Source organism: Flavobacterium sp. ACAM 123, assembly GCF_000264055.1.
In the GTDB taxonomy this organism is placed as follows: domain Bacteria; phylum Bacteroidota; class Bacteroidia; order Flavobacteriales; family Flavobacteriaceae; genus Flavobacterium.
Map to the genome: position 1 here is coordinate 1 of NZ_AJXL01000020.1, position 45,689 is coordinate 45,689.

Annotated in this window: 44 protein-coding genes and 1 pseudogene; 11 read left to right on the plus strand and 34 right to left on the minus strand. The window is 35.3% G+C overall.

Features of this window, described 5'->3' with window-relative positions:
* Positions 1-79: 79 nt before the first annotated feature.
* The 5 genes from A3SG_RS0105275 to idi form a co-directional block, all read right to left on the minus strand.
* Positions 80-346: a hypothetical protein gene (locus A3SG_RS0105275; RefSeq protein ID WP_016988978.1), complete on the minus strand. Its 267-nt coding sequence runs from the start codon at positions 344-346 to the stop codon at positions 80-82.
* 56 nt (positions 347-402) lie between these two features.
* Positions 403-1,371 carry a type I phosphomannose isomerase catalytic subunit gene (locus A3SG_RS0105280; RefSeq protein ID WP_016988979.1) on the minus strand — a complete coding sequence of 323 codons (969 nt, stop codon included), beginning with the start codon at positions 1,369-1,371 and terminating at the stop codon, positions 403-405.
* A 54-nt stretch (positions 1,372-1,425) separates the two neighbouring features.
* On the minus strand, positions 1,426-1,896 hold the full coding sequence (locus A3SG_RS0105285) for a peroxiredoxin (protein WP_016988980.1): 471 nt from the start codon (positions 1,894-1,896) through the stop codon (positions 1,426-1,428).
* Positions 1,896-2,306 (minus strand): 6-pyruvoyl trahydropterin synthase family protein, encoded by a 411-nt coding sequence (locus A3SG_RS0105290; protein ID WP_029596622.1) that lies wholly within the window; start codon positions 2,304-2,306, stop codon positions 1,896-1,898. Before A3SG_RS0105290 ends, A3SG_RS0105285 begins: the two co-directional genes overlap by 1 nt.
* 80 nt (positions 2,307-2,386) lie before the next feature.
* Positions 2,387-2,914, minus strand: a complete 528-nt coding sequence (gene idi, locus A3SG_RS0105295) for an isopentenyl-diphosphate Delta-isomerase (protein WP_016988982.1) — start codon at positions 2,912-2,914, stop codon at positions 2,387-2,389.
* Positions 2,915-3,083: 169 nt separating this feature from the next.
* Here idi and A3SG_RS0105300 point away from each other — a divergent pair, with 169 nt between their 5' ends.
* The 3 genes from A3SG_RS0105300 (at position 3,084) to A3SG_RS0105310 (ending at position 5,866) form a co-directional block, all read left to right on the plus strand.
* Positions 3,084-3,545 (plus strand): GNAT family N-acetyltransferase, encoded by a 462-nt coding sequence (locus A3SG_RS0105300; protein WP_016988983.1) that lies wholly within the window; start codon positions 3,084-3,086, stop codon positions 3,543-3,545.
* A gap of 296 nt (positions 3,546-3,841) precedes the next feature.
* Entirely contained in the window at positions 3,842-4,291 is a 450-nt protein-coding gene (gene msrB, locus A3SG_RS0105305; RefSeq protein WP_016988984.1) for a peptide-methionine (R)-S-oxide reductase MsrB, read from the plus strand.
* Between the two features lie 267 nt (positions 4,292-4,558).
* On the plus strand, positions 4,559-5,866 hold the full coding sequence (locus tag A3SG_RS0105310) for an amidohydrolase (RefSeq protein WP_016988985.1): 1,308 nt from the start codon (positions 4,559-4,561) through the stop codon (positions 5,864-5,866).
* Positions 5,867-6,340: 474 nt separating this feature from the next.
* On the opposite strand, the gene A3SG_RS0105315 is transcribed toward A3SG_RS0105310, so the two are convergent.
* A complete protein-coding gene (locus A3SG_RS0105315; RefSeq protein ID WP_016988986.1) occupies positions 6,341-7,921 on the minus strand; it encodes an NAD(P)/FAD-dependent oxidoreductase in 1,581 nt (526 codons plus the stop codon).
* Between the two features lie 160 nt (positions 7,922-8,081).
* Here A3SG_RS0105315 and A3SG_RS0105320 point away from each other — a divergent pair, with 160 nt between their 5' ends.
* Positions 8,082-8,330, plus strand: a complete 249-nt coding sequence (locus tag A3SG_RS0105320) for a hypothetical protein (protein WP_016988987.1) — start codon at positions 8,082-8,084, stop codon at positions 8,328-8,330.
* 215 nt (positions 8,331-8,545) lie between these two features.
* Here the strand turns inward: A3SG_RS0105320 and A3SG_RS0105325 are convergent, their stop codons facing one another.
* Positions 8,546-10,741, minus strand: a complete 2,196-nt coding sequence (locus A3SG_RS0105325) for an ATP-dependent DNA helicase RecQ (protein ID WP_016988988.1) — start codon at positions 10,739-10,741, stop codon at positions 8,546-8,548.
* A gap of 85 nt (positions 10,742-10,826) precedes the next feature.
* On the opposite strand from A3SG_RS0105325, the gene A3SG_RS0105330 reads away from it, so the two are divergent.
* From A3SG_RS0105330 to A3SG_RS0105350, 5 genes are all read left to right on the plus strand, one after another.
* Positions 10,827-11,792, plus strand: coding sequence for an SIS domain-containing protein (locus tag A3SG_RS0105330; protein WP_029596623.1), 966 nt, complete (start codon positions 10,827-10,829; stop codon positions 11,790-11,792).
* On the plus strand, positions 11,792-12,598 hold the full coding sequence (gene tatC / locus A3SG_RS0105335) for a twin-arginine translocase subunit TatC (protein WP_016988990.1): 807 nt from the start codon (positions 11,792-11,794) through the stop codon (positions 12,596-12,598). Before A3SG_RS0105330 ends, tatC begins: the two co-directional genes overlap by 1 nt.
* A gap of 2 nt (positions 12,599-12,600) precedes the next feature.
* Positions 12,601-12,954: a carboxymuconolactone decarboxylase family protein gene (locus tag A3SG_RS0105340; RefSeq protein ID WP_016988992.1), complete on the plus strand. Its 354-nt coding sequence runs from the start codon at positions 12,601-12,603 to the stop codon at positions 12,952-12,954.
* Positions 12,955-13,119: 165 nt separating this feature from the next.
* Positions 13,120-13,860: an LPS export ABC transporter ATP-binding protein gene (gene lptB, locus A3SG_RS0105345; protein WP_016988993.1), complete on the plus strand. Its 741-nt coding sequence runs from the start codon at positions 13,120-13,122 to the stop codon at positions 13,858-13,860.
* A gap of 205 nt (positions 13,861-14,065) precedes the next feature.
* Positions 14,066-14,296 (plus strand): DUF5808 domain-containing protein, encoded by a 231-nt coding sequence (locus A3SG_RS0105350; RefSeq protein WP_016988994.1) that lies wholly within the window; start codon positions 14,066-14,068, stop codon positions 14,294-14,296.
* A 114-nt stretch (positions 14,297-14,410) separates the two neighbouring features.
* Here A3SG_RS0105350 and A3SG_RS0105355 read toward each other — a convergent pair whose 3' ends face one another.
* From A3SG_RS0105355 to A3SG_RS0105365, 3 genes are all read right to left on the minus strand, one after another.
* The gene (locus A3SG_RS0105355; RefSeq protein ID WP_029596624.1) at positions 14,411-14,779 is read right to left on the minus strand and encodes a four helix bundle protein; all 369 of its coding nucleotides are present in this window, start codon (positions 14,777-14,779) and stop codon (positions 14,411-14,413) included.
* Between the two features lie 117 nt (positions 14,780-14,896).
* Positions 14,897-15,757: a glycoside hydrolase family 25 protein gene (locus tag A3SG_RS0105360; RefSeq protein WP_016988996.1), complete on the minus strand. Its 861-nt coding sequence runs from the start codon at positions 15,755-15,757 to the stop codon at positions 14,897-14,899.
* Positions 15,738-16,463 carry a CDP-alcohol phosphatidyltransferase family protein gene (locus A3SG_RS0105365; protein WP_029596625.1) on the minus strand — a complete coding sequence of 242 codons (726 nt, stop codon included), beginning with the start codon at positions 16,461-16,463 and terminating at the stop codon, positions 15,738-15,740. Before A3SG_RS0105365 ends, A3SG_RS0105360 begins: the two co-directional genes overlap by 20 nt.
* 278 nt (positions 16,464-16,741) lie before the next feature.
* Between A3SG_RS0105365 and A3SG_RS0105370 the strand changes: the two genes are divergently transcribed.
* Together A3SG_RS0105370 and A3SG_RS0105375 are read left to right on the plus strand one after the other, a co-directional pair.
* Positions 16,742-17,728, plus strand: a complete 987-nt coding sequence (locus A3SG_RS0105370; protein WP_016988998.1) for a PorV/PorQ family protein — start codon at positions 16,742-16,744, stop codon at positions 17,726-17,728.
* Between the two features lie 225 nt (positions 17,729-17,953).
* Positions 17,954-19,093: a DUF4105 domain-containing protein gene (locus tag A3SG_RS0105375; RefSeq protein ID WP_029596626.1), complete on the plus strand. Its 1,140-nt coding sequence runs from the start codon at positions 17,954-17,956 to the stop codon at positions 19,091-19,093.
* 298 nt (positions 19,094-19,391) lie between these two features.
* Here A3SG_RS0105375 and A3SG_RS19185 read toward each other — a convergent pair whose 3' ends face one another.
* The 24 genes and pseudogenes from A3SG_RS19185 to A3SG_RS19200 all read right to left on the minus strand — a co-directional run.
* Positions 19,392-20,675 (minus strand): exopolysaccharide biosynthesis polyprenyl glycosylphosphotransferase, encoded by a 1,284-nt coding sequence (locus A3SG_RS19185; protein WP_316945180.1) that lies wholly within the window; start codon positions 20,673-20,675, stop codon positions 19,392-19,394.
* Positions 20,676-21,385: 710 nt separating this feature from the next.
* Complete coding sequence (locus A3SG_RS0105390; protein ID WP_016989002.1) at positions 21,386-22,747, minus strand: O-antigen ligase family protein; 1,362 nt, start codon at positions 22,745-22,747, stop codon at positions 21,386-21,388.
* The gene (locus A3SG_RS0105395; RefSeq protein ID WP_016989003.1) at positions 22,744-23,820 is read right to left on the minus strand and encodes a glycosyltransferase; all 1,077 of its coding nucleotides are present in this window, start codon (positions 23,818-23,820) and stop codon (positions 22,744-22,746) included. Before A3SG_RS0105395 ends, A3SG_RS0105390 begins: the two co-directional genes overlap by 4 nt.
* Entirely contained in the window at positions 23,817-24,296 is a 480-nt protein-coding gene (locus A3SG_RS22905; protein ID WP_316945181.1) for a glycosyltransferase, read from the minus strand. The genes A3SG_RS0105395 and A3SG_RS22905 overlap by 4 nt, the downstream gene beginning before the upstream one ends.
* A 7-nt stretch (positions 24,297-24,303) precedes the next feature.
* Positions 24,304-24,936: a hypothetical protein gene (locus tag A3SG_RS22910; RefSeq protein ID WP_316945182.1), complete on the minus strand. Its 633-nt coding sequence runs from the start codon at positions 24,934-24,936 to the stop codon at positions 24,304-24,306.
* Positions 24,933-25,937, minus strand: coding sequence for a glycosyltransferase family 2 protein (locus A3SG_RS0105405; RefSeq protein ID WP_016989004.1), 1,005 nt, complete (start codon positions 25,935-25,937; stop codon positions 24,933-24,935). Before A3SG_RS0105405 ends, A3SG_RS22910 begins: the two co-directional genes overlap by 4 nt.
* Positions 25,937-27,475 (minus strand): glycosyltransferase family 2 protein, encoded by a 1,539-nt coding sequence (locus tag A3SG_RS0105410; RefSeq protein WP_016989005.1) that lies wholly within the window; start codon positions 27,473-27,475, stop codon positions 25,937-25,939. The genes A3SG_RS0105405 and A3SG_RS0105410 overlap by 1 nt, the downstream gene beginning before the upstream one ends.
* 4 nt (positions 27,476-27,479) lie before the next feature.
* Positions 27,480-28,151, minus strand: coding sequence for an FkbM family methyltransferase (locus tag A3SG_RS0105415; RefSeq protein ID WP_232226279.1), 672 nt, complete (start codon positions 28,149-28,151; stop codon positions 27,480-27,482).
* Positions 28,152-28,286: 135 nt separating this feature from the next.
* A complete protein-coding gene (locus A3SG_RS0105420; RefSeq protein ID WP_016989007.1) occupies positions 28,287-29,441 on the minus strand; it encodes a glycosyltransferase family 4 protein in 1,155 nt (384 codons plus the stop codon).
* A 332-nt stretch (positions 29,442-29,773) separates the two neighbouring features.
* Positions 29,774-31,203 (minus strand): annotated as a pseudogene (locus A3SG_RS19195) (MBOAT family O-acyltransferase).
* Positions 31,204-31,222: 19 nt separating this feature from the next.
* Complete coding sequence (locus A3SG_RS0105430; protein WP_029596627.1) at positions 31,223-32,305, minus strand: glycosyltransferase family 4 protein; 1,083 nt, start codon at positions 32,303-32,305, stop codon at positions 31,223-31,225.
* Positions 32,296-33,687, minus strand: a complete 1,392-nt coding sequence (locus tag A3SG_RS0105435; protein ID WP_016989009.1) for a hypothetical protein — start codon at positions 33,685-33,687, stop codon at positions 32,296-32,298. The genes A3SG_RS0105430 and A3SG_RS0105435 overlap by 10 nt, the downstream gene beginning before the upstream one ends.
* 38 nt (positions 33,688-33,725) lie before the next feature.
* Positions 33,726-34,610, minus strand: a complete 885-nt coding sequence (locus A3SG_RS0105440; RefSeq protein WP_232226280.1) for a hypothetical protein — start codon at positions 34,608-34,610, stop codon at positions 33,726-33,728.
* A gap of 32 nt (positions 34,611-34,642) precedes the next feature.
* A complete protein-coding gene (locus A3SG_RS0105445) occupies positions 34,643-35,248 on the minus strand; it encodes an FkbM family methyltransferase (protein ID WP_083832406.1) in 606 nt (201 codons plus the stop codon).
* Between the two features lie 149 nt (positions 35,249-35,397).
* The gene (gene asnB / locus A3SG_RS0105455; protein WP_029596628.1) at positions 35,398-37,116 is read right to left on the minus strand and encodes an asparagine synthase (glutamine-hydrolyzing); all 1,719 of its coding nucleotides are present in this window, start codon (positions 37,114-37,116) and stop codon (positions 35,398-35,400) included.
* A complete protein-coding gene (locus A3SG_RS0105460; protein WP_016989014.1) occupies positions 37,116-37,814 on the minus strand; it encodes a cytidylyltransferase domain-containing protein in 699 nt (232 codons plus the stop codon). Before A3SG_RS0105460 ends, asnB begins: the two co-directional genes overlap by 1 nt.
* A 1-nt stretch (position 37,815) precedes the next feature.
* Complete coding sequence (gene neuC, locus A3SG_RS0105465; protein ID WP_016989015.1) at positions 37,816-38,976, minus strand: UDP-N-acetylglucosamine 2-epimerase; 1,161 nt, start codon at positions 38,974-38,976, stop codon at positions 37,816-37,818.
* A complete protein-coding gene (locus tag A3SG_RS0105470) occupies positions 38,973-39,983 on the minus strand; it encodes an N-acetylneuraminate synthase family protein (protein ID WP_016989016.1) in 1,011 nt (336 codons plus the stop codon). The genes neuC and A3SG_RS0105470 overlap by 4 nt, the downstream gene beginning before the upstream one ends.
* A 28-nt stretch (positions 39,984-40,011) precedes the next feature.
* Positions 40,012-40,722 carry an FkbM family methyltransferase gene (locus A3SG_RS0105475; RefSeq protein ID WP_157485317.1) on the minus strand — a complete coding sequence of 237 codons (711 nt, stop codon included), beginning with the start codon at positions 40,720-40,722 and terminating at the stop codon, positions 40,012-40,014.
* The gene (locus A3SG_RS0105480; RefSeq protein WP_016989018.1) at positions 40,719-41,639 is read right to left on the minus strand and encodes a glycosyltransferase family 2 protein; all 921 of its coding nucleotides are present in this window, start codon (positions 41,637-41,639) and stop codon (positions 40,719-40,721) included. The genes A3SG_RS0105475 and A3SG_RS0105480 overlap by 4 nt, the downstream gene beginning before the upstream one ends.
* 23 nt (positions 41,640-41,662) lie before the next feature.
* On the minus strand, positions 41,663-42,883 hold the full coding sequence (locus A3SG_RS0105485) for a hypothetical protein (RefSeq protein ID WP_016989019.1): 1,221 nt from the start codon (positions 42,881-42,883) through the stop codon (positions 41,663-41,665).
* A gap of 46 nt (positions 42,884-42,929) precedes the next feature.
* Positions 42,930-43,868 carry a glycosyltransferase family 2 protein gene (locus tag A3SG_RS0105490; RefSeq protein WP_016989020.1) on the minus strand — a complete coding sequence of 313 codons (939 nt, stop codon included), beginning with the start codon at positions 43,866-43,868 and terminating at the stop codon, positions 42,930-42,932.
* Entirely contained in the window at positions 43,865-44,782 is a 918-nt protein-coding gene (locus tag A3SG_RS0105495; protein ID WP_016989021.1) for a glycosyltransferase family 2 protein, read from the minus strand. The genes A3SG_RS0105490 and A3SG_RS0105495 overlap by 4 nt, the downstream gene beginning before the upstream one ends.
* Positions 44,783-45,689, minus strand: a 907-nt coding sequence (locus A3SG_RS19200; protein ID WP_016989022.1) for a glycosyltransferase family 10 domain-containing protein, incomplete at its 5' end; no start/stop codon positions are given. It abuts the gene before it with no gap.

The window sequence follows — 45,689 nt, forward strand, 5'->3', positions numbered from 1 at the left end:
GTCTCATTACGGGTGCAAATATACAGATGAATTCGTCTTTTACAAAATAAATCTACACTTTTTTATCGTTTTTTTCGTACTACAATTCGTTGATTTTAGCAATCAATTGATTTGCAGTTTGTTCCAATTCAACATTAATTTGTTTGAAGTGGGCTTTTTTATCTTCTACCTTCTTAGCGTTCACTTTTGTGATCAAAGTATCAAATGCTGCTATAGCTTCATCAATTAAATTATTAGTTTCTGTTGTAGGCTTTCCTGTAGTTGAAATTTCATACAAGTAAACTGCTTCAATAATATCTCCTAAAACGTAGTTGATGTCTTTTTTTAAATTCTTAATATTTGCCATTTTTTTTTAATTTTAATTTGCGTCTGCAAAAGTACATATAATCTTTCTATTACCGACTATGAAATGTAAATTTCTAAAATAGAAGCTTTTCCGTTGATCACGTAATAATCCATGGCAGCAGGTATTAACACCGTATCCCCTTTTTGATACTGATAGAGATCCATATTGTACTCAATTTCAAATGCTCCATCAATACACATATATACCGTAAAACTATTTCCTGTCTTCGTAATGGTTGTCGTATCTGTTAGCGGTAATAAATTTGTCGTGAAATAAGGACAATTTACGATTGCGTTTGACTGATTTTCTTCTTCTAAATACTCTTTGCGCGTATCAACCTTGTTGTAATTTATGGCTTCCAGAGCTAAATCTACATGTAGTTCTCTTGTATTCCCCTGCGCATCTATCCTATCAAAATCATAAACACGATAGGTGATGTCTGACGTTTGCTGAATTTCAGCAACGAGCAACCCCGCACCTATGGCGTGTACCGTTCCGGTTTCAAGAAAGAATACATCCCCTTCTTTTACTTCTACACTATCCAAAAGAGAAAGTACCGTCTTGTTTTTAAGCTTTTCTAAAAATTCTTGTGCATTCGAATCTTCCTTGAATCCAACAATTATTTCAGAACCTTCATCTGCTTGCATGATGTACCACATTTCTGTTTTGCCAAAAGAATGGTGTCTTTTCTTTGCCAAGGCATCATTAGGATGTACCTGAATAGACAAGTCTTCGCGGGCATCTAAATATTTAAAAAGTAAAGGAAACTGCTTTCCAAAACGTTCATAAACTTCTGTTCCTAATATTTCGCTAGGCCCTTCATCAATGACTTCTGTCAACAACTTGCCTTTTAACTCTCCATTAGCAATTACACTAACGTCGCCTTCAACAGTCGACAATTCCCAACTCTCTCCAGTTATTTTTGACGTAATTGGCTTTTTGAGAACGGTTTTTAGTTTTTCACCCCCCCAAATTCTTTCTTTTAAGATAGGGTTAAACTGTAACGGATATATTTTTTTACTCATTATTATCTGTTATAAAGAGATAGTGTTTCTCTGCTCTCTAATTCATAATTAAGCCTATCCGTTACTCTTCGAGATCAATTTTTTTACGGCTTCAAGTGCTTTTGGAATATGCTTCGTAGCCATCATACTATCAAAAATCATTATGATCTTTCCTTCTTTATCTGCAACATAAGTCACTCTTCCCGGAAGCATGCCAAACATTCCCGATGGAACTCCGAAAAGCCTCCTGATTTTCTTATCGTGATCGGATAAGAGAATAAATGGTAATTTATACTGCTTTGAGAATTTTTTATGGGACTCAACACTATCGCTACTTATACCGATAACTTCAGCACCTAAGTCCTTGAAGTCTTCGTATTGATCTCTAAAACTACATGCCTGTGCCGTACATCCAGGTGTATTGTCTTTAGGGTAAAAATAAATCACCAACGGTTTTTGACCTACCAAATTGTGACTGTCAAAATCATTCCCATTAGTATCTTTCGCTTTAAAATTTGGGATCTTGTCCCCTTTTTTTAATTCCATTACTCTCCTCTATAGGTTACGAAATTACGGGGAGTCTCATAAAGAATAACTTCTATATCAAAATCTGCTTGAATCTTATTTCGCAACTTATTCCAAATCACTACCACTATATTTTCAGCTGTAGGATTGAGGTCTTGAAATTCAGGGACATCTAGATTTAGATTTTTATGATCGAAGCGATTTTCTACTTCTTCTTTAATAAGATCTGACAAAATTTTTACATCCATAACGTAGCCTGTCTCTGGATCGATCTGACCAGTAACACCTACAATTAATTCATAATTGTGTCCGTGATAATTAGGGTTATTACATTTCCCAAAAACAGCATCGTTTTTCTCAAAGGTCCAATCCTTACGATACAATCGGTGTGCGGAGTTGAAGTGCGCCTTTCTACTTATAGTTACTTTCATAGTGTGTATAGTTTTAACCTCTGCCTCCGATAAAATTCCCAAATGGGTTTTAGCTATCTAATTCAAAGGTTAGTATAATATTAAATTTTATGATCTTCCAAAAAATGATAGAATTCGTCGAAAATTATTTTAAACCAAACGGTATAGATATGAGGATGCGCTTGCATGTCGTCTTTCACGTCATCAATAGCCATCCATTTCCAGGCTTCCACTTCTTCCGGATTAATTTCAGGGCTTTCGTCATAATAACCTATCATTACATGATCCAATTCATGCTCTGTCAAACCATTATCAAATGGGGCTTTATAAATAAAATGAAAGAGTTCTTTGAGCTCTGTTTTAAAACCCATTTCTTCAAACAACCTTCTACTACCGGCGCCTATATTAGTCTCCCCTTCCCTTTGATGACTGCAACAAGTGTTAGTCCAGAGCATCGGAGAATGATATTTCTGATGGGCGCGCTGTTGCAACATGATTTCATTTCTACTGTTTAAAACAAAAACGGAAAAAGCACGATGCAAAAGCGCTTTTTCATGTGCCTCTAACTTGGGCATCAATCCAATTTGCTCATCGTCCTTATTAACTAATATTACATTTTCTTCTGTCATAATTATTTTTAGCGTCACAAAACTACGAAAAAGTTAAATAATAGCGTGCCCTTTAACTTTCTGTTTCGAATTGTTGAAGTTAAAAAAATACAATGAAATTACGCCTATAATCTATAAAAATCATTAATTGATTCTTTCTTACATTTGTTATTCTAAAAACTATTTGATAATGAACACAATACATATCCGTAAAGCCAAGCTGGAAGACTTAAATATCCTTCTTCAATTTGAACAAGGAATCATTACTGCCGAACGCCCTTATGATCCTACCATAAAAAAAGGGGAAATCAATTATTACGATATTGAAAAGATGATTACTGCAGCGCATATCGAGGTTGTCGTTGCAGAAATCGGGTTGGAAATTGTAGGTACCGGCTATGCTCGAATAGAAACTGCAAGGCCCTATTTGAACCACGACAACTATGCGTACCTGGGATTTATGTACACAGATCCTCAGCACAGGGGAAAAGGAGTTAACGCTTTAATTATTGGAGCATTAAAAGAATGGTCTCGTTCCCAGAAAATAACGGAGCTCCGTTTAGATGTTTATACCGATAATGCTTCTGCGATTAACGCCTATGAAAAAGTGGGATTCAAAAAACACTTATTGAATATGAGAGTTGAACTGTGACAAATAAGTCGCTGCAAGACTAAAAGTCTATTTTACATGTAAATAACAATAGTTAAAACTTACATAAATAGCTGTTAATATGTAAAAACGAGACATCAGAAAGTAGAATACCGACCTATATTTGTTATCACGATAGTCAAAAAACCCTTAGCTATAAAAACAAAGTATTACAGCCCGATAAAGCAGGTATTCCTCTCCTAAACCAAGGGTATTTACCAGATTTTTACTACTCTCATGTATATGTAAACGCTAAAGGACGAATATCAAAAAATACAAAATAAAAAAAAATAATAATTATGGAAAATAAAATCAACAAACCAGAAAACCCATATTACTCTAATACAGATACCACAAAACTGCACGTGACGGATGCCGAATGGAAGAAAGTATTAGCTCCAGACGTCTATGGAGTAACTCGAAATGCCGATACTGAAAGACCTTTTACAGGAAAATATTGGAATACGGATGAAAAAGGAACGTATTACTGTGCGGCCTGCGGCAATCAATTGTTTCGTTCTGGAGCCAAATTCTCCAGTAGCTGCGGTTGGCCAAGTTTTTTCGAACAAGAGAATAAAGACAGTGTCATTTATAAAAAAGACAATTCGCTGGGCATGGCACGAATTGAGGCTCTTTGTGGTAGATGCAGCAGTCATTTAGGTCACTTATTTGATGATGGACCTGCTCCTACGGGAAAAAGATACTGCATGAATTCTATAGCTCTAGATTTTATGCCTGACAAGGAATAACGAGAATACTATAATTTTAACGGCCCTCGCAACAGTTCAAAACCCCGTGTACAAAAACGACTGGAACTAAAACATAAATTCCTGTAGTGTTAATGAATTAATAAAACCGAAAAGTGATTTTCGGTTTTATTGATTTCGTTCACTTTTGAACTAAGAAACTTTTTCTTTTTGGAATCGGACAACATAAGTTTAATTTTTAATATATTTGTTTTTAATGTAGTGTTTTTAGGACACTAAGAATCAGTTGAACTTGCCTCCCAAATAAATATGAAAAAAACAATCTTTTCTGCAGCGCTATTTTCTTTTATATGCCTTGCCTCTGCTCAAAATGCTGCCTTAAAAATAAAGATTGACAAGAAGGCTGAATCCTTAGAGTCTAAAGTGATCACATGGCGAAGAGATTTTCATCAAAATCCTGAATTAGGAAACAGAGAGTTCAAAACTGCCGAAAAAATTGCAAGACATCTCCGTTCTCTTGGAATTGAGGTACAAACGGGCATCGCTAAAACGGGAGTTGTCGGTATTCTAAGAGGAGGAAAACCGGGTCCTGTCGTTGCTCTGAGAGCAGACATTGATGCTTTACCCATTAAAGAGCGAGTAGCTCTTCCTTTTGCTTCACAGGCGGAGGGCGAGTATAATGGACGAGAAGTATCAGTTATGCATGCTTGCGGACATGATACTCATATTGCTATGTTAATGGGAACTGCAGAAATTTTAGCTTCCATTAAAAGCGAGTTAAAAGGAACTGTCAAATTTATTTTCCAACCAGCAGAAGAAGGAGCTCCTGAAGGCGAAGAAGGTGGAGCAAAATTGATGGTGGAACAAGGTGTTTTAGACAACCCGAAGGTGGATGTTATTTTCGGATTACATATTAATGCTCAAACAGAAGTTGGTAAAATAAAATATCGCCCAAAAGGAACTATGGCTGCCTCAGACTGGTTCACGATAAAAATAATGGGAAAACAAACACATGGTGCTTATCCATGGCTTGGAATTGACCCTATTGTTACCGCTTCACAGATAGTACTTGGACTTCAAACAATTGTTAGCCGAAATGTAAATAGCACAGAATCAGCAGCTGTCATTAGTGTGGGACAAATAAACGCAGGAGTAAGAAGTAATGTTATCCCAGAGGAACTTACAATGACTGGAACTATTCGTTCTCTAGACAGTAAAGTGCAGGACATGCTACATGCTAGAATAAAACAAGTAGTGACTTCAATTGCTGAAAGTGCCGGAGCCACCGCCGATATAACAATAACCAAGCAAACTCTTGTAACCTACAATGATCCTTTATTGACTGAAAAAATGCTCCCGACGTTAGAAGCGACCGCGGGTAAAGATAACGTCTCTATTACACCTGCCGTAATGGGCGCCGAGGACTTTTCCTTTTATCAAGAAAAAATTCCAGGACTCTACTTCTTCTTAGGAGGTGCTCCTAAAGGCAAACCACTCTCTGAGACAGCTCCACATCACACTCCCGATTTTTATATTGATGAAAGTGGCTTTATTTTAGGAATGAAAACCATGTCGAACCTTACAGTAGATTATATGGAAATGCAATCGAAAAAATAGAAGGCTAAAGAATAACAACCACACGTATTACAGCATGGTTATCCAACCAAAAATAGAAAAGTTTAAAAAACAGCAATAACAAGGAAACCGAAAAGTGATTTTCGGTTTTTTTTATTGCCCTTTATTTATCCTTTCTTTTTGTTTGCTGTAGCTCTGTATTCTTTGTTGTTTTTGAAAGCGCAAAGACGGGAAAATGACCAAAAGACATAGCGCTCTTCCACCAACTTACATTTATCAAAATTGGAAACTCGGCCTAAACGAAAAACAAAACTTTCTGTAAAAAGAATAACGCATTACAGGAGCAAATCAATTGTTTAAGTGGATTAGCACCACTCAAATTACTACTGCAGCGCTAACTGTTTATAAACTTTCGAAAGAAAAAAAAGCGCATGATTATCTAGCGTAAAAAAGTACTGGGAAAATAATTCTTATTCCATAACAGACAACTGCTGACTATTCAAACCTGGATCCGACTTAAGACGTGATTGAGGTTTTCGTATTTAGACTTTCCTTGATCATCAAAGCACATTTCTCTCCATCAATAGCAGCCGAAATAATTCCGCCCGCATAGCCTGCCCCTTCTCCACATGGATACAATCCTTTTATTTGGACGTGTTCATAGCTGATCGGATCTCTTGGAATTCGTACTGGAGAAGACGTTCTTGACTCCGGTGCATGTAATATCGCATCATTAGTCAAGTACCCGCGCATGGATTTCCCAAATTCAGTGAAACCTTCTCGTAATATCTGCGTTAAAAAACCAGGAAAAATCTGTCCCATTTCTACTGAGGTCGTCCCTGGAACGTACGAAGTCTTAGGAATCTCTGATGACACTACGCTTTTTGTAAAATCAATCATTCGTTGCGCTGGTGCCTTTTGAGTTTCACCAGCAAGATGCCAAGCCTTTTGCTCGATACTCTTTTGGAATTCCATTCCTGCCAAAGCGCCGTGTTTAGCATACGCTTTAAAATCCTCTAGTTTTAACTCAACTACAATACCAGAATTGGCCGTGGCCTGATCCCGTTTCGACGGAGACCAGCCGTTTGTAACTACTTCACCAGGACTGGTAGCACAAGGCGCAATAACGCCTCCGGGACACATACAAAAGGAATACATTCCTCTGCCTCCCACTTGCTTAACAATACTATAAGGAGCCGGTGGCAATAGTTCCCCGCGATAATCACAACTGTACTGAATGCTGTCAATTAAGGATTGTGGGTGTTCTGCTCTTACCCCTAAAGCAAAAGCCTTAGCTTCTATAAATATTTTTTTCCTATCTAATAATTCAAAAATATCCCTCGCAGAATGTCCCGTAGCCAAAATCATTTTATCAGCTAAAATCGTATCTCCCTTTTGGGTAACGATGCCCTGAACTTCGTTATTTTTCACCAGAATGTCCATCACTCGTGTTTCGAAAAGTACTTGTCCACCACATTCGATAATTTTCTCTCGAATATCCTGAATGATTTGGGGTAATTTATTGGTTCCAATATGTGGATGTGCTTCCACTAAAATATCCGGAGTAGCTCCGTAAGCTACTAACAACTCCAAAATCCGAGTTACATCCCCTCTTTTTTTAGACCGTGTATATAATTTTCCGTCAGAATACGTTCCTGCCCCGCCTTCCCCAAAACAATAATTAGAATCTTCATTTACAACATGATCTACATTGATTGCTTTCAAGTCACGACGACGACCACGTATGTCCTTCCCTCTTTCTACTACTATTGGCTTTAAGCCCAATTCAATTAACCGCAAGGCCGCAAAAAGCCCCGCAGGTCCTGCTCCTACGACAATTACTTCTTGAGCATTTGCCACATTTCCATACTCGGGAAGGCGTATGGTGTTTTCTTTAAAAGATTCCCCTTTCAAATAGACCGCCACTTTTAGATTAATTTTAATTGCTTTTTGACGTGCATCAATGGAGCGCTTTAAAATGGAAACATGGATAATCTCTTTTGGAGAAATCTTTAGTAGTTTTCCAAGGTGCTCTTTTAGCAACATTTCGTTTGCGGCAATTTCCGGAGATACTTGTAGTAGATGTTCTTGAGGCATTTCTTTCGTGATAATTCGTTTATTTGTTCCTTATGTGTATTGAAAAACAAAGTGCAAAAATAGTATTTTGAAGTGGAATTTATTGTTTGTTTCGGCGGTAATTGTTTTTCGTCTTCGAAACTTTGTAACTTTGACCTTTTAAACCTTATACTATTATACTATGTCCAGACAAATAAAACTACTATGGGATTTCCGTGGGCCTGCTTCCGCGAAAACAGCAGAACATCACGAAATTCACTTAAAAGAGTACATCGCAATGGAAAAATTGCCATTGAACATTACCGGTTTTGAGATCCAAGGTGAAATGCAGGCTATCGCGTTTATGGTAGTAACTGATGAAAACATGATTCAGGTAAGAGATGCCCTGAAACCGCACCGCGGCGAACTTTATGAAGAAAGTGGGCAGTAGTCAGTGAAGAGTAGTCAGCAATTAGTATTCATTTTACAGTACCTCTGCACACTAAAAACCAGTTTGTCATTCTGAGGTACGAAGAATCTCATCAAGCTGCTCACCTAACGGTGATTCCTCCTTCGTCAGAATGACAAGTTTACGGATATGTTTTATCAGTATTTTCAAAAGTCAAATAGTACCAGAATCTCTGAACAGTGCAAACTGAGCACTTTCTAGTTCGCTACTTCGCTGATAAATTTAATTCGCATCAAGCGCAGTTCATCAATATCGTACTCTCCTTCAAATTCTTTTAAAGCGCCTTCTATCTTATCTGATTCTGATTCCATAAAGTAATCATGAATCTCCTCTTGTTGTTCGTCATCGAGCATTTCGTCGACCCAGTATTTGATATTCAACTTAGTCCCTGAGTAAACTATTTGTTCCATTTCCTTCAGTAAGGCTTCCATGGTCAACCCTTTCGCTTTAGCGATATCATCTAAAGATAATTTTCTGTCGACGTTTTGAATAATATATAATTTGATGGCTGACTTGATTCCTGTCGATTTTACAACCAGATCGTCTGGGCGCAAGATCTCATTATCTAGCACATACCTATTTATTAATTCGACAAATTCAACACCGTATTTCTTCGCCTTTCCTTCTCCCACTCCATGAATATGAATTAATTCACTTAGAGAAATAGGATATTTTAGGGCCATATCTTCCAATGAAGGATCTTGAAAAACAACAAATGGTGGTAGCCCTAGTTTCTTGGAAACTTTTTTACGTAAATCACGTAACATACCCATCAAAACCTCATCTATTGCCCCCGAAGATTTAGACGCACTTACAATTGCTTGGTCGCCCGCCTCGTTATATTGATGATCTTCCGACATCATAAAAGAGCTTGGTTTTTTAATAAAATCCAATCCTTTATCCGTGATTTTTACGATACCATAGGTCTCAATGTCTTTATACAAAAACCCTCCCACGAGAACTTGTCGCAGTAAGGCCATCCAATATTTTTCATCAAAGGCAACTCCACCTCCGAAAAAAGATTGAGAATCCGTTCTATGGGCTTTAATTATGGCATTGACTCTACCGATTAGTGTAAAAACAATTTCCTTAGATTTATATAAGTGTCTTGTGTCTCTTACCACTTCCAGCAATTTCACTACCTGATCTTTGGCTTCCACTTTTACTTTTGGATTTCTTACATTGTCATCCATATCGGCACCTTCGCCTGTTACACCGTCGAATTCTTCACCAAAATAATGGAGTAAAAACTTTCTTCTCGAAATTGAAGTTTCGGCATAGGCTACCACTTCTTGCAATAAAGCAAATCCAATTTCCTGTTCGGCAACTGGTTTACCAGACATGAATTTTTCTAATTTTTCTACATCTTTATAAGAATAGTAAGCAAGACAATGTCCTTCGCCGCCATCCCTACCGGCACGACCCGTTTCCTGATAATAGCTTTCAAGTGATTTTGGAATATCATGATGAATCACAAAACGAACATCCGGTTTGTCAATTCCCATCCCAAAAGCAATTGTCGCCACGACTACCTCAACATCCTCCATAAGAAACATGTCTTGATGCCTTGCTCGTGTTTTTGCGTCTAATCCTGCGTGATAAGGCACTGCACTTATTCCGTTCACCTGTAATACATGGGCAATTGCCTCTACTTTTTTACGGCTCAGGCAATAAATAATTCCAGATTTTCCTTGATGCTGTTTTATAAAACGAATGATATCTGACTCTACATTTTTGGTCTTTGTGCGAATCTCATAATACAGATTAGGCCTGTTAAATGATGCTTTAAAAGTAGTCGCATCACACATGTCTAAATTTTTCAGAATATCTTCCTGAACTTTTGGGGTCGCCGTAGCGGTAAGACCGATGACAGGAACATCGCCCAATTGTTTAATTATATTTTTTAAATTTCTATATTCTGGTCTAAAATCATGACCCCACTCAGAGATGCAATGTGCTTCATCAATAGCTACAAAAGAAACGGTCACGTTTTTAAGAAAAGTGACATTTTCCTCTTTTGTCAAAGATTCTGGAGCCACATACAACAGCTTGGTTAATCCGGAAGTGATGTCCTTTCTAACTTGAGCAATCTCTGTTTTCGTAAGTGATGAATTTAAAACATGGGCAATACCTTTTTCTGAAGATAAACTTCTAATGGCATCGACTTGGTTTTTCATTAAGGCAATCAACGGTGAAACAACAATAGCTGTCCCATCTTGAATCAAAGCTGGGAGCTGATAACAAAGTGATTTACCACCACCCGTAGGCATAATTACAAACGTATTCTGCCGGTTAAGTAAACTTTTAATAACCTGTTCTTGCAACCCCTTAAATTGACCAAAGCCAAAATATTTTTTTAATTCTTTATGGATATCAATTTCGTTTGAATTCATTCTTTATTATGTGGTATTTTGTATAAATTTGCATCATATAAAGATACAAAATTCTTTTACACATACAAACTTTAAAAATTCTGTTTTGATATCGAAAGAAAACATATTGGCGATAGCCAAAAAAACTATTCTATCTGAAAGCCAGTCAATTACAAAACTAACTGATTTTCTTGACGATAATTTTTCAGATGCAACGCAGGCAATCTATAATTCAACCGGAAGATTAATCGTAACCGGAATCGGAAAAAGCGCGATTATCGCCCAAAAAATAGTGGCTACATTTAATTCTACAGGAACACCTTCCCTGTTTCTTCATGCCTCTGAAGCCATTCACGGCGACTTGGGTATGGTACTAAAGGACGATATTATTATTTGCATTTCAAAAAGTGGAAACAGTCCTGAAATAAAAGCAGTTGTTCCCTTTTTAAAACGTTTTGGAAACACACTGATTGCCATTACCGGAAACACGACTTCCTTTCTTGCAAAAGGGTCGGATTATGTATTAAATACCACCGTAGACGCTGAAGCCTGCCCTAATAATCTGGCTCCTACCAATAGCACTACCGCCCAATTAGTGATGGGTGATGCGATTGCCGTTTGCCTGATGGAAATGCATAATTTCACTGCCGAAGATTTTGCAAAATACCATCCGGGAGGTGCTTTGGGCAAAAAATTATTACTGAGGGTTAATGACATGCTAGAACATAGTTTAAAACCTATGGTTTCCCCAGATACAGCAATAAAGAAAGTGATTTTTGAAATCTCAGAAAAACGTCTTGGTGTTACAGCAGTTGTCGAAAACAACACCGTTATCGGAATCATAACAGACGGTGACATTAGAAGAATGTTAAACGAAAGGGATTCTTTTACAGAATTGACCGCGAAAGACATTATGACCAAAAATCCAAAATTAATTCAATCAAATGACATGGTTGTTGACGCACTGAATATCCTCGAAGATTTCTCCATCACACAATTAGTTGTGGTAGACCATGGCGAGTATAAAGGCGTTTTACATTTACATGACATTTTAAAAGAAGGAATAGTATAATGGCAAAGAAAAATCAAAACGAAATGTCGTTCTTAGATCATCTTGAAGATTTAAGATGGTTATTGGTGCGTAGCACACTGGCAATAGTGATTATGGCTATTGCCACATATTTTTTTAGTGATTACTTGTTTGACACCATCATATTTGGACCTGTAAGACCCACATTTACTACGTATCAATTTTTCTGCGAACTATCCCAATCCTTGGGTTTAACAGATAGTTTCTGTATTACTGAATTCCCCTTTATCATCCAGAATACCTCCATGGAAGGACAAGTAAACGTCTTTATTTGGGTTTGTCTTCTTGCTGGATTTATTTTAAGCTTTCCTTATATTTTATGGGAAATATGGAAATTTATAAGTCCGGCACTCTATAAGAATGAAAAGAAAAACGCTAAGGCATTCATCTTTTTTTCTTCGCTACTTTTCTTTATTGGAGTCCTGTTTGGCTATTATATCGTGATTCCCATGTCAGTCAACTTTGTAGCTACTTTTAAAGTCAGTGACCTCGTCCTCAATCAATTTACATTAGACTCTTATATTGGGTTGGTAAAAACCTCTGTTCTAGCAAGTGGACTGTTTTTTGAATTGCCAATTATTATTTATTTCTTGACAAAACTGGGGTTAGTTACTCCTGCGTTTTTAAGAACCTATCGCAAATACGCTATCGTACTTGTCCTCATTGTAGCTGCCATCGTAACGCCACCAGATGTTGTAAGTCAAACTATCGTTGCAATACCAATGTTATTAATCTATGAAGCAAGTATCTTTATTTCAGTACTTGTATCTAAAAATAAAAAAGAATAATTATGAGTGCTATTATTGAAGAATTTAATGACTATCGTTCTAAGATGAACGAAAAATTACTGGCTGACAACAACAAAATAGTGAAACGTATTTTCAATCTTGACACTAATGCTTATGCAGCCGGTGCTCTTGATGTGAAAACAAAAGAACTATTGGGTTTAGTGGCTTCTGCTGTTTTACGTTGTGACGATTGTGTAAAATACCATTTGGAAACCAGTCATAAAATTGGGGTAACCAAAGAAGAAATGATGGAAGCAATGGGAATTGCAACTTTAGTGGGTGGAACCATCGTAGTACCGCACTTACGTAGGGCTTATGAGTTCTGGGAAGCATTAGACGAAACCGCAACAAAATAATAGTCTTCTTCTTTGATAACTAATGGGGGCACCTAGCCGCTATAGCCCAAGAATTCCACTTAAAAAAGAAACTAAATAATTGTTAATAGGGTTATTTGTTAATTTGGTTATTCGTTAATTTGATACGATTAAACAATTAAACGATTACCGTTTAAACCAAAGCATATGATTTTAAGAGCGGAGAATTTAGTGAAAACATACAAGGGAAGAAGTGTCGTAAAAGGCATTTCGGTCGAAGTAAACCAAGGGGAGATCGTTGGTCTACTTGGACCTAATGGTGCTGGAAAAACAACTTCTTTCTATATGATTGTAGGACTGGTTACGCCAAATTCAGGCAATATCTATCTTGACGATTTGAATATTACCGATTATCCAATGTACAAAAGGGCACAGCAAGGAATTGGGTATTTGGCGCAGGAAGCTTCTGTTTTCAGAAAGCTAAGTATCGAAGACAATATCTTGAGCGTTTTACAATTGACCAAACTTTCCAAAGAAGAGCAGATTGCTAAAATGGAAAGTCTGATTGATGAATTTAGCTTAGAACACATCCGCACAAACCGAGGTGATTTACTATCGGGAGGAGAACGTCGTCGTACTGAAATTGCGAGATGCCTCGCTACGGATCCTAAATTTATTTTACTTGACGAGCCTTTTGCTGGTGTCGATCCTGTAGCTGTAGAAGACATTCAAAGAATTGTAGCCCAATTAAAAAATAAAAACATCGGAATCCTTATCACAGATCACAACGTACAGGAAACTTTAGCTATTACTGATAAAACCTACCTAATGTTTGAAGGTGGAATCTTAAAAGCAGGAGTACCAGAAGAGTTAGTGGAAGATGAAATGGTACGTCGCGTGTACCTTGGACAGAATTTTGAGTTAAGAAAGAAAAAGATCGAGTTTTAAAAGAGGGGTCAGCTTTAGAAGAGTGGTCAGTATTCAGTGTACAGTGATCAGTTTAAAAAAAAGCATACAGTGAATAGTATCCAGTGAGCAGATTTAAAAGAGTAATTAGTGGTCAGTTTTAAAAAAGTGGTCAGTATTCAGTGGTCAGTTCTAAAAAACGAACCTTATTTTAAAATCAAATCTAAAACTTAAACCAATTTGTATTATGAGCCAAAAAGAAAAACCGTCCAAAGAAACCCTGGAAAAATGGCACAAAGACCCCAATAATTGGAAGCTTGGCATCTTTTACTACAACAAAGAAGACAAACGCATACTGCCACCTAAAAGAATGGCCTGGGCTGGCTGGACAGTTAATTTTGCAAATTCCATTTCGGTTGCCGTTTTTGTGATTGTAATTATCATACTAATTGGAATAACCATTTACATGCCAAAATAATGAGTGCGTGCTCCAATCCAAATCCTAAAAACTAAACACCGCAAACTGATTACTACAAACTGATTACTGAACAATACAAACTGAATACTGCAAACTGAACTGATCACTGAATACTTACTGAGTCACACCAAATTTATGCGGATTTAAAATCATGTAATTAATTAGTTTTCCAACTTCATTACTTTCAGTAAACAATTCATTGTAAACACTTTCAGTTATATAGTTGCATTTAAATGAAAACTCCAGCCAAACCTGAGTTTCTGAATTTTCGGCATCTGAATCTGTTAATTTGCTATGAAAATTTTTTGGATAGACCCTTTTTCTATAGGATTCTGAGATATTCGCTGGTACACTTCTTGATGAACGCCTAATTTGATCCGTTAACGAATACATTTCTTCTTTCGGAAATAGTTTTGTCATTTCAAAAATTTTCATCGCTAATGAAAATGATTTCTTGTAGGCCAATAAGTCTTGAAATTTCATCATTTATAGTATTATTTTAAAGATTACTAATTACTGACCACTGAATACTGATCACTGAATACTGATCACTGAATACTGATCACTGAATACTGATCGCTACACACTGAACACTGAACACTACTCAACAGTGATAAACTGCAACTGCTGCACATCGCCATTGTAGATATTAACATCTACGTTACCTTTTATTCCTGATACCGAAGCTTTTTCTGTGAATTGCCAGAACAACCAATCCTCCTGTATGTTTTCCCGATAAAAATTATAATTGGCAATCCAAAAAAGATAATCGCTGAATTCTTCTTTTAAAAAATCATCATAATACCTTTCGCCCGTATAGATTATAGGCTTTACCTTATAATGGGCCTCTACCGCTCTCAACCATCTTTTTAATCCGATTTTTAGTCGGTCCACGGACTGGTTTTCAGGCAGTCTTTCAATATCTAAAACCGGAGGTAAATCCCCTTTTTCCAACGAAACCGTTTTGATATAAAGCGCCGCTTGTTCTAAGGAGTTCTCATTGGGACGATAGTAATGATAAGCTCCCCGAATGAGGTTACTTTTTTTGGCGCCAAGCCAATTTTCATCAAATTGCTTGTCCAACCGGTCAATCCCAACGGTGGCCCGAATGAAAACAAAGTGTACGGGATATTTATTTTCCAAGCTATCCACATCAATCCAACTGATTTTCCCCTGATATTCAGAAACGTCTAACCCGATTGCTTTTCCTGCATGTTTGTCTAAAACTTGGTAATTTCGAACATCTGAAATGCGCTTGTCTTCCTCCTGCTGTAAAACCTTATTTGATTTAAAACTAAAATAATAGGCTAGCCCATTTCGATAATGATAGCCTAGACCTAAAATAAGTAGTACCGAAAAAGTAAGCAGCGTAACCCGCAACACTTTCCCTGAAAAAAAAGAAGCTTTCTTTTTAGTACTGCGTCTTACAGGAGGCTTTCTTTTAACGCTTTTTTTTCTCATCCAATAAAAATTTATTGCTCACTATCGAGAGTAGTACATACCCAATGATTATCAATGGAATTCCTGCATATTGGAAAAAAAACAATAACAAAAAGGAAAAAAGCAAAAAGCCGATTTGGAGTGCGTTATCCTTAAAATTAAACTTTTTAATCTTCAAAGAAAACAGTGGAATCTCCGCATTCAAAATGTAAGCGCTAAAGAGTGTGATAAGTAACAAAACCAATTGGTTTGTCAGGATTTCGAGAACAATTAAAGAATCCGAATATTTTATTACTAGGGGTAAACTTAAAATAAATAGGGCATTAGCAGGCGTTGGCAAACCAATGAAGGAATTCGTCTGACGGGTATCGATATTAAATACAGCCAAACGATAACAGGAGCCCATCGTGATGATAAATCCAAGATAAGGCAGCATGAAGTGTGTTGAAATTTCATGCTGGCTGTTAGACAGCATAGAAAACATTACATATCCGGGTACTAAGCCGCTAGTAACCATATCTGCCAGGGAATCCAACTCTAAACCCAGCGGACCTGAAACTTTCAATAATCGGGCAAAAAAACCATCAAAAAAATCTAAAAAGATACCAAGACACACAAAATAAAAAGCCATTTCAAAATCGGACGTAGTCACAAAGACCATCGCTATACAGCCACACAGCAAATTAAGTAGTGTTATTGAATTAGGAATGTGTTTTTTAATGTTCATCTTAAGTTGAAATTTAAAGTCTTAGGGGACAAATTTAAGATAATAAGTGAATGCAACCCTCGTTTTCTAGGGAGATTATCAACAGTACATTTGCCAATCCTATTTATTTAGCGAAAGAACGATCTAAGCTCAGCAAAATACTATATTTTTGATAAAAATTAAATCCCGCTCTGGGTTGGTAAAAAACAGTACGATTGAAAAAAATTCAATTCTTTTTATTTCTTTTGGTTTGTGGCGTAAATTACGGGCAAGCCGTTAGAAAATATTCCAATGAGTTTATGAATATTGGAGTCGATGCGGCAGCCTTAGGGATGGCAAACGTAGTCACGGCTTCGACTGCCGATGTGAATTCGGGCTACTGGAACCCTGCAGGACTCACCCAATTAGAAGATCACCAATTGTCTTTGATGCACGCCAATTATTTTGCAAATATAGCCCAATACGATTACATAGGGTACGCAAGTCCCATTGACGACCGCAGTGCCTGGGGTATTTCGCTAATCCGTTTTGGGGTCGATGATATTTTGAACACTACAGAGTTGATAGACAGTCAGGGGAACATCGATTACAATCGCATCAGTCTTTTTTCTACTGCTGATTATGGTTTTACCTTTTCTTATGCTCGAAAATTACCCGTTCCCGGATTTCAATATGGAGTTAATGCAAAAATAATAAGAAGGATTATAGGGAAATTTGCCGATTCCTGGGGATTTGGATTTGATGTCGGACTTCAATTTGAAAAAAAGGATTGGAAATTCGGATTAATGGTTCGCGACATCACCACCACCTATAATGTCTGGAACATAGACGAAAAAGAATATCAAAAAATTGCCAATGCGGTACCGGGACAGAACCAAGAACTACCCGAAAGCACAGAAATTACTGCTCCTAAGGCACAACTGGGAGTGTCTAAAAAATTTATCATACGCTATGACTACAGTATTATGGCTGCAGCCAATGTCAATATGCGCTTAGCCAAAACCAATGATTTATTTTCTTCCGATTTTGTGAGTATTGATCCCGCTTTAGGATTCGAATTTGGATATACGGATCTTGTTTTTGTACGTGCCGGAGTGGGCAATTTCCAAAATATCGAACAGTTGGACAGTACAGAAAAAGTAGGCTTCCAACCCAATATCGGATTGGGTTTCAAATACAAAGGCATCCAAGTGGATTATGCCTTAACTGATTTAGGGAATCAAAGCGCTGCTTTGTATTCGAATATATTTTCGTTAAAAGTGGATTTGGCGCTGTTTAGGAATTAAATAATTTATTTACAACTATAACGCAAAGATTCACGAAGTAGGTAAACAGATGCGCGAAGTACATTCAATATGAACGCCATCGATTAGAGAAATACAGTGTTGAAAACGGCAGTTCACGTGTCACGCTTTTTAGCCTGAGATATTGAGAACTCTTTTTAAGGTGCATCAAGGCAAAAGCCAATTTAGTCAAAAAATAGTCACACATTTATCATAACAGTATATCAAATGAATTCCTCATTATTAAAAAAAATAGTTCTCTCCCTGTTGCTCATCGCCAAAATGAACTTTGGCTTTGGACAAACTCCCATATTATCAGAAAATGCTCGTGTCAGTGTATTGACTTGCGGAACCGGAAATGAATCCTATTCTCTTTTTGGACATACGGCCATCCGAATCAGCGACCCAGACCAATTTATAGATCTTGTTTATAATTACGGTGCCTTTGACTTTAACACGCCTAACTTTGTCGCTAAATTCATAAAAGGCGACCTGCAATATTTTGCCGTTACCCACCCGTACACTGATTTCATAAACGACTATACCTATGAAAGACGATCCGTTTACGAGCAGGAACTCGATATTCCCGGTAATCTTAAACAAAAGCTGTTTGATAACCTGAATACTTCTTTGGCGTCTGGAGAAAGCCATTACACCTATAAATTTATAGATAAAAACTGCACCTCGATGGTAGTGGATATTATCAACAAAACATTAGATACTACCGCTATCGTAAAAAATACGGATACCGACATCACTTACAGATCCATATTATATCCTTATTTTGATGGTCATTTTTATGAAAAACTGGGGACCAGCATTATTTTTGGAAAAAAAGTAGATCAATTAGGGACTCAAATCTTTTTGCCTTTCGAATTGAATAAAAGCTTAAAAACAGTGCAATTCAACAAGCAGCTGCTGGCCAAGGAAAACAAAACCCTTCTCGCCTTTAATGAAACCCCTCCTAGCTCTTGGTGGAATAATTTCTATACTTACGGCCTTCTTCTTGGATTCATCCTCCTTATGAATCGCAAAATAATAAACCAAATCTACTTTTTGCTAATGGGGATGTTAGGGTTGTTCTTTTTCTTTGTTGGATTTTATTCGAGCCATCACGAGTTGGGATACAATTACAACATCTTATTATTCAATCCCGCCTTACTGGTGCTGCTTTATTTTTGGTATGCAGATAACAAGAGATGGATCTACAATCTCTCTTTATTCAACTTACTTTCCTTAGTGGTATACTTATTTATGATGATCAACAAAGCCCATTTACTGATTGTATCCCCTCTTCTTATTACGAGTGCTGTAGTCTTGGTGAAACTAGCATTAAAAAACAGAAGGAAAATTCCGATTATCATCTAAGGCAAAGTAAGACAAAAATGCATCTCGATTTATCCCAAAACTATTTTGAGAATTAATACCTATGCTAAGCCTTCTCGATACATTTCAAAATAAAAATTTTGAAACACTCGAAGTGACGACAGTGGTTATGCAAATCAGTAGAATATCGAAAAAAGAAGCTGAAGTACGTCAAGAACTTCTGTCATAGACGGAAAAACTAATCTATCCGTTCGCGTGATTTATAAACTTTTATTAACTATTTTAAAATCACGTCGAGAAACACTAGAAAGAATAATAACCAATGGCTATAAATAATATCCTACTGCCCTCTGTAGAACAATACCGTTGTAATGGTTTTTAGCGCAATATTCAAATCCAGATAAAAGCTTCTGTGTTTGATGTAATACAGATCGTATTGCAGTTTAATCAGGCTGTCATCTATTGATGCTCCATAAGAATAATTAACTTGTGCCCAGCCGGTAAGTCCCGGCTTTATAATGTGCCTGGTCTCATAGAACGGCATTACTTCAGAAATTTCTTTTACAAAAAAAGGACGCTCGGGACGTGGACCCACCACTGCCATATCGCCCTTCAAGACATTTAGGAATTGGGGAAACTCGTCGATGCGGGTCTTACGCAGGAACTTTCCGAATGCGCTTACTCTGGTATCCCCATTTGTCGAAAAAACAGCTCCGTTACTTTCTGAACTATCCCGCATACTCCTGAATTTAAAAATGGAGAATACGACCCCGTCCTTACCAACGCGCTCCTGGGTATAGAATAATTTTCCTTTATTATTGATAGCATTTCCTACTAAGATAAAGGGCATGAAAAACAAACAGCACCACAAACCAATTATTGATAGCCCGATTTCAAAAAAACGAACAATTACTAAATATAGTTTATTATGATTGTTGCGGCTAAACGGAAAAAAACGATAAAAATCTCTTGCGATATATTGCACTGGTATGCGATGCGTTTTGCTTTCGTACACCTGTGTGTATTCTCGAATTAGCTTCCCGGATTCTAACATCTGGAGTAATTGCTGGTACAATTCACCAGTAATTCCGGTGGTCTCTTCTGAGGCAATTACAATTTCGGAAATACTGTTTCTATTGACAAAAGAAGCCAAATCATTTTTGTTTATCTGTTCCACATAATGATGGTAGTTAAAATCAATACTTTCAGTGGTACCTGCGCTTACATAGCCAATGACTTTATAATGTGGGTCAATATTTTCCAATCCAAGGATCAATTCTTCCACTTGATAGGGATCACAAATCAATACCGCATTCTGAAGAAAACGGTTGCTGGCTAGAAAGCGAACATAAAACAGCCTCCATAAAAGTAAGGTCGTAAAAATAACTACGTAGAAAACTAAAATTTGCAGCCGATTATCGGGAAGCTCCGGTGAGAAAATGGGAGTCAATAAATAGACTAAAACCGTAGTGGAAACCGTCAATATTGTGCTTTTTAAGACTTGAAATTCGTTACTGGCAACCTGCAGGTTGTACATTTCAAAAATAGCCCCAAAAACACTGATATAAATCATCAAAAAAAGAACCCAATAACGGTTGGTGACCGCCGCTTCCAGATAGTCCAAATCGAAAAAATGACCAACCCAATACAAAGCGAACTAAAACAAAAATAACATCAAAGAGACGAAGAATCATTTTCCGCTCTGAGATTTCAAAATGCTATTTTCTTTTTTGACATTGTTCTTGTTATTCTACCGCAATTTAGTGTTTTAGTTCAGCAATTGATATAAATCTAATAAAAAAATAATACAACACTATACTATAATTAACTACACAAGGCAGCGCATACGGAGTGATTTTGAGAGGATTCCCACAGATTCATTAATTTTAAAAATTATTTAATTCCTTGTCTTCAGATGCAGTCTGGTAAAGACGAAGTAATCTACAGCAGAAAACCTACGCCGTCGTTCGAGACATAACACCTAACTAGGTTCAAGGTCCTTTTCTCTTTTTCGAAAGCCTAAAGTATCGCCGCTAACTACTATTTTATAATTCTTTATAAAAGTGGAATTCTGCTATAAGCACAGCAGTACGATTTATGATGATCTAATAGTAACGCAAATAAAAGGACGCCACAGCAACCGAAAACGCGAGCCTATTCGAACGAAGTATAAAACGGCAACAGCCTGTGATTTTGGACTACTGTCTAACTGCTGATCTCGACACCGAACAAAGACATAAGATAGATTTTGATAGTACTTTAGTTAAACGTAATTCTTTTTTTTTAAACAAGACAAGCCTAACAATACTTAATACATAAACGCAATGGTGTTGATTAAGAACTGTTTTGCCTTGCTTCTACTAGCTTCTTTTTATCAGGTAAGCCTTGAACATTCAATAAAGACAGGGAATAGACAAAAGCAGGTAAGGCCGTTCGCATTGCAGCATGATTGATTGTTAAAAACCAGAACGCCAAAAAACACAATAAAAATAAGTTGAACTTATTTTCCAGATACAATACTAATGGGGTAATAAACAGAATCAATAACCCAACGATGCCAAAAGAACCATGCTCCGCGAGCATCCGTGTAATTTCATCGTGAGACACTGCAAAATTCCCAGTTTCTACTTCACGAACTTCAGCTCCTTTGGCAACTCCAACACCAAAAACAGGATTGTCCAAAAACATATCAATTTCAGTTGCGGCTATATCCCCTCTTCCGGTAAACTTACTTGCTTTTTCTCTTCCTTGGGCATCCTGATTGGCATACCTTTTATTGATCAACCCTCCGGTCTGAAATGAGGTATAAGTCCAAGTAACCATCATTGCCATAGCAATTACCACAACAATATAATTTAACTTTACCCTTCCCCTAAAATTAGATTTAAAATACAAAAAGGATAACAAGAGAACAATCATCAAAAACCCGGTAATCATCCCCCCTCGAGAAAAGGTAACTATTCCTCTATAACTAATATTTAGCACTATAATCAAATTTAGTAGTAACAAGAATTTCGATCTCGATTCTAATATAATCCGAGAAAAAAATATAAACATCCCTAATCCTAAAAAAGTGGCCACCTGATTGGGTCCAAAGCCCCCAGAAGTTTCAAAATTAGATTGAGTACCTGTAATGACATCCCGGATATTTGGAGTATACAAGGTGAGATACACCGCACAACTTAAAATAGGCAACCCAATACACAATAACATTGAATTCATCTGCTCCAATGTAATTTTCCGTCGATAGGTATACAAAGAGGCAACCGCCAAACATACGGGACCAGAAATATTAAAGGCAATTGTTGTCCTGATATTAGTATCAAAATTCAAAACAAAGCTTGAAATAACAACACCGGGAACTAATAATACTAAAAAAAACCAATAGGGAGTGGCCCCTTTCGAGAAGCCGCTAAAATACATCCCCAATAAAATGAATAGCATTACTCCATACTTCGAAAATTCATAGCTGACATTACCACCTGTCATTCTTAATAGCACTTCAGCTCCTGCTATATAAGCGGCCGCCATTAAGGCTTCATTATTTCTATTTTGAGTTTTTATTACATAATAGACTCCCAAAATAAACATAGCGTATCCATATAGTTTGGCGGTGAAAGGCAATAAATAAATCGCAATTCCAATGGCTACATGAAGTACAACTAAATACAGATAGGACTGTTCTTCTTTTTTCATTTACAATGCTTTTGCAACCAGTTTAAATAGTGTTTTATAGCCCCTTCTTCTGAATAGTTCTTCGAAACTGTGGTATAAATTGCTTCGCCAAAATCGCGGCGAAGCATTTCGTTTGCTATCAACTTTACAAGAGCCACATAAAATAACTCTTCGTTTTGCGGGACTATAAAACCATTTTTCCCATCTTGAATCACTGCAGTTACTTCCCCAACAGCGGTGACTACCACTGGTTTTTTACCCCTTCCGTATTCAAGCAAGGCAACGGGTAACCCCTCTGATCTAGATGTTAAAACACAAATAGTGGCTTGTTCTACTATATTTTCAATATCATTTCTACTACCATACAAAAAGACCTGATCTTTCAGACCGTAATCGACAACTAACTTCTTAATTTCAGCTGAATAGTCATCCTCAAAATCTTTCCCGACCAAATGAAAAGTCCAATCTGGATGTGCTTCTTGAAGTTTCTTCGCTACTTTCAATAAAAGAAAATGATTTTTTTGCGGTCTTAAATTAGCAAGACAGACAATCCGTTTTCCCTCAATTCCCTTCAAAAAAGTATGTGTATCAATATCATTTTCTTTAGATGCGAAATTGGGGAAATAAATAGTGTGCTTACAATGTAACTTCTGTTCTGCCCACTGTTGCAGTTTTTGATTTACACTAATCACTCCATCAAAAAAAGGAAGGGTCATTCTAAAAATAAATGTAGGTCTTTCATTCAAAAACTCACTGTCCCCGTAATGATCGTGCCATAGTATTTTTGTCGAAGGACAAACTAGCTTTAATAAAAAAGCTACGAAAAAAGAGCTGCTGTGCGCATGAACTACATCGATTTTATTCTCTACTACATACCTTCTTAAAGCGAATATCGCTTTAAAATCCACACTGCTTTTCTTATTTAAAAAAAGATAATTTACCTTATCATCCAAATGCGACAGCAAGGGACCTTCTTTTCTGGTTGCTACCAAGCCCGAAAACGCTATATAGTTTGTAAGTGCATTTGCATAGTTCACCGCCAAACGCTCGGCACCACCGGCTTCGAGTGAATCTATGATTTGGATAATCCTCATGATCGCAATAGTTTTTTTATCTCTTCTTCAAACACATCAACGGTGTATTTTCTGGACCAATCCGCTCCCCTCTTTTGCACAGTATTGAAAAGCGCCTGATTATTCAAAAGGGTTTCTAGTTGCAGTACATCTTTTTCTAAATTCATTTCTAACAACATGCCTCTTTTACCCTGATCCAACATAAACGGCACACAGGATACGGCAGTAGCCAAAGGAACACAACCCCAAAACATGCCTTCGGCTATTGCTTTTGGCCAGCCCTCACTTTCAGAAGGCAAAACAACAAAATGGCTCCATTGATAGGCTTTTTGCATCACCTCCTTAGACTGATTCCCTTTTAACTTAATATTATTTCCTAAATTATTAATCTTAATGTAGTCCTCTAATCTATTTCGTTCTATTCCTTCCCCATACAAATCTAAACAAGCATCATATCCTTTCGTTTGTAATAGCTCGAATAATTGTATCGCATACAATGGATTTTTACCCTGTACCAATGCTCCGACAAAAATAAAATACTATTTTACCTTTTAATCCTTTTTGAACTAATGGAACTTTATCCGCTTCTTTATAAGAAGCGGTAAAAAAAGGCTTTATATTTTTAGAACTTCCTTCCCATTCCCCATATACTAAAACATGTATGTTCCTGGTTAGGAATGTATTACTCAATATCCACTTTTGCATTTTGTAAGTCCAAGGTTGTTTAGATTTAGGGTCCCAATTGCCGGCATATTTCGCAGTTTTGTTTTTTTGAGGAAAGAGGATTTGAACAAAACATCCAAGTAAACCAATATTGCCAGGACAGCGCAAATGAATGTGATCCGCTTTTTTCATAGCTTGAAATATTTGCCAACTAATTTTAGGGGTTTTAAAAACAGCTCTAAATAGATTTTTCAACCTTAAAATATCAAAATTTTCAATGGCAATGAATTCAATATTGAGGTGCTCATAAGCACATTCTATAGCCGACTTGAGGAAAGTAGATTTTGGTGCAACAATAATGAGTTTCTCCACCTGCTTTGTCCAAATATTCATTTCGCGAACATATGGAGCGTAAGCAAAATATTGATTCCCTTCAAAGAGGTGAGGAACATGAGTAATGATAGCAAAAATCATTGTTTTTTGATTATTGGTTTATCAAACAATAAACTCCACCATCCCACAGTTCTCCCCACGGCTTCGGTAAAAGCTCCTTTTTTACTATTTGTCGTAAAGGTATTACTAAAACGAATCCATGTCAATAATATAGTAATCGAATGCCATTTTAGTTTTGCATTCAACACTGGTTTGGGGTTTTTAGTTCGCCACACATACCAGCCGTTACGCACGACCATTTTACCATATCGGTATTGATTAGGTCGTCCGGAAGCATTATGGAAATGGTTTAATTGTACTTTAGTATTTATTACATTATTTCCAAATTGTAATGCTCGAATACAAAAATCAGCATCTTCATAAAGGCCGTAACCTTCAAAATAATTCGAAAATTGTATGCTATCGAAAACTTTCTTCCGAAAGGCAAAAGACATTCCTACTAATAAATCAACCTCATAGGTTTTGCCGTTCAAAGGGAATCCGCAGGTTCTTCCATGTGAATAATCAGGCATTCTTCCTGGCCCTAAATTGGATTGCAATCCTAAATAATTGCGAAGCACATTACGTTGTCCTTCTTTATATACATAATCCCCAAACTCAAAATAACGGTTCTTCTCGTATTTTATATTTGGATTAATTAAACGCCAGGCATTTTCATTTACAGCCACTCCTCCAACTCCTGAAACTTCAGGCTTGTTCTCAAAAGTTTTTATTAGTTCTTCAAAATAATTTTTAGTTAATTCCGTATCATCATCCAAAAAAGCAACAATTTCACTATCGGTTGCCACTTTAGTAATACCATAATTCCTTTGTTTAGTTAAGCCTCTAATGCAATCTGGGACTAAAAAGTACTGAACGTTTTTAAATTTATTTATTTTTAAAAGCTGCTGAGTCTCCTCGTTTTTAGAGCCATCTATAATTAATATTTCATCGGGATAAACTATTTGTTGTTGAATTGAAAGCAACAATTTCAGCAAAGGCTGTGGGCGCATGTAGGTACATATAACAAGAGACAATTTCATTACCAATTATTTAGTTGAGTTGCCCAAAATACACTTTGATTCCATTGTTTTCTAAAATTTACCCAATAAAGAATTGGGTTTTTAATTTTTTGGTGCTTATAGTACTTAAAAAAAAGTATTGTTTTATAGCCTCTAATTTGTTCTGTTGTATTGTTCAAAATCTGATACAGCATTATTGTTGGAGCGGGTTTTGGTTGAACATCTTCTTCATGCCATTGCAACATAGGCTTTGTTCTAAAACCTCCAACGGGAGCTTTTAAATGTAGAATACCAGGCTCTGGTAAATATAAAATATCGCATCCTTGCTTTCGCAATTGCATCCCAAAATCACCGTCTTCACCAAAACCAAATTCGTACCCCATGTTAAATTTACAATCCTTCAAACTTTGGGCAAACACAAAACTACAACCTGCTCCAAAGGTCATCCATTGAAAAACCACCTTTTCATTTTTACGTTCTTTTTTCTGGGAACACCTTATTGAAACGGCCTTTACACCAAGATTATCAATTGCTACAAATACTTTGCGAATAAAAGAAGTTGTAATTCTAATATCATCATCGGCAAAAAAAACCCAATCACTTGTAATATGCTCTAAAGCAATATTACGTGCATTACAGGCTCCTGATTGATGGGTAAAAGTATGTTTTATAACAAACGGCCAACTTTCATTAGTCAAATAATCTAATTCTGATTTACTTGCTTCATCTGGATTTTGCTCTACAATAATAACATTTTTCGGCGGGAGAGTTTGTGATTTTAAATCACACAAAATATCGTATAAATATTTTTTTCTGCCAATAGTAGGAATAATTACATCTAACGTTTTTTTACCAATACTTTCTTTCTGAGATTGCACCTTGATACAATCAAAATTTATTTTGTTTTTACCTCTCTTTTTATAAAAGAAAGAACGAAAGAACGGAAGCAGCAGGAGCCTTCGTTCGTAAATCATAAAATTCAACAACAATATAAAAACCCATCGCGTTTTATAATGTTGTTTTACAAATCTAAAAAGTTTGTATTTAGTCTCTTTCACTGCGACCCCCGCTTGATTATGTATTAAAAGACCTGGTTCTGAATAACACACTAGTCCTTCTCTCATACCCAGCTTTGCTAAAGAAGATAAAAAATAATCAAAATCTTTCTCAAAAGAAATTTCTGATTTCAAAGCCAATAAAACCGAAGCATGCATTCCTCCCACAAAACCACTCATTTGCCATGTTGCATAGGGCACCTTTTTATTGACTCGTATAAATGGAGATTCGTCAACATAACCAATTCCTTTATCTAAAAATGGAGTATCACAAGAATTGTAGGATAACAATAATTTATTATGATGAAATAGTTTCGGAATTTCCGAAATATTTAACTGTTCTTTTGCACTTTCATGACACCAAATTAAAAGAGAATCCGGATATTCTTTGGCTACTAGAAGCAAAAAATTGCTTATGGATACCTTACTGGCTTTGTCAATGTTAACAGCTTCTGCATTCGTTACTGCGGTTACCTTATGATAATCATGATAAATTAGTAGCATTTAATTAATTTAGTATTGACTCTCCTGCGAAAGTAATGATTTCATTCTTTCTAAATCGTACCGTTTTAAAGGGATAATTGATTTTCTTGAAAAACTCCTCTACCTTGATATAGGTCTGTTCACCGTTTACAACATGATAAGAGGCAATCGCAAAATTTGGTTTCAAGTTTTGAATGGTTTGCACGCATCCATCTAAGGCTTCAATTTCGGCACCTTCTATATCCATTTTTATAAAATCAAGTTTATTAATACTATTTTTCACAACCCAGTCATCAATCCGCACCGCCTCTTTCTTTACACAATTGTTCGTATCTGGTATCCAAACAGCAGAAGAGCCTACTGTTCCTGCTTCATAAAAATCGACCAACATATTTTCATTCCACAACATCAATTCTTTAATTACTATATTTTCTGTAAGCTCCTTATTTAATTCTATATTACTAATTATTCTCTTAATATTAAACTTGTCGGGTTCAAACGCATATACGATTCCATCTGCTCCAATCAATTTTGAAAATAAAACGGATAAATGTCCACAATTTGCTCCAGCATCAACAATGACATCACCCTTTTTTACTTTATAAAAATGCTGGTAATAATTAAAATCAGGCACTACAAAATAAAGGGCTTCATTAGTAATCATAGACAAGCCTTTGAAGGTTGTTTTATAAAGCACCTGGTTCGCATTTTTACTTATAAGTTCATATTTCGTTTGTTTAGGTTTATTCAAACGATAATACAATAACTTTAATCTCTCTTTGGCGTCACCTTTAGGAATCAGCTTACTAATTAATTTTTTTTATCCTTTTATTCATTTTGATTCAATTACACTAGTATAAAAATCCAAGCTCTGTTTTGCCACTACTTCTATACTAAATTTTTCAACTACTTTTTTCCTCGCTTGTATACCAAACTGTTTTTGCAAATCCTTATTTTCCAATAGTTCCAAAATTCGAATCGCATATCCGATATGATCTGTGGGATGGACCAAAAAGCCATTGACTCCATTATCAATTACTTCGGAAGCCCAACCTATGTTTGAAGCCACAATTGGCTTCCTCATCGCCATCGCTTCGATCCAAGAAACGGGTAAGGCCTCGGCAAATGTAGGAAAAACACATAATGAAGCTTCATTAATATGAGTTTTTATCTCCTGATAGGGTACGCTGCCCAAATAGCTTACTTGTCGCAAAGCTGCTGGTGTGAACAATTGCTGCATCATTTGCCATGTGGAAGGATTCCCAGAGATCACATCGGGAACATCCCTGCCCACTAAGATTAATGTTGCTTCGGGATTTTTAAGAACCACTTCATTGAAAATGAACGGCAGTTCCAGCAATCCTTTTTTTCGGATTAGACTGCCGAAGTATAGGATATTATTATTGTCTGGCTTATTATTCTTGTCGCTTTCATTAAACAAACGAATATCTATCGAATTCGGAATAATACTAAAATCCTTTTGCAATCCGAACACTTCGTTGGTTAAATCAGCTGTGAATTGACTAACTGATAGTAAGGCATCGGCTTTTTGTAGTGATCTTCCTTCGTGAAATTTATTAATCCATTTTACAGGACGCTGATCTAAATGACAAAAATATGTGTCAGAACCGTTGAGTCGAATCACCACTGGACAATATTTGGGTCGTATAAAAGAGGTAATCCCGGTCCAATCTGCTGCTTCTACAATATCAACTTGCTTTGTATCGAATAATTGATTTATTATTTTCTCCAGCTTTTTCCGGGTAAAATACCAAGAGAGCCCTTTCACTTTAACGTTTTTAATTTGCTGAATTAAAACTCCATTATCGTCAAAAATGGTTTCCACTTTTTGCCCATAGACTAATACTCGAGCTTCATGACCTTCCTGAATCAATCCCAAAGCCAAGTTTTTTATACTAGTACCAATGCCTCCGGAGCTTCCTGTTCTGGCATGAGGATATTCTGATGTCAAAAACGTTATTTTCATTTTTTTTGTAAAATTAAAAATCTTTTATAAAACATGCTGTAACCTTCATACTCCTCTATCATTCCTATTTCTAAAAGAATAAAACTTTTGCAGACATAGCTTCGGACCTATCCTCATAACACCACTCCTGATCAATTTCAATAATTACATTCCTTATATTAAATCTATACCCTTCCATTAATTATAACATTAAATGAACTTTAAATATCGCTCATTCACTTTTGAATCTTATACATCATCAATTTTTCCTCGACGAAAAAAGCCCTAATATAATATAGATATAATCTGAAAGTATCAAAGCTATTTGGCTACCAAGTCAATTATTTTAATCATTAAAATTGAAAATAAATAAATTCTTGATAATCTGAATAGGTTCCTAATGTGATAATCGTCAAGAGACACAATGCCAACTTTATATTTTCCTGTTTTCCAGAAATAGGTTCAATCTTATTTCTACTATTCCATTCGACTAAAATAAAAACAAAAATCATTAGTAATAATTCGTAGCTGTATCGCTCATGTTCCAAAAATTGTGGAATAAATTCAAGATTGGTAAAAATACGTTGAATATATTCAACTGCTATAGTAATTGATTTCGCCCTAAAAAATACCCATGCCAAGCATGTCAATGAGAAAGTGACCGGGATATTTAGTATTACTTTGAGCGAACTCCACTTCCAATACAAATAGTATCTATATGGGTTCGGTTTTTTTTAAGTAACAGTAAGGGCAAGAAATACATGGCATTGATAAAACCCCAGGCTATATAGGTCCAATTAGCGCCATGCCAAAAACCACTTAATAAGAAGATCACAAATACATTCCGTACTTGTCCCCACTTGCTAACTTTACTGCCGCCTAGGGGAATATACACATAATCCCGAAACCAGGAAGACAGGGAAATATGCCATCTCCGCCAAAACTCGGCAATATCACGGGAAAAATAGGGGAAATTAAAATTACGCAACAAATCTAATCCAAATAACTTCGACATACCCAAAGCCATATCCGAATAACCCGAAAAATCCCCGTAAATCTGAAAAGCAAAGTAGACCGTACCCAAAATTAACGATAAAGAATTCATGGATTCATAATGATCAAAAATCGCATTGGCATAAGTAGCGCAAGTATCTGCAATTACTACCTTTTTTAATAAGCCCCATATGATTAGGTATACGCCTTCCTTGGCTTGGCTAAAATTAAAGTCTCTTTTTATTTTTACTTGGGGTAATAAATGTGTGGCTCTTTCAATGGGACCTGCAACCAATAGCGGAAAATAACATACAAATAGCGAGTAATCGACGAAGTTTTTTTCGGCCTTGATGCGTTTGTAATAAATATCAATCACATAGGACAAACCATGGAAAGTATAAAACGAAATCCCCACTGGGAGAATCACATTTAACAATAACGGACTGGATTGTATCCCTACAGATTGCAACATTTCCGAAAATGAAGATGCGAAAAAATTGTAATATTTAAAGACTGAAAGAAAACCTAGATTAACGATGATACTCAACCAAAACCAAAATTTTCTCCCCTTTTCAGTTCTTCCTTTTTCGATTTGTAGGGCGGTATAATAATCTAAGACGGTCGAGAATACCAGTAAAAAAAGGAAACGCCAATCCCAACAAGAGTAAAAATAATAACTGGCAACAATAAGGAGTGTATTCTGGCTACTTTTGGTTTTATTAAATACAAACCAATATAAAATAAAAACAATTGGTAGAAATAAGGCAAAAGCAAATGAGTTGAAAAACATAAATAATACTTATAAACTTTTATTGAATCAAATTAAAATGATTGTGGACCATTTTCTCTAAGGAAAAAGAATCTTCTATTAATCCTCTGGTATTAGTGCTAATTTTTTGATCGCCTAAATATACATTTATAAGTATTTCGCTAAGACTACGACTCTTTTTTACTACATAAATAAAACCATTTTCTCCATCTGCAATTGCTTCTTCATTTCCACCAACATTGGTAGTAATCACAGGCACATTTGCGGCTAAACTTTCCAATATCGAAAGACTGAAACACTCCATATGGGTGGGTTGTATCATGTAATCATATTGGCAGAATATTTCATTCAAATTGGGTTTACTCCCCATAAATATGAAACTATGCTCTACTTGCTTAGTTAGAGTTCTTTGGAGTAAAACCTCTTTATAAGGCCCATCTCCATAAACAGCTATTTGTAGTTCATTTTTAATGGCTGTTGGCAACAAGGCAACGGCATCAATTAAGTCTTGAATTCCTTTCGATTCCCTTAAATGCGAAACCACCAGAAAACTGGGTTTCTTATAATTCCTGTCCGTTCGTACTTTTATGCCCTCAATGAGAACTCCATTGTAAATTATAATACTTTTAGACTTCAAGTGATTGCCAAAATCTTTCCAAAGTTCATTCACCGTATAATTAGAAACACCTACAAATAAATTAATATATCGTGAAAACAAGAGCCCCTTTATTTTTTTTTCTACCCTTTTCTTAAATGGATACCCATACAATGGTCTTGGATTGTGGTCTACCACGATAATTTCAGCATTAGACGCTTGTTTTAATTTATAGAAAAAAGGCGTACAGAGTTCTACAAAATGTGTGATAATGTGAGTATAAGCCAATCTATTTTTTTTACAGCTTTGCAAGAAATAAGTTTCTAAATTTTGGTTTTTGGCTTCTATTATTGCTAGTTTAGAATAGCCTCCATGACTGGCCATATTTGGAAAAAACCAATCAATCTGAATGTCATTTTCCCTGCATTTTTTGTCAAACAACCAGAAAAAATGATCCATGCCTCCTACCCGTTCTGGCAAGAGTTCGTAATTACAAACTAGGGCTATTTTTCTTGACACTATGCCCATTTTAATAATGTTTCAGCTATTCGCTTTCCTGTGCCTTGCAATGGTTTTGAAACTTGCATTTTTAATAGATTCTCTCTGTTTTTTGCATCCAAATAAATATTATCTAAATACCAATTGATATACTCCAATAACTCCTTCTCATTTTTAGCAATTTTTGTAGCTTCACTATTCACCACATTAATAAGATGAGTATAACTCAAAAAACGCTGATCATCATAGAGACCGTTTTCATTAGTCCCAAAAACAGTATTGATAACAGGCTTGTAAAATTGCATAAAATCTAAACTCATCGTCGAGAGCATATTGATATTCAAGTCTGAAAATTCTAAAACACTACGTAAGTCAATAACATCTTCAACAGAGGGAACACGCTGAGACCATTCCTCCTGATGCCCTTTTCTAGATAAACTCCATTGAGGATAATTCCATTTGATAAAAGGAAATTCTTTAGCTATAGCCTTAAATCGAATTGAATCTTCAGCAGGAGAGGTCCTAATCAATAGTTCAACATTGGGTATTTTTACCTGAAGTATAGCATTAGCAATCGTTGAAATATACAATTCATCATTTTTACTGGTGGATATATCGCCACAACTAAAACAAATTATTTTTTTTGATGGATTTAAATCAAATTTGGCAGTAAATTTTTGTTTGGTAGATTGGTATCGTTCCAAGACATAGGGTTCAAATTGTGGCGCACCCACTACTTCAATAGCTGAATCTTTTAATGCTGTGTAAAAATGTAATAATTCACTTTTCATCAAATCACTCCAGACCAAAAAATAATTGAAGTTAGCAGCCATCCTTCCTTTCGACGCCAAATTATCCCAACTAAAAATAAAAGAGGCCGTTTTTAGTTGCAGTTGTGTTGCTTCATAAGCCAAAGGGGCAATAAATGGAGGTCTTTGATGGGTGAAAAATAGCAAATCAAAACCTTCCTTTTGTAGCATTTTCTTGTACCCAAGAGTTACTTCATGATTCTTAAAACTCCATTGCTGACATTTCTCGTACCATTGAATCCATTTTTCAGAATGAAAAACAGATGTAAATCGAAAAATAAATCGAGTCGCAAAACCTCGGGCTGTTTTGGCTTTGGTCTTATTTCCTTCATAATTATCTAATATTCCAAAATTATCGTTTTTATGCAATCGCAAATGCGCCACCTCTTTTGCTTTTCTAAAAAACCACGTTGGGAATTTTTCAATAAAAACTGGCAGCTCGATAATTCTAGACTTTGTAACATAATCTGAATAGTTTTCAGCAGGCAAACAAGACAAAATAACTACCTCATCAAAATATTTTTCAACCTCAAGCAAGAAATCACTTAGAATAAAATTCCTAAACCCCACACCGTCTGTGATTACTACACCTAGTTTTTTCATTTACTCTATTAAATTAGAATTGTCTATGATTATACAGTTTACTTTATCAATAACTTGTTAATAAAAATTTTAGCAAATTGCTTCGCTCCATCATTATTTAAATGACTGTAATTAACAAATAATTTATCATCATCAATAGCACCTGAAAAATCTTGTAATTCTGGTATCTTTATTTTTAATTTTGAAATAAAATCTATATTTTTAGTAGATTTGGAAAATGGAGCAGTATAATATTCCACATCAATATTATTATTTTTACAAAATAATTTAATATTATCAAACGTCCGATTACTATCAATAATGGTATTTGGCAAACCTCCTCCTAGGTCATTTGAACTTCCATGCATAGCTTCATACCCTTTTTGTTGAACCATTCGTGTTCTTTTATTAATTACATTAGCAAACACCTCTCTAAACCCAATTTTTAAATCATTAGAGCAATACCTATAAAAAGGCACATAATAAGTTGCAAAAGCATTTGTAGAATGATTATCAGAATAGACCTTATTTATATCATTTTCCCTTACAAAAGGCGTCATTTGATATTGAAACATTGCTGAGTTTCCTCCTATTAAATTGTAATTATAGTCGATTTGAATAAATATCTTTTCAAAATGAATATTGTATTTTTTTACCAGCTGTAATATCGTATAAATATCAATCATTTTGGCAGCCTGAAAACCTAGATTAGCAACTTCTTTGTTTGTTCTTTTAGTTATTAGTGAAGGCACAATACTATTTTCTACTCTTGACGAACCAATAAAAAGATAGTCTATTTGTTTGTCTTTCAAACTTCTTAAAAATTGAAATTTAGTTCTAGGACATGATTTCTCATATATTGAAGTGTATACATAGTCTAATATTGACATTGATATCAATATCGTGAATAACCCAATAAAACAATATTTAATAAATTTATTCATCTTGTTTTTAAAATATCTGTATTTAAACAACCCTAAAATCTAGCAATTAATTTAGCCATTTTTCTCTTTAAGTTTGATTCTATTTTCCAAAACAACAACCTTCTTCTTACTTCTAATGAATAATATTTTTTATTGATAAATACCTCATCACAATCTAACTTATAAATTAATTCAAATCCAAAAGAATCCAAATAATTACTTATCCTATTTTCCCTAAAATTATTTTCAACCACAAGTACTTTAACATTAAATAAATCAAATTTAATTGACCTTATAATTTCGTACTCATTCCCTTCTGTATCTATTGACATAAAATCAATAGTTTCTTTGTCCAATTCATGAATACTATCTAAAGTTATCATATCCACTTCAATTTCACTTTTTCTTCCGCCCTTGGATATGATATGGTTTTCTATCCTTAAAAGATGTCTACTATCATACTTTTCAGTTATACCACTAAGCATTTCACAATAACCCTCTATTTGAGTGAATTGAACTTTTTTATTTTCATTACCGATACAAACATTTAAATTTTTTGATTTTCTAAATGAATTTAATTTATCAAAAACTACAGGATTTGGTTCAACACATATACCATCCCATAAATTAAATTTTTCAAAAAAAAGAAGAGTTGCTATATGTTATTCCATCATGAGCACCAATGTCTATAAAAAAACCATTTTTTTGTTTTTTAAAAATAACTTTATTCAAAAATTCATCTTGACGATATTGGGAATAGTATTTATGTTTCATTTCAAATTGTTAATATATATATCCTGTTTTTAAACTAACTCTTCACAACCCTATCAATTAACTCATTCAAACTGATGCATTGCCAAATATGAAAACTAGATTGGATATTTCCATTTAAAAAATGTTGTAATTCTCTTTGCAATTCTTCTTTTTTAAACCATTCCTGAAAACCTGAATTCTCAATATTATTGAAGGATTCTTTTACCCAAACTTTTAAGTCTTCAGCAAGCCACTCGCGTTGTGGAGTCTGTAAGGGTCTTTTGGGCGTAAAAATCAAATCATCCGCTAAATAATCGGAGGCTATTTCACGTAACATATATTTAGTGACTCCCTTCTTTATTTTGAAATCCAACGGCAATGAAAAAGCAAATTCCACCAATCGATAGTCTAAAAAAGGCTCTCTAAGTTCCGTAGAATAAGCCATGGAGATGCGGTCATTAAATCGTAAAGCTCTTGGAATCTTAGTATAAAACAAATCACGATATTGTTTATTTAACACTGCATCGTCAAATGGTGTTGAATAAACAGGCTTTTCTGCTTTTGCTAAAAAAGAATCCGAAAGCATATTTGTTTTATATGGTGAGTTTTCAACTCCTTGAATAGTCGCATCGTTTTCCTTTGTATAATAATCGTAACCTGCCCATTGCTCATCCATACCTTGTCCGTCAAGCAAAACAAGTACGTTGTCCTTTCTGGCTTGCTCGAATATTTTCGCATAAGCTAATGTTGGAATACCACCATAAGGCTCATCTTGCTGCCATTCCATTTTTTGAGTTAGTACAGGAACTTCATCCGCTTGAAGAAGTACTTTAGTCAACGGATTATGGGTTTTATTGATCATCGTTTCAACCCATGGCAACTCATCATAATCTGAATTATTTGTATAAAAAGTATAGGCACTTACACTACAATTATTATCATCCTGACTATTAACCATGGCCAATAAAACAGAGCTATCTAGCCCACCACTAATATTGAAACCAACAGGTACATCTGATCGGAAACGCAATCGAATACTGTCTTTCAAAAGCATTAAATAATGCTCTTTAGCCTGACCATAAGTTAAATTCTTTGGCTGTTGGGCGACCTCATCTTCAAAAGAATACCACTTTTTAATTTGTAGAATTTGATTATCATATTCCAATAAATGACCTCCAGGCAATTGGATCACGTCTTGCCAAAAAGTTTCATCCGGATAACCATAAGAACCATAGGCAAAATAGGAAGCCCATACTTTTTTATTTGGTTTTTTTTGAACTCCTGCAGCATGAAGGGCCTTGATTTCCGATGCAAAATAAAAGGAATTGTCTTTTTGACTGTAAAAAAAGGGCTTTACTCCAAAACGATCTCGTGCCGCAAATAATTTCTTTTGCTCTTTATCCCAAATCGCAAAAGAAAACATGCCGTTAAATTTGTGTAAACAATCCTTCCCATATATAATAAATGCCGCCAGTAAAACTTCGGTATCCGATTCAGTTACGAAAGTGTATTGGTTTTGCAAACTTGCTTTGAGTTCAATGTAATTATAGATTTCGCCGTTAAAAACTAAAGCATATCTTCCTGAGGGATCTAAAAAAGGTTGGTTAGCCTGTTCAGACAAATCAATAATTGCCAATCGATTGTGACCTAAAGCGGCAAAATTGCCATCCATATATTTCCCCGTAGCATCTGGACCACGGTGTTGCTGACTCAACAACATCGCATCTAGTTTCCTGAAAGGAACGTTCCCAATTATTCCTGCAATACCACACATTATTTTTGATTGTTTTTTATCATTTGCTCCGCCTTTTCCCAATCTTCCATTGTATCTATATTGACATAATATTCTGGATTAGATTCAATAAACGCAATACGCTTTCCATATAAAGAATGTTGCTGTAAAGGCACATTCGTTTTAGTAATATAAATACTCCCATCTCTATGGTAAGCATCTGGGAGTTCTTGCCTTCTGCTGATTATTTGATCTTCTCCGGTAGCGATTTTTAAATTTCCTTCTGTATTAGCTTCAAAAGTCCAATGTGGATTAAATTCATGTGGGACTTTTTGTACCGAAACTAACGAATCACTACCACTAGTTATAAACTTTTCGACAGCTTTATCGAGAAAATCAACTGTTCTAAAGGGGCTGGTTACTTGCAAGAGACAAACTGCGTCAAAGAAAACATTCTTATTTTCGAACCATTGCAATGCATGAATAATAACGTCAATCGTAGCAGTGTTATCTTGTGCCAATACCGCTGGTCTAACAAACGGCACTTGAATCCCTAAACTTTTGGCTACAGTAATTATGGCTTCGTCCTCGCTGGACAAAATCACTTGCGTAATGAACTGTGATTGCAAAGCAATTTCAGATGTATATTGCAACAAGGGTTTGCCGTTTAATAATTTAATGTTTTTCCCCGGAACCCCTTTTGATCCGCCACGAGCGGGTATAATACCTAAAATCCTCATCCTAGTACATAATTGTTTTATGGAACTGTAAAGGCAATTGCACCAACAATTCCGCTATTTGCGTACCCGCTTTTCCATTTCCATAAATGGAAGAAGAAATTGATTTACCTCGTTGTACGGATGCTAAAATAGCTCCCTCAATTCCTTCTTGACAATAATCAACATCGATACTATTTCCTCCTCGGTCTCTTCTGTTTTGACGAGAACCAATGTTTACAACAGGAACCCCCAAGAAAGCACATTCCCGTATTCCTACGCTTGAATTCCCTATTAAACAATCACTATGTTGTAGCAATTGTAGAAAATCCGTCCCTTCCATATTCTTAAAAAAATGAACATTCGGTAATTGATGCTGCTCCCTAAAAGCACGAATTCCTGTCGAAGTTCCATCTGCTCCGGCATCCACATTAGGCCAAAACCAAAGTGTGGGCGTATTTAATTTATGAATCGCTTCCAGAGTAGCTTCAATATGTTTTCTGGAATCTTGATATTCTGTAGTTACTGGATGTTGCATAACTACTAAATAGCCTGCAGTCAAATCTGGTTTTGCTCCTACTCCTCCATATTTTTCATACGGATTAAAAGGTAGATTCTTACTTAGTACTACTTCATCTGCCAAATCGATAGAAGGGCATCCAGTATTAAAAACCATAATAGGATCTTCTCCTAATTTGATGACTCTTTCTTTAGCACTTTCGGAGGCTACAAAATGATAATCCGATAATTTAGTAATCGCATGACGTACTTTTTCATCTATATTTCCGGTCACTTCACCACCTTGTATGTGTGCTAAAGGAATATTCATATAAGAAGCCGCAATGGCAGTAGCCATAGTTTCAAATCGATCCGCAATAGTGACTACAATGTCTGGTTTTAAATTATCAAAAACAGTAGATAATTCCAATATTCCAATTCCTGTTGTTTTGGCTGCGGCAGTTAAATTCTCTCCTTCCAATACATTGAATACTTTAGCGGCAATCGCAAACCCATCTTTCTCAATATAATTCACCGCAGAACCGTAGCGCTCTAACAAAGCCGATGCGGCAACAATTAATTGCAGTTCCAAATCAGGATGATTTTGAATGGCAGACAACGCTGTTTTTACCCTACTATAAGAAGGTCTTGCGGTAATCACTACCGCTATTTTTCTTTTTATGTTCATGCTAAATCTTCTTCATTTAAAAAATCCCACTGGTTTTTGTCGAATTTAAGTTTTCTACCAATTACCTCTCGGTATTTACTTGCTAAAATACCATAGTTTTTTGGCTTTTTAGCTTCTAAATCCTCGAAAGTAAGAATATGGTTTTTAGGTAATTTTTTATTTATAGCCAATGATTTTTCAAAAATTTGTTTGAGCTCTAAAAAATCAGAATTGTTATTCTTATCAATAGGATTAGACAACGCCATCTTTATATTGGTAACGGCAAGGACTAATTCTTTTGTTTCCTGCATTGTTAAAGACGCTTTGCTATCTGGACCAAAGAGCTGTCTGTCAAAAACGACATGAAATTCTAAAATTTCTGCTCCCAAAGCCGTTGCTGCGATACAAGTGTCTATTCTGGCGGAATGATCCGAAAAACCAACAGCCACTTTATATCTTTGTTTTAATTCCTGAATAATATTCAAACCATACTGTTCTGGCATGGTGGGATAAGCTGTCGTGCATTGCAAAATGGAAAAATTAACCTTTCTTTCTTGTAAAAAAAGAACGGTCTTATCTAATTCGGCATACGAACTCATCCCAGAAGATAAGATAACAGGCTTCCCCGTTTGCGCAATTTTTTCTAATATTAAGAAATTAGTAACTTCACCAGACCCAATTTTATATTGCTCTACACCGATTTCCTCCAACCAGTCCACAGCCAAATTACTAAAGGGAGAACATATAAAATCGACCCCTAAAGTATCGCAACGCTGCTTAATTCCTTTCCATTGTTCCAAAGAAAAACTCATTCGTTTCCAATAGTCATATCGGGTTTCATCCTCCAGTGAGAATTTTACACGGAAAGGTTCGTGCTCGCTGCTTTCCGCTTCTGCAATGTGCATCTGTAATTTCACGGCATCGACACCCGTCTGCGCAATGGCATCAATATAAGAATATAAAATACCCAAGCTTCCTTCGTGGGCCTGACCAATTTCGGCAATGATATAGGGAGATTTATTTTTCATAATTAAAAAATTAGATAACAGCAATTATTTAAAAATTTTTATTAATAAATAATGCATCTGACCTATTTAGCAATCCATCTTCTGCTATTTCAAAATCATATATTTTAACTAATTCAAATCTTTTACCCAATAAAAAATTATAGGTATCACCAAATGATGATTGTCCTATGAAATTTTCTTTAAAAAAGATTTCTAAATATACAAATTGTATTTTATTTTTATCCATCATATCTGAAGCTCCCTTCAAAACTTCTAATTCATATCCTTCTGTATCCGTTTTTAAAAAATCAATTTTTGAAACATTATTTACTTTACAAAAAGAATCGATTGATATTACATTTACATCATATGTATCTATAATTTGCGCCGAACCGAAAGCACGCTTTAAGATTGAACTCAATGCGCTCCATGAATATTCATTAAATGTTACTTTGCCATTTTCTGAACCAACGGCATTGTTATAAACAAATACATTTTTTTTATCAAAATTATTTTTTAGTATTTCATAACAACTTCGACTTGGTTCAAAAGCATAAATTTTTGAAAACGGAAATTCCAATCTCATTTTCGTTACAGTTTGCCCTAAATTAGCACCAACATCAAACAAAACAATATCCTTCGCATCTCGGATACTTTTCTTTATAGCTACTAATGGATTTTCATTTTGTAATGAACATTTACTTATTTTAGAAATTTTATATCCCAAATTAGTCACTATTTTTTTTAAAAATATTTTCATTTTTTTATCGGTTTTAAATCTTGTTGCCAATATATTTTAGCTTCCAGCAATTTATTATAAACGTCATATTCTCTCAGAGTCAAGCGGTTGCCGTTTTTCAGTATTCGTGGTATGTTCCAAACCAAATCAAACAGAGCTAAAACAATAGCTTGCAAAGCTTTAAAATCCCCTTTAAAAACTTTCAGCTTGACTTGCATCCATAGTGAATACACCATTTTTTCGGGAATAGTTTTTAAAGGATAAAACAAGAAAAACAAATACCAACCTGAACGCAAAGACCGCCGCAAACGAATAGTGTAATCAGCATTATTTCTTCTGGATTTCACATCCACTCTATGATGCACTAAAACTTCAGGGAGATAATGTATTTCTGAATTCTTTTTAAACAATTGATAGGAAGCAAAATTCTCTTCACCATAAAAAACAAACCATTCAGGATAATTAGGAACTTCTCTCCAAGCGCTCATTCTCCATACGTGTGCACAACCTACAAAACCCTGAACTCGTTGACTTTTGTCGTTTGAATCGGTTATTTTGGGCTCGTCTAATCCCCAAAAAATACGCAAGGCTATCAAACCACAATTCGCATTTTCTTCAAAATGATTATCGATGGATTCTAAGGGATTTTTGGTAACAAAATGTGCATCATCGTCTAGTGAAATTGCATAATCAGCTTGGGTTTCGTTCAGCATTTTGTTCCTGCAAAAAATATAACCTTTAGAAACAGGATTTCTTTCGACTTGTATCTTCGGGAAGTTTTCTTTCACATAATCAGCAGTACCATCGCTAGAACCATCATCAAAAACGACACAAGAAACCAAGGGGTCTTCTAGCAAATAACCGATTTTATCTAAGGTAAAAGCCAAATCGGTTTTACGGTTTTTGGTGGTAATCAGGAAAGCGAAAGTCGATTTCATGGGGGCTTGTTTTAATTGACGGCTTAGTTATCGTATCCTTTGGCAAACAGAATAGCATCCAAATAAATTTTAAAATTTTCATCCGAAAAATAATCCCCAAAAGGATGTACAGCTTCATCAGAATTCAACCTATTTTGGATTAGGTTTTCTAATCTATTTTTAATCTCTTCTTGATCTGAATAACTGGCAATGTACTGATCCTCTTTCAATATCGAACGCATTTCACTTCGTTCTGGTGATAAAATAAATATGGGTTTACCAATTGACGCCAAGAAAGGAGCTTTACCAACCAAAGTATTACTATAAATAGGGCCGTTTTCTAAAATGATATTGACATCAGCTTCTTGGCTTTGTTCAAAACAGGAATTGGAAAAACTGACCATTCCCAAAACCTGGATATTGGGAATGGCGCTGTATTTTTGAGCCAATTTTATCAAATCAACCCCTTTTAATCGCAAGACAAACTCCGTGTTTTCTTTATAAACAGCATTACTTTCGATCAATTTAATATAAGCATCCAAAAGGATTTCTATGTTCCTACCAAACATAATAGCACCCTGATACGAAATCAGTACCTTTTTTGTTTTTTTCAAAACAGTACTCACATCCGACAAATCAAAAACATTCTCGTTGTATTGATGTGGCAAATGGTAGAACTTTTTTCTCGAACCATATAAATACTGTATGTCTTCAGCCATTAATCGAGCGGAGCTCATACAGGTTTTTGCCTGAGAAACCACATCGTGCATTTTTTTAAACTTAAAAAGCTCTAGATTGTTCAATTTACTTTGAGTTCCCGCATACCAAAACAAAGGATAAGGATCGTGAAAATTGACAATGGCTTTTTTTAGAATAGGTAAATCTTTGGTAGCCAAAATTACTTCATGGTCGATACCTGCACTTCTAATAAATATATGATCGTATTTCTGGTAATCAATCTTAGCGATAATAGCTGCATATACTTTATGAACATGCTCAACTGCTAAAGATTGATGGAATAATCTCCAATAGAGTTTATTGAACCATTTGGTAAAAAAAGGCGTTTTGAGATTTACTATATAGGTTTCAATTGTATCAACTGGTAATAAATCCAATCGATCATCACTCGGACTTTGCTTTATATATACGACATCGATAATTGAATCGGGATACGAAATTCGTAGTTTTGCCAAAAAAGAACGTGATATGATTCCTTGACTCGTTCCCCAAACCCTCAAATCTTGTTCTATAACTAAAAACTTCATTCTTTATAATTGTATATTTATTGAGTATCCAAAAATCAAAACACTTTTATTTAAATCTTCCTTTTACGGCTTTCTTTTTACTGTGAATGACTAACCTAAAAGGCAAAACAGCAAAGAAAATTTGCCAATATAGTTTTTCAAATGTAGCGAAATCCAATACATTTAAAATCTTTTTGAATAAATTATCATCCTTGAAACTGATTGAAAAGGCAATAAAATAACGTTTTAAGGAATAGGTAAGTAATTTTTTTTCTTTAAGGTTTTCTAATACTAACAAAATAGCCTCTGCATGCGAAGTTTTCCGTAATGGGTTCTTCCTATCGTATTCCCCAGTTATTGATTCGGGATGTTTTCTACCATAAAATAAACATTTTTCTATAGAAATTCCTCTAATTCCTGTGGATAATATCCTAGAATATAATTCCCATTCATCTCCATAGGATATTCTCTCGTTGAAGCGTGTGTTTTCAAAACATACTTTCTTCCACATGACAGCACAAGAATTAAACTGTAGCTCATTCTTCACAATTCTTTCAATATCTTTGACGTCAATATGAAAAAAAGTGTAATCTGTTGAATAATCAAATTCATAATGAAAATCATTTACAAAAACTTTACGGATATACCTGCAGAAGGAAATGTTATCATTTGATAATTCCTTTACACATAATTCCAAATTTTGGGAATGGGCTATATCGTCATCATCAAAAAAGATGATGTAATCGCCTTTGGCCAAATCCAAACCCTGATTGCGGCAACCTGAAGTTCCTTTTTTATAAATTTCTGAACGCAAGAAATACTTAAAACGCGGCTCTTTATCTAAAAGAGGTGTTATGATTTCGACCGTTTTATCAGTTGATCCATCATCAATAATCAAACATTCCCAGTCCAAGAAAGTTTGATTTTGTACGGCCATAAGTGTTTCCAAGAAAAACTTTTCCCTGTTGAATGTTGCGATAATGATGGTCACTTTGGGAGTAATCATGGTAGAATCGATTTCATTTTATTGATAATTTTCAAATAAAATTTTCTAACCCAATCTGAGTTGGCATATTTCATATACAAAAAGAACAGAAAAAAAAACTCCGCCATTTTCAAACTTCTCGTTTTTCTTAATTCGGCTTGATACCTTCTCAATAAGCGGAGCTGTTGTTCTTTATTAAATTCTTTTAATTTAGATATCACCATATATTTATAAAATACAATATCCGATTGGTTCTTTATGGCTTGATTGTCTTGTCTGCCTGAAATATTAAGATCTGAAAGTCTAAAATAGACTATACTTTCATTTATGGAAAAAATAGGTTTATGATCCGAAAATTCAAGCCAGGCCCGATCATCACTGTTCCAAGCCAATGGATAATCATAAAAACCAAATTTCAAATAAGATGCTCTTGAAAAGATATATTCTGACAAAGTACTCCTAGTACTTTTAGTAAACTTTCTATAAAAAGCTGCTGTTGCAGTCTCCCAAACAGGGTGATCAAAAACAGTAGCGTCAAGAGTATCTTTTCCAAATATTTTCTTACTGGCAAACCGAATCACATTGGTTTTTCCTCTAAAAACAGCTTGATTGGTATAAAACGACTCCACCACCGTTTCGCCCAAAACATCATCATCTCCCAAAACCATAATCCATTCTACGTCCGCAGAAAGAGCAATGCAACGTTCCCATTGTTGGGCTAATGATTTTTCGCCAAGATTTTCGTCGAAGCGATGGTAAACAAAATCAAATTTTCCTTGGTATTTCTCTAATAAAATACTCGGATTCTCAGGACTGGCATCATCACCAATATAGACTTTGAAACGATTGCTGGTTTGGCTAGCCAACGATTGCAAAGTTTCTTCGAAGAAAGTGAGTTTGTAATATGGTATTATGATGGCAAGCATTGATGTCATTTAGATTTTTATAAAACGCTTTTTAAATTTAGCGGCAAATAATTTACTTTTATGAACATACTTCCATAATTGTTGAGCTATTGGTTTTTTATCAACTTCTATCATGTTGCTTATGATATCGAGTACTTGTTGATGTTCTTCTTCATGCGTTTTTTTATCCTTATTGAATGGTTGTTCTAGCAACATAGCAATAGCTAATTCCTCATTTTGATCGATTTCTAGCAATCGTTCTATTAATTTATTTTCGGTTTTAAATGTATTATAATTAATAAATCTTTTTGCGTTAAAATCTTTGTCTACTAATTTGTTGCCCCAATAGATAGGAATACAATCCATTAAAATGGGTTCCAATATTTTTTCGGTAGTGTATCCATCATAACTCTCATTTTCAAAAGAAATTACAAACTTATAATCCTTAATAAATTCTGCTTTATCAGCCACTCTTCCCCCAACATTATTCAAAACAGAGCCTCCAGAATCTACTTGTTTTACTTTTGAAAGATTTTCAAAAAATTCTATTCTTTCTACACATTTAGGATTTGAAACTACCATACAGCAAAACTTGGACTTAGCTTGCCAAACTCTTCTGGCCTCTTCCTTATTTAAAGTCGATTGCAGTTTATCAAGCAGATTATGATGATCAATATACAAAGAATACAAAGGCAACCTGAAATGATTTTTTTGCTTGTTATAATCACATGAAAAAGCAAAGTCACAAGCTAAAAAATCGGGTCTTACATTTTCGCCTGTAAAAAATATACGGGTGCAGTTGTAATTTAAATAGTCATTGCTATAACAGGAATAAAACAAAAAATCAGGATTTTCATCAATATTTACAATGTATTTTTGAACTAATAAATTATAAAAATAATTATTAGTCTTATCAAATACCAGACCAAAAATACGA

Excerpts from the sequence above, each read along its gene's own strand:
- A3SG_RS0105275 (WP_016988978.1), bottom strand. The coding sequence starts at position 346 with ATGGCAAATATTAAGAATTTAAAAAAAGACATCAACTACGTTTTAGGA.
- A3SG_RS0105280 (WP_016988979.1), bottom strand. The coding sequence starts at position 1,371 with ATGAGTAAAAAAATATATCCGTTACAGTTTAACCCTATCTTAAAAGAA.
- A3SG_RS0105285 (WP_016988980.1), bottom strand. The coding sequence starts at position 1,896 with ATGGAATTAAAAAAAGGGGACAAGATCCCAAATTTTAAAGCGAAAGAT.
- A3SG_RS0105290 (WP_029596622.1), bottom strand. The coding sequence starts at position 2,306 with ATGAAAGTAACTATAAGTAGAAAGGCGCACTTCAACTCCGCACACCGA.
- idi (WP_016988982.1), bottom strand. The coding sequence starts at position 2,914 with ATGACAGAAGAAAATGTAATATTAGTTAATAAGGACGATGAGCAAATT.
- A3SG_RS0105300 (WP_016988983.1), top strand. The coding sequence starts at position 3,084 with ATGAACACAATACATATCCGTAAAGCCAAGCTGGAAGACTTAAATATC.
- msrB (WP_016988984.1), top strand. The coding sequence starts at position 3,842 with ATGGAAAATAAAATCAACAAACCAGAAAACCCATATTACTCTAATACA.
- A3SG_RS0105310 (WP_016988985.1), top strand. The coding sequence starts at position 4,559 with ATGAAAAAAACAATCTTTTCTGCAGCGCTATTTTCTTTTATATGCCTT.
- A3SG_RS0105315 (WP_016988986.1), bottom strand. The coding sequence starts at position 7,921 with ATGCCTCAAGAACATCTACTACAAGTATCTCCGGAAATTGCCGCAAAC.
- A3SG_RS0105320 (WP_016988987.1), top strand. The coding sequence starts at position 8,082 with ATGTCCAGACAAATAAAACTACTATGGGATTTCCGTGGGCCTGCTTCC.
- A3SG_RS0105325 (WP_016988988.1), bottom strand. The coding sequence starts at position 10,741 with ATGAATTCAAACGAAATTGATATCCATAAAGAATTAAAAAAATATTTT.
- tatC (WP_016988990.1), top strand. The coding sequence starts at position 11,792 with ATGGCAAAGAAAAATCAAAACGAAATGTCGTTCTTAGATCATCTTGAA.
- A3SG_RS0105340 (WP_016988992.1), top strand. The coding sequence starts at position 12,601 with ATGAGTGCTATTATTGAAGAATTTAATGACTATCGTTCTAAGATGAAC.
- lptB (WP_016988993.1), top strand. The coding sequence starts at position 13,120 with ATGATTTTAAGAGCGGAGAATTTAGTGAAAACATACAAGGGAAGAAGT.
- A3SG_RS0105350 (WP_016988994.1), top strand. The coding sequence starts at position 14,066 with ATGAGCCAAAAAGAAAAACCGTCCAAAGAAACCCTGGAAAAATGGCAC.
- A3SG_RS0105355 (WP_029596624.1), bottom strand. The coding sequence starts at position 14,779 with ATGAAATTTCAAGACTTATTGGCCTACAAGAAATCATTTTCATTAGCG.
- A3SG_RS0105360 (WP_016988996.1), bottom strand. The coding sequence starts at position 15,757 with ATGAGAAAAAAAAGCGTTAAAAGAAAGCCTCCTGTAAGACGCAGTACT.
- A3SG_RS0105365 (WP_029596625.1), bottom strand. The coding sequence starts at position 16,463 with ATGAACATTAAAAAACACATTCCTAATTCAATAACACTACTTAATTTG.
- A3SG_RS0105370 (WP_016988998.1), top strand. The coding sequence starts at position 16,742 with ATGAATATTGGAGTCGATGCGGCAGCCTTAGGGATGGCAAACGTAGTC.
- A3SG_RS0105375 (WP_029596626.1), top strand. The coding sequence starts at position 17,954 with ATGAATTCCTCATTATTAAAAAAAATAGTTCTCTCCCTGTTGCTCATC.
- A3SG_RS0105390 (WP_016989002.1), bottom strand. The coding sequence starts at position 22,747 with ATGAAAAAAGAAGAACAGTCCTATCTGTATTTAGTTGTACTTCATGTA.
- A3SG_RS0105395 (WP_016989003.1), bottom strand. The coding sequence starts at position 23,820 with ATGAGGATTATCCAAATCATAGATTCACTCGAAGCCGGTGGTGCCGAG.
- A3SG_RS22910 (WP_316945182.1), bottom strand. The coding sequence starts at position 24,936 with ATGATTTTTGCTATCATTACTCATGTTCCTCACCTCTTTGAAGGGAAT.
- A3SG_RS0105405 (WP_016989004.1), bottom strand. The coding sequence starts at position 25,937 with ATGAAATTGTCTCTTGTTATATGTACCTACATGCGCCCACAGCCTTTG.
- A3SG_RS0105410 (WP_016989005.1), bottom strand. The coding sequence starts at position 27,475 with ATGCTACTAATTTATCATGATTATCATAAGGTAACCGCAGTAACGAAT.
- A3SG_RS0105420 (WP_016989007.1), bottom strand. The coding sequence starts at position 29,441 with ATGAAAATAACGTTTTTGACATCAGAATATCCTCATGCCAGAACAGGA.
- A3SG_RS0105430 (WP_029596627.1), bottom strand. The coding sequence starts at position 32,305 with ATGGGCATAGTGTCAAGAAAAATAGCCCTAGTTTGTAATTACGAACTC.
- A3SG_RS0105435 (WP_016989009.1), bottom strand. The coding sequence starts at position 33,687 with ATGAAAAAACTAGGTGTAGTAATCACAGACGGTGTGGGGTTTAGGAAT.
- A3SG_RS0105440 (WP_232226280.1), bottom strand. The coding sequence starts at position 34,610 with ATGAATAAATTTATTAAATATTGTTTTATTGGGTTATTCACGATATTG.
- asnB (WP_029596628.1), bottom strand. The coding sequence starts at position 37,116 with ATGTGTGGTATTGCAGGAATAATTGGGAACGTTCCTTTCAGGAAACTA.
- A3SG_RS0105460 (WP_016989014.1), bottom strand. The coding sequence starts at position 37,814 with ATGAGGATTTTAGGTATTATACCCGCTCGTGGCGGATCAAAAGGGGTT.
- neuC (WP_016989015.1), bottom strand. The coding sequence starts at position 38,976 with ATGAACATAAAAAGAAAAATAGCGGTAGTGATTACCGCAAGACCTTCT.
- A3SG_RS0105470 (WP_016989016.1), bottom strand. The coding sequence starts at position 39,983 with ATGAAAAATAAATCTCCCTATATCATTGCCGAAATTGGTCAGGCCCAC.
- A3SG_RS0105475 (WP_157485317.1), bottom strand. The coding sequence starts at position 40,722 with ATGAAAATATTTTTAAAAAAAATAGTGACTAATTTGGGATATAAAATT.
- A3SG_RS0105480 (WP_016989018.1), bottom strand. The coding sequence starts at position 41,639 with ATGAAATCGACTTTCGCTTTCCTGATTACCACCAAAAACCGTAAAACC.
- A3SG_RS0105485 (WP_016989019.1), bottom strand. The coding sequence starts at position 42,883 with ATGAAGTTTTTAGTTATAGAACAAGATTTGAGGGTTTGGGGAACGAGT.
- A3SG_RS0105490 (WP_016989020.1), bottom strand. The coding sequence starts at position 43,868 with ATGATTACTCCCAAAGTGACCATCATTATCGCAACATTCAACAGGGAA.
- A3SG_RS0105495 (WP_016989021.1), bottom strand. The coding sequence starts at position 44,782 with ATGACATCAATGCTTGCCATCATAATACCATATTACAAACTCACTTTC.